The 47,659-nt window shown below is 63.9% G+C and carries 46 protein-coding genes, 3 tRNA genes and 4 pseudogenes; 19 read left to right on the top strand and 34 right to left on the bottom strand.

Annotation, left to right across the window (positions count from 1 at the left end; all coding sequences use genetic code 11):
- Position 1: 1 nt before the first annotated feature.
- From xylA to WJW29_RS08585, 4 genes and pseudogenes are all read right to left on the bottom strand, one after another.
- Positions 2-1,339 carry a xylose isomerase gene (xylA, locus tag WJW29_RS08600; RefSeq protein WP_011259480.1) on the bottom strand — a complete coding sequence of 446 codons (1,338 nt, stop codon included), beginning with the start codon at positions 1,337-1,339 and terminating at the stop codon, positions 2-4.
- Positions 1,340-1,387: 48 nt separating this feature from the next.
- Positions 1,388-2,881: a xylulokinase gene (gene xylB, locus WJW29_RS08595; RefSeq protein ID WP_011408872.1), complete on the bottom strand. Its 1,494-nt coding sequence runs from the start codon at positions 2,879-2,881 to the stop codon at positions 1,388-1,390.
- Positions 2,878-4,007, bottom strand: a pseudogene (locus WJW29_RS08590) (glycoside hydrolase family 95 protein). The gene xylB and the pseudogene WJW29_RS08590 overlap by 4 nt, the downstream one beginning before the upstream one ends.
- Positions 4,008-4,098: 91 nt before the next feature.
- Positions 4,099-7,002, bottom strand: a complete 2,904-nt coding sequence (locus WJW29_RS08585) for a TIM-barrel domain-containing protein (RefSeq protein ID WP_011259484.1) — start codon at positions 7,000-7,002, stop codon at positions 4,099-4,101.
- A 253-nt stretch (positions 7,003-7,255) separates the two neighbouring features.
- Between WJW29_RS08585 and WJW29_RS08580 the strand changes: the two are divergent.
- Positions 7,256-7,606: pseudogene (locus tag WJW29_RS08580) on the top strand (relaxation protein); the annotation flags it as partial.
- Between the two features lie 197 nt (positions 7,607-7,803).
- Here WJW29_RS08580 and WJW29_RS08575 read toward each other — a convergent pair.
- Positions 7,804-8,775: a LysR family transcriptional regulator gene (locus WJW29_RS08575; protein ID WP_011408874.1), complete on the bottom strand. Its 972-nt coding sequence runs from the start codon at positions 8,773-8,775 to the stop codon at positions 7,804-7,806.
- A 412-nt stretch (positions 8,776-9,187) separates the two neighbouring features.
- On the opposite strand from WJW29_RS08575, the gene WJW29_RS08570 reads away from it, so the two are divergent.
- The 5 genes from WJW29_RS08570 to fdxA all read left to right on the top strand — a co-directional run bounded on the left by WJW29_RS08570 (position 9,188) and on the right by fdxA (position 13,151).
- On the top strand, positions 9,188-9,820 hold the full coding sequence (locus tag WJW29_RS08570; protein WP_011259487.1) for a 2-dehydro-3-deoxy-6-phosphogalactonate aldolase: 633 nt from the start codon (positions 9,188-9,190) through the stop codon (positions 9,818-9,820).
- Positions 9,817-10,965: a galactonate dehydratase gene (gene dgoD, locus WJW29_RS08565; RefSeq protein ID WP_011408875.1), complete on the top strand. Its 1,149-nt coding sequence runs from the start codon at positions 9,817-9,819 to the stop codon at positions 10,963-10,965. The genes WJW29_RS08570 and dgoD overlap by 4 nt, the downstream gene beginning before the upstream one ends.
- On the top strand, positions 10,959-11,870 hold the full coding sequence (locus WJW29_RS08560) for an SMP-30/gluconolactonase/LRE family protein (protein ID WP_011259488.1): 912 nt from the start codon (positions 10,959-10,961) through the stop codon (positions 11,868-11,870). Before dgoD ends, WJW29_RS08560 begins: the two co-directional genes overlap by 7 nt.
- Positions 11,867-12,745: a 2-dehydro-3-deoxygalactonokinase gene (locus tag WJW29_RS08555; protein ID WP_011408877.1), complete on the top strand. Its 879-nt coding sequence runs from the start codon at positions 11,867-11,869 to the stop codon at positions 12,743-12,745. Before WJW29_RS08560 ends, WJW29_RS08555 begins: the two co-directional genes overlap by 4 nt.
- An 82-nt stretch (positions 12,746-12,827) precedes the next feature.
- A complete protein-coding gene (gene fdxA, locus WJW29_RS08550; RefSeq protein WP_011259490.1) occupies positions 12,828-13,151 on the top strand; it encodes a ferredoxin FdxA in 324 nt (107 codons plus the stop codon).
- A 124-nt stretch (positions 13,152-13,275) separates the two neighbouring features.
- Here the strand turns inward: fdxA and WJW29_RS08545 are convergent, their stop codons facing one another.
- On the bottom strand, positions 13,276-13,794 hold the full coding sequence (locus WJW29_RS08545; RefSeq protein ID WP_011408878.1) for a hypothetical protein: 519 nt from the start codon (positions 13,792-13,794) through the stop codon (positions 13,276-13,278).
- A 16-nt stretch (positions 13,795-13,810) separates the two neighbouring features.
- The gene (dapA, locus tag WJW29_RS08540; protein ID WP_011259492.1) at positions 13,811-14,719 is read right to left on the bottom strand and encodes a 4-hydroxy-tetrahydrodipicolinate synthase; all 909 of its coding nucleotides are present in this window, start codon (positions 14,717-14,719) and stop codon (positions 13,811-13,813) included.
- Between the two features lie 93 nt (positions 14,720-14,812).
- On the opposite strand from dapA, the gene WJW29_RS08535 reads away from it, so the two are divergent.
- The 9 genes and pseudogenes from WJW29_RS08535 (at position 14,813) to WJW29_RS08495 (ending at position 20,324) form a co-directional block, all read left to right on the top strand.
- Positions 14,813-15,439, top strand: a complete 627-nt coding sequence (locus WJW29_RS08535) for a glycine cleavage system protein R (protein ID WP_011259493.1) — start codon at positions 14,813-14,815, stop codon at positions 15,437-15,439.
- An 11-nt stretch (positions 15,440-15,450) separates the two neighbouring features.
- Positions 15,451-15,801, top strand: a complete 351-nt coding sequence (locus WJW29_RS08530; protein ID WP_011259494.1) for a ribonuclease E inhibitor RraB — start codon at positions 15,451-15,453, stop codon at positions 15,799-15,801.
- A 37-nt stretch (positions 15,802-15,838) separates the two neighbouring features.
- A complete protein-coding gene (locus WJW29_RS08525; protein ID WP_011259495.1) occupies positions 15,839-16,321 on the top strand; it encodes a peroxiredoxin in 483 nt (160 codons plus the stop codon).
- Between the two features lie 82 nt (positions 16,322-16,403).
- Positions 16,404-17,801, top strand: a complete 1,398-nt coding sequence (locus WJW29_RS08520; protein WP_011259496.1) for a PhoH family protein — start codon at positions 16,404-16,406, stop codon at positions 17,799-17,801.
- Complete coding sequence (locus WJW29_RS08515; RefSeq protein WP_011408879.1) at positions 17,801-18,283, top strand: hypothetical protein; 483 nt, start codon at positions 17,801-17,803, stop codon at positions 18,281-18,283. The genes WJW29_RS08520 and WJW29_RS08515 overlap by 1 nt, the downstream gene beginning before the upstream one ends.
- Positions 18,284-18,367: 84 nt before the next feature.
- Entirely contained in the window at positions 18,368-19,177 is an 810-nt protein-coding gene (gene thiD, locus WJW29_RS08510; RefSeq protein WP_011259497.1) for a bifunctional hydroxymethylpyrimidine kinase/phosphomethylpyrimidine kinase, read from the top strand.
- Positions 19,174-20,037: pseudogene (locus tag WJW29_RS08505) on the top strand (alpha/beta fold hydrolase). Before thiD ends, WJW29_RS08505 begins: the two are co-directional and overlap by 4 nt.
- Before the next feature lie 40 nt (positions 20,038-20,077).
- A tRNA-Arg gene (locus tag WJW29_RS08500) sits at positions 20,078-20,154 on the top strand.
- 93 nt (positions 20,155-20,247) lie between these two features.
- Positions 20,248-20,324 (top strand) — tRNA-Arg (locus WJW29_RS08495).
- Between the two features lie 167 nt (positions 20,325-20,491).
- Here the strand turns inward: WJW29_RS08495 and WJW29_RS08490 are convergent.
- Together WJW29_RS08490 and WJW29_RS08485 are read right to left on the bottom strand one after the other, a co-directional pair.
- Positions 20,492-21,478 carry a DedA family protein/thiosulfate sulfurtransferase GlpE gene (locus tag WJW29_RS08490; RefSeq protein ID WP_011259500.1) on the bottom strand — a complete coding sequence of 329 codons (987 nt, stop codon included), beginning with the start codon at positions 21,476-21,478 and terminating at the stop codon, positions 20,492-20,494.
- Positions 21,479-21,522: 44 nt separating this feature from the next.
- Positions 21,523-22,467 (bottom strand): LysR substrate-binding domain-containing protein, encoded by a 945-nt coding sequence (locus WJW29_RS08485; RefSeq protein WP_011259501.1) that lies wholly within the window; start codon positions 22,465-22,467, stop codon positions 21,523-21,525.
- Between the two features lie 136 nt (positions 22,468-22,603).
- On the opposite strand from WJW29_RS08485, the gene WJW29_RS08480 reads away from it, so the two are divergent.
- Positions 22,604-23,305 (top strand): pirin family protein, encoded by a 702-nt coding sequence (locus WJW29_RS08480; RefSeq protein ID WP_011259502.1) that lies wholly within the window; start codon positions 22,604-22,606, stop codon positions 23,303-23,305.
- 145 nt (positions 23,306-23,450) lie between these two features.
- On the opposite strand, the gene WJW29_RS08475 is transcribed toward WJW29_RS08480, so the two are convergent.
- The 21 genes and pseudogenes from WJW29_RS08475 to rlmE form a co-directional block, all read right to left on the bottom strand.
- The gene (locus WJW29_RS08475) at positions 23,451-23,636 is read right to left on the bottom strand and encodes a hypothetical protein (protein ID WP_012444564.1); all 186 of its coding nucleotides are present in this window, start codon (positions 23,634-23,636) and stop codon (positions 23,451-23,453) included.
- A 101-nt stretch (positions 23,637-23,737) separates the two neighbouring features.
- Positions 23,738-24,205 (bottom strand): annotated as a pseudogene (locus tag WJW29_RS08470) (glycoside hydrolase family 104 protein); the annotation flags it as partial.
- Positions 24,206-24,448: 243 nt separating this feature from the next.
- A complete protein-coding gene (locus WJW29_RS08465; RefSeq protein WP_011259505.1) occupies positions 24,449-25,198 on the bottom strand; it encodes an isopentenyl transferase family protein in 750 nt (249 codons plus the stop codon).
- A gap of 4 nt (positions 25,199-25,202) precedes the next feature.
- Complete coding sequence (locus tag WJW29_RS08460; protein ID WP_011408881.1) at positions 25,203-25,898, bottom strand: DnaB-like helicase C-terminal domain-containing protein; 696 nt, start codon at positions 25,896-25,898, stop codon at positions 25,203-25,205.
- On the bottom strand, positions 25,834-26,016 hold the full coding sequence (locus tag WJW29_RS08455) for a hypothetical protein (RefSeq protein ID WP_325167298.1): 183 nt from the start codon (positions 26,014-26,016) through the stop codon (positions 25,834-25,836). Before WJW29_RS08455 ends, WJW29_RS08460 begins: the two co-directional genes overlap by 65 nt.
- Before the next feature lie 67 nt (positions 26,017-26,083).
- On the bottom strand, positions 26,084-26,407 hold the full coding sequence (locus WJW29_RS08450; RefSeq protein WP_258523931.1) for a hypothetical protein: 324 nt from the start codon (positions 26,405-26,407) through the stop codon (positions 26,084-26,086).
- Between the two features lie 363 nt (positions 26,408-26,770).
- Positions 26,771-27,190, bottom strand: coding sequence for a helix-turn-helix domain-containing protein (locus tag WJW29_RS08445; RefSeq protein WP_011408882.1), 420 nt, complete (start codon positions 27,188-27,190; stop codon positions 26,771-26,773).
- A gap of 530 nt (positions 27,191-27,720) precedes the next feature.
- A tRNA-Ser gene (locus tag WJW29_RS08440) sits at positions 27,721-27,813 on the bottom strand.
- A gap of 87 nt (positions 27,814-27,900) precedes the next feature.
- On the bottom strand, positions 27,901-28,113 hold the full coding sequence (gene csrA / locus WJW29_RS08435; RefSeq protein WP_003481884.1) for a carbon storage regulator CsrA: 213 nt from the start codon (positions 28,111-28,113) through the stop codon (positions 27,901-27,903).
- Positions 28,114-28,252: 139 nt separating this feature from the next.
- On the bottom strand, positions 28,253-30,901 hold the full coding sequence (alaS, locus tag WJW29_RS08430) for an alanine--tRNA ligase (protein ID WP_011259507.1): 2,649 nt from the start codon (positions 30,899-30,901) through the stop codon (positions 28,253-28,255).
- A gap of 101 nt (positions 30,902-31,002) precedes the next feature.
- A complete protein-coding gene (recX, locus tag WJW29_RS08425; RefSeq protein WP_012444556.1) occupies positions 31,003-31,491 on the bottom strand; it encodes a recombination regulator RecX in 489 nt (162 codons plus the stop codon).
- Positions 31,492-31,793: 302 nt separating this feature from the next.
- The gene (gene recA / locus WJW29_RS08420; protein WP_011408884.1) at positions 31,794-32,828 is read right to left on the bottom strand and encodes a recombinase RecA; all 1,035 of its coding nucleotides are present in this window, start codon (positions 32,826-32,828) and stop codon (positions 31,794-31,796) included.
- Between the two features lie 172 nt (positions 32,829-33,000).
- Positions 33,001-33,642 (bottom strand): transcriptional repressor LexA, encoded by a 642-nt coding sequence (lexA, locus tag WJW29_RS08415; protein WP_011408885.1) that lies wholly within the window; start codon positions 33,640-33,642, stop codon positions 33,001-33,003.
- Positions 33,643-33,730: 88 nt separating this feature from the next.
- Positions 33,731-35,407 (bottom strand): 2-polyprenylphenol 6-hydroxylase, encoded by a 1,677-nt coding sequence (ubiB, locus tag WJW29_RS08410; RefSeq protein ID WP_011408886.1) that lies wholly within the window; start codon positions 35,405-35,407, stop codon positions 33,731-33,733.
- A 477-nt stretch (positions 35,408-35,884) separates the two neighbouring features.
- Positions 35,885-36,379 (bottom strand): CinA family protein, encoded by a 495-nt coding sequence (locus tag WJW29_RS08405; RefSeq protein ID WP_011259512.1) that lies wholly within the window; start codon positions 36,377-36,379, stop codon positions 35,885-35,887.
- Between the two features lie 431 nt (positions 36,380-36,810).
- The gene (hflX, locus tag WJW29_RS08400; RefSeq protein WP_011259513.1) at positions 36,811-38,130 is read right to left on the bottom strand and encodes a ribosome rescue GTPase HflX; all 1,320 of its coding nucleotides are present in this window, start codon (positions 38,128-38,130) and stop codon (positions 36,811-36,813) included.
- 11 nt (positions 38,131-38,141) lie between these two features.
- Positions 38,142-38,420: an RNA chaperone Hfq gene (hfq, locus tag WJW29_RS08395; RefSeq protein ID WP_005915027.1), complete on the bottom strand. Its 279-nt coding sequence runs from the start codon at positions 38,418-38,420 to the stop codon at positions 38,142-38,144.
- 77 nt (positions 38,421-38,497) lie between these two features.
- Positions 38,498-39,481, bottom strand: coding sequence for a tRNA (adenosine(37)-N6)-dimethylallyltransferase MiaA (miaA, locus tag WJW29_RS08390; protein ID WP_041182462.1), 984 nt, complete (start codon positions 39,479-39,481; stop codon positions 38,498-38,500).
- Positions 39,481-40,383, bottom strand: a complete 903-nt coding sequence (gene folP / locus WJW29_RS08385) for a dihydropteroate synthase (RefSeq protein WP_027703574.1) — start codon at positions 40,381-40,383, stop codon at positions 39,481-39,483. The genes miaA and folP overlap by 1 nt, the downstream gene beginning before the upstream one ends.
- Positions 40,384-40,502: 119 nt before the next feature.
- On the bottom strand, positions 40,503-42,443 hold the full coding sequence (ftsH, locus tag WJW29_RS08380) for an ATP-dependent zinc metalloprotease FtsH (protein ID WP_012444551.1): 1,941 nt from the start codon (positions 42,441-42,443) through the stop codon (positions 40,503-40,505).
- Positions 42,444-42,504: 61 nt separating this feature from the next.
- Positions 42,505-43,137 (bottom strand): 23S rRNA (uridine(2552)-2'-O)-methyltransferase RlmE, encoded by a 633-nt coding sequence (gene rlmE / locus WJW29_RS08375; protein WP_011408890.1) that lies wholly within the window; start codon positions 43,135-43,137, stop codon positions 42,505-42,507.
- A 65-nt stretch (positions 43,138-43,202) separates the two neighbouring features.
- Between rlmE and yhbY the strand changes: the two genes are divergently transcribed.
- Positions 43,203-43,508: a ribosome assembly RNA-binding protein YhbY gene (yhbY, locus tag WJW29_RS08370; protein WP_011259518.1), complete on the top strand. Its 306-nt coding sequence runs from the start codon at positions 43,203-43,205 to the stop codon at positions 43,506-43,508.
- A gap of 15 nt (positions 43,509-43,523) precedes the next feature.
- Positions 43,524-43,898, top strand: coding sequence for an Mth938-like domain-containing protein (locus WJW29_RS08365; protein ID WP_011259519.1), 375 nt, complete (start codon positions 43,524-43,526; stop codon positions 43,896-43,898).
- A 192-nt stretch (positions 43,899-44,090) separates the two neighbouring features.
- Here WJW29_RS08365 and WJW29_RS08360 read toward each other — a convergent pair whose 3' ends face one another.
- Genes WJW29_RS08360 through surE form a run of 4 tightly spaced genes read right to left on the bottom strand, consistent with a single transcriptional unit; the run spans position 44,091 to position 46,947 of the window.
- Entirely contained in the window at positions 44,091-44,864 is a 774-nt protein-coding gene (locus WJW29_RS08360; protein ID WP_011408891.1) for a peptidoglycan DD-metalloendopeptidase family protein, read from the bottom strand.
- Positions 44,861-45,475 (bottom strand): YqaA family protein, encoded by a 615-nt coding sequence (locus WJW29_RS08355; protein ID WP_011259521.1) that lies wholly within the window; start codon positions 45,473-45,475, stop codon positions 44,861-44,863. Before WJW29_RS08355 ends, WJW29_RS08360 begins: the two co-directional genes overlap by 4 nt.
- 18 nt (positions 45,476-45,493) lie before the next feature.
- Positions 45,494-46,171: a protein-L-isoaspartate(D-aspartate) O-methyltransferase gene (locus tag WJW29_RS08350; RefSeq protein WP_011259522.1), complete on the bottom strand. Its 678-nt coding sequence runs from the start codon at positions 46,169-46,171 to the stop codon at positions 45,494-45,496.
- Positions 46,168-46,947: a 5'/3'-nucleotidase SurE gene (gene surE / locus WJW29_RS08345; RefSeq protein WP_011408892.1), complete on the bottom strand. Its 780-nt coding sequence runs from the start codon at positions 46,945-46,947 to the stop codon at positions 46,168-46,170. Before surE ends, WJW29_RS08350 begins: the two co-directional genes overlap by 4 nt.
- A gap of 99 nt (positions 46,948-47,046) precedes the next feature.
- Here surE and WJW29_RS08340 point away from each other — a divergent pair, with 99 nt between their 5' ends.
- Entirely contained in the window at positions 47,047-47,586 is a 540-nt protein-coding gene (locus WJW29_RS08340) for a Smr/MutS family protein (RefSeq protein ID WP_011408893.1), read from the top strand.
- Positions 47,587-47,659: the final 73 nt, after the last annotated feature.

Genomic DNA, 47,659 nt, shown 5'->3' with positions numbered 1-47,659 from the left:
ATCAACGCGTCAGATACTGATTGATCAAGTTTTCGTACGCTTCCTGGCGGCCGCTGATCTGCTTGGGCGCATTGCCGGCGGCATGTGCGGCCAGATCCGCCAGCGTGATCTTGCCTGCGGCAAAGTCGGCGCCGGTACCATTGTCGAAGCTGGCATAACGTTCGGCGCGCCACTGCTCCAACGGCGAGGACGTCAGCAGTGCATTGGCCACTTCCAGCCCGCGTGCGAACGCGTCCATGCCGCCGATGTGCGCCAGGAACAGGTCCTGCGGATCGGACGATTCGCGACGCACCTTGGCATCGAAGTTCAACCCCCCCGGTGCCAAGCCACCCTGACGCAGCACTACCAGCATCGCACCAACGGTGTCGTACAGATCGGTCGGGAACTGGTCGGTATCCCAACCGTTCTGCGGGTTGCCGCGGTTGGCATCGATGCTGCCCAGCAGGCCGGCATCGGAGGCGACCTGCAGGTCATGCTCGAAGCTATGGCCGGACAAGGTGGCGTGGTTGGCTTCGATGTTGAGCTTGAAGTCCTGATCCAGACCGTGCTGACGCAGGAAACCGATCACGGTCGCGCTATCAAAATCGTACTGATGCTTCATCGGCTCCATGGGTTTTGGCTCGATCAGGAAGTTGCCGGTGAAGCCGATGCTGCGGCCGTAGTCGCGCGCCAGGGTGAGGAACCGCGCCATGTTGTCCTGCTCGCGCTTCATCTGCGTGTTGTGCAGGCAGGCATAGCCTTCGCGGCCGCCCCAGAACACGTAGTTTTCGCCGCCCAGCTCCACCGTGGCATCGATCGCGGCCTTGACCTGCACCGCCGCACGCGCGACGACGTTGAAGTCCGGGTTGGTCGAGGCACCATTCATGTAGCGCGGATGCGAGAACAGATTGGCCGTGCCCCACAGCAGCTTGATGCCGGTGTCGGCCTGACGCTGCTTGGCAACACCCACCATGTGCTTGAGGTTGCTCTCGTATTCGCCGATGTCATCGGCATCCGGCGACAGGTCGATGTCGTGGAAGCAGTAGTACGGCACGCCGAGCTTGGTGAAGAACTCGAACGCGGCATCGGATTTGGCTTCAGCCCGCGCCAGCGCGCTGTTGCCCACATCCCACGGATACGCACGCGTACCCGGGCCGAACGGATCGGCGCCATTGCCGCAGAAGCTGTGCCAGTAGGCCACGGCAAAGCGCAGATGCTCGGCCATGGTCTTGTCGCCAATGGTCTTGTTGGCATCGTAGACCTTGAACGCGAGCGGGTTGTCCGACTCGCGGCCTTCGAAACCGATCTTGCCGATGCCGGGGAAATATTCTTTCGCGCCGATGTAGACGGTGTTGCTCATGGGGTGAGACGTCCTTACTGCTGGGGAAGTTTCAAAAAAAACGATCGATCAGCTAGCGTAGAGCGGGCTGACGACATGCAGGTGCTTGAGGAAGGTCTGATAGTGCTGCTGATACTGGGCCACACGCTGCGGGTTGGGCTGTGCGGCAAGCGCGTCGTCCACCTGCAGGTGCTCCAGCACCACATCCGCCAACGCCGCATCGCCACCATCGGCGCGCTCGCAAGCCCACAATGCCTGCAGTGCCGCACCGAACGCAGCACCTTCGGGCTGGGTTGGCACCACGACCTGCAGGTTGAAGATGTCGGCCACCATCTGCCGCCACTGCGCGCTCTTGCTGCCGCCACCGGTGAGCAGGATGGTATCGAACTGCAAACCCGCAGCAACAAAGGCATCGAAGCCGTTGCGCAGGCTGTAGGTAGCGCCTTCCATCGCGGCGCGATAAAAATGCGCGGCGGTGGTGTTGTGCAAATCCATGCCGAACAGGCAGCCACGCGCGGCCGGCAAATCCGGGGTGCGCTCGCCGTTGAAGAACGGCAGCAATACCAATCCGTCCGCACCTGGTGCGGTGTCGGCGATCATTGCCTCGGTCTGCGCGCGGGTGATGGAGAACATGTGCATCACCGCCTCGGTGGCGACCGTGCAGTTCATCGTGCAGATCAACGGCAACCAGCCGCCGCTGGAGGAGCAGAACGCGGCCCAGCGTGCCTGATCGTCCACCACCGGATGATCGGCGTAAGCGAACAAGGTGCCGGAGGTGCCAAGGCTCATGGTCAGACGCCCGGGTACCACATTGCCGGTGCCGATGGCGGCCATCATGTTGTCGCCACCGCCGGTGGTGACGCGCACGCCGGCCGGCAAATTCAATGCCTGGGCAGCGGCATCGGACAACGTATAGACCGCGCCGGTTTCCACCAGCGGCGGTAATGCATCGCGCAGGTCGCGTTGCGCGTCGACCGCACGCAACATGCGCTCGGACCACTGCCGCGTGCGCACGTCCAGCCAGCCGGTACCGGAGGCATCGCCGACTTCGGCAAAGCGCGCGCCGGTCAGCCAGAAGTTGATGTAGTCGTGCGGCAGCATCACCGTGGTCATCGCTGCATACGCGTCGGGGCGATGCTTGCGCGTCCACGGCAATTTGGAGGCGGTGTAGCCGGCCATGATGGGGTTGCCTGCAGCCGCAACGCTGCCGGCCGCGCCGCCAACGGCATCCATGATTTCGTCGCATTCCAGCGCAGTGCTGGTATCGCACCACAGCTTGACCGGCGCGGTGACGCTGCCGTCGGCTGCCACCGGCACAAAGCCGTGTTGCTGACCCGACACGGAGATGCCGCGCACGCGTGCACGCAACCCGCCTTCGAGCTGCGCGAAGCAATGCACGATGCCGTCGATCCACCACTGCGCCTGTTGCTCGCGGGTGCCGTCGTCGCGGCTGATCAGCTCCATAGGCGCTGCGATGGTGGCGACCACCGCGCGATCCTGCGGATCGTAGGCCACCAGCTTGACGCTCTGCGTGCCTACATCCAGTCCTACGTACAAGCTCATTGCGTCACCCATCGGTTGTTGTTGAGTCCCACTTGCTGGGTGCGGCCTGCGCCCAGGTCCAGGTCCAGGGTCTGCCCAGCGTAGGACAGTTGATAGCGCCCGCCACGCACGCTGCCACGTCGCCACGCCTTGGGCAAGGCCGGCAGCAGAAACACGCTGCCGGCCCAACGTTGCAGCAGTATTTCGGTAATGCCGGCGGTGCTGCCGAAGTTGCCGTCGATCTGGAATGGCGGATGTGCGTCCAACAGATGGGGATAAGTACGATCTGGCGAAATCAGCAGTTGCAGGATGCGGTAGGCATGCTCGCCATCGGCCGGCCGCGCCCACAGGTTCAGGCGCCAGCTCATGCCCCAGCCGGTGGCGTTGTCGCCACGGATTTCCAGCGAGCGCCGTGCGGCGGCAGCCAGTTCGGGAGGATCGCGCGGCTTGATCTGGCTGGACGGATGCAACGCGTACAGATGCGAGACGTGGCGGTGACCTCGCCGTTTTGCGGGCTGTCGATGCCCACACGCAACGAAATACCGCCAGGGTGGTCGCACGACAGGCCTACCACGATGCATTGCGCTTGCGCAGAGACGAACACCTCGCGCCGATGCACCGCGCCGCCGGAGCGGAACGTGGTGGTTGCCACCGCAGTGTCCAGATCGAGCTGACGGCGGTAGTCGCTAATGCCATCGGCGCGATCGAAATCCAGCAACAGATCGCCCAACGGTTGATACGGCATTTGCTTGAGCGGACGCGAGAGCAGCTTGGCATCGGCCAGTTGTTCGGCTTCTGCATAGCGCCCTGCAAAGATCAGCGCACGCACCTGCGGCAAGGCCGCCAATGCGTCCGGGCTGGTGGCATCGTAGGGCCCGCCTGCGTACAGTGTGTCTTCGTTGAGTTGCAGGCGCTCGTGGGCGATACCGCCCCACATCATCGCGCCCAATCGCCCATTGCCGACCGGCAGGGCTTCCACCCATTCGTTGGCCGGTTGGGGGTAGCACAGCTGCAGGGCCTCGGCCGCTGCAACAGGCGGCAGCACGGCCTTCTTCGAAGATTGCGCGGCCTGTGTCGCCGCCGGCACGGCGCCCAGGACCGCGATGGCGTCCCCGGTTGCCTTGCACAGCTCGCGAGGGGTCAGCACGGCCACCGCCGTGCTGACTGACCGGAACCGCCCGCGCCTGCCTTGCGACGTTCCGGCATCTGCTTACTCGGTGACTGAAGACAGCCTGCGATCATCGGCGACGCGCTTTGCCGGACGCAATCTTGCGCTGCAACACGCTGACCGCCTTGCCCTCGTACTGGATGCTGGTATCGGTCTTGGGCTGCAGCGCACCGGCATCGTCGCGCGGGCCATCGACGAAGCGCACATTAATGGTGCGTTTGGCCTGCATGCCGGTCCAGCTGCCCTCGCGCTTGCCGATGCTCAGCTCGCCCTTGGCCTGGCTCCAGACCAGCGCAATGCGGCTGAACTCGCCCTTCTCGTAGCCGTAGCCCTTGCCATCGTCTTCATACAGCGAGAACTGGCCATCGGCACCGGTATAGACCATTACAGTAAGCGGTGCGTCGGGCTTCTGGTCCACGTATTCCTGCACCGGTCCGGTCGGCACGATGGAACCGGCACGCACGAACAGCGGCATGCGTTCGATCGGTGCGGCAGCAATGATGCTCTGGCCACCTTCATAACGCTTGCCGGTAGCGAAATCCAGCCAGCTGCTGCCGGCCGGCAGATACACCTGCCGCGAGGTGGCGCCGAAGCGGGTCACCGGTGCGACCAGGAACGCCGGCCCGAACAGGTACTGGTCGTTGATGTCGCGGACCTTTGGGTCGTTCGGGAAGTCCATCATCATGCCGCGCATGATCACGCCATCGCGCTGGTAGGTATCGCCGGCGAGGCTATAGAGGTATGGCAGCAGCGCGTAACGCAAACGGTTGTAGTACGCCATGCTCTCGTAGAACGGCGTGCCTTCGGGAGCGATGTTCCAGATTTCGCGGTACGGAAACTGGCCGTGCGAACGGAAGATCGGCACGAACGCACCGAACTGGAACCAGCGCGTGTTGAGCTCTCGCCATTCCGGCAGGTGCGCCGGGTCATGGTCTTCGTAGCGCTTCTCCACCGCAAAGCCGCCGATGTCGAAGGTCCAGTTGGGCAAGCCCGACAGCGCCATGTTCACACCACCAGAGATCTGGTCGCGCATATCGTCCCAACGCGAGACGATGTCGCCGCTCCACACCGCCACAGCATTGCGCTGGGTGCCGGCGTAGCCCTTGCGCGAGAGGATGAACACGCGCTTGTCGTCGGCCGCACGGTCGCCCACGTACACGCCATGCGTGTGCGGCAACGGGTAGGAGTTGAAGTATTCGGTGGACGAGCCCAACGCGTTCGGCGTAGTCCGTGCCTTGCGCTCGGCGATGTCCAGGTTGGAATGCACGTCCGGCTCGTCGGCGTCCATCCACCAGGCATCGAAGCCCTTGCTGTTGAGCTTTTCGTCGATCTGGCGCCAGTACATGGTCTGCGCCTTTTCCGAATATGGGTCGTAGAAGGAGTTCTTGTAGCCCTTGCCGATCCAGTCCAGTTCACCCACTTTCACATTGCGCTTGAACATGAAACCGGCAGCGTCCAGTTCCTTGTAGTTGGCGGTGGTGGGATAGAACTTGGGCCAGATCGAAATCATGATCTGCGCATGCATGTCGTGCACGGCCTTGACCATGCCATCGGGATCCGGGAAGTGCCCGGGATCGAAATCATGCGAGCCCCATGCGTTTTCCGGCCAGTACGACCAATCGAGCACGATGTTGTCCAGCGACAATCTGCGCTTGCGGTATTCGGCCACCGCGCCCACCAGTTCGTCCTGGCTCTTGTAACGCTCGCGGCTCTGCCAGAAGCCATACGCCCACTTGGGCAGCATCACCGACTTGCCGGTGAGTTCGCGATAGCCGGCAACGGCCTGGTCGTACGAATCGGCAGAAACGAAGTAATAGTCGATCATCTGCCCGGCTTCGGACCACAACGACAGATCTTTGGCTTCGGCCGCCGGCAGCGGGTCGCGGTGCAGCAGCGCGATGTAGCTGGGGTCGATCAGGTCCCACTCGAGCTTGACGGTATGACGCGTGCCCGGCTGCAGATCGAGCGTGAATTCGTGATTCCACGGGTTCCAGTTCTGGCGCCAGCGGTCGACGACCAGCTTGCCGTCCACATACAACCTGGCGTATTCGCTCGAATACAGCGAGAAGGTGTGTTCGCCACCGGTGAGCGCTTCGATTTCGCCCTCCCAAGTGACGTGCATGCGGCTGTTCTTGTCCTTGGTGATCGCCGTCTTCGGGTACTTGGGCAGGTTGCTGAGGTACTGGTAGTTCACCTCGCTCTCGCGGCGCTCGAGGATCTGCTTGCCATTGATTGCGTAGCGTGCGGTCAGCGCGCCGGCCTTGCCCTTGGCGTCGTACACCTTCAGCGTTTTCGGCAGCGGCTGCAGGCCGCGCGGATCGCCCAGGCGGGTGATCGCATTGTTGTCCCACAGCAGGCCGTAGTGACGGCTGGACACCAGGTACGGCACCGCCATGTCGATGTTGTTCTGCTGCAGCTCGACGTTGCGACCCTTCTGGTTCATCCAGCCTTGCTGATGCTGGCCGAAGCCGTACAACGCTTCGTCATCGGGCGACTGGAAGCGCTGGCGCACGCTCAGGTACTGCTTGTCCTCCACTTTCAGCGGCGCAAAGCTGCGCCCGCCGGCCACTTCCGACAGCACCGTCTTGCCGTTGGCATCGGCAAAGCTGACATGGCCATCCACGGTGGACACGGTGGCGGTGACCTTGCCGGTCTTCAGCTGCACGCTGTCGCCCTGCTCGGCAATCTGGAATGCGCCATCGCCCTGCACCGGCACGCGCATCAGGCTGGGGCTGCGGGCGAAGTCGCCGTCCGGATCCGCACTGACGCGGATGATGCCGCTGTCGACCACTTGCAGGCGCACCGGTGCGGCGCCCTTGGCGCTCGGCACCACGGTGACGCCATCGGCGGCCTTGCGTACTTCCTGCGCATGCGCGGCATTGGCCAACAGGGCCAGCGACAGCGCCAGGCAGTGGGCAAGCGGCGTACGCCGGTTTGCAGGCGCGGCGCCGGCGGAACGGAGGGTGGTTTGCATGGTCACTCCCTTGGAATTGCGCAACCTCGACGGTGGTCTAGGCTATAGCGATGTGCCACAGATGGAAGCGAGGGCGCGCGCTGCCACGTATCGCTTGGCAGGTCACAGGACAACAAGGGCAATCACGTGCGCTGAGCACATGGCGGGAAGCAGGCTGCCGTAGGCCACTGTTTCCTTCCAACAGGCGGCCCCATGGCTGTGCGACCGCATTGCATCCCGCACCACCGAGCAGCACACCTGCTGCTGTGCGCCACGACGTCTCCCCGGTTTCGAGAAGCGGTTGCAACTCGCCGGTAGCTTGATCGGGGGAGGTGCGCAGTCGCTGTCAGATCAACTCAAGCGCATCGAGCGGGCGCAGCGCCTGTTGCTGTTGAAAGGCGCGACGGTGGTGGTCGGAAGTCTACTGGTGTTGCTGGGCGGTGGCGGATGGTTGCTGGCCCATTATCGCCAGCAAATCGAAGACAATCAGTTGCGTGCGGAGCTGTTGCGGGCCTACAACGCCGCCGACGTGACGCTGTGCAACGACCAGCTCTGCGCCAACGTGGAGACCAAGGGCCAGGCCTACGGCGATCACCGTCTATATCGGCAGGTCAAACCGCGCTGATTCCGGCGGCAGGCACCCAATGCCCCTGACGCCTCAAAGCAGGGGCGCCGCATTGTGCGCTATCGCACGGCTGTCGGCGACAGCCTGCGCTGGGTCGTCTTGCGGCGGGTCTTGATCGGGCCGAGGATGCCGCGGCCTAAAGTGCAAACATCCGCGCCCGTTGCCGTCGTCACCGTGAAATGGTTTTTCGAGGCCGGTCAGAGCGACGACTCCGGTGCCCTCAGACCGGGGTACAAACGCCGTGCAGTGGTGCGTAACGCCTGCAAAATGCGCTCGGCACCCGGTGGCAGGTTGTAATCGCGCCGACGGATGATGCCGAACGATTCCATCCGCACGCCCAGTTTGATCGGCAGCACGGTGAGCAATTTCGCCTGGATCAACGGCGCCACCGATTCCACCGGCAATGCAGTCAGCATGTCGGTGCCGCGCAGCAGGGTCGAGGTGACCGGCAGCGACGAGGTTTCGATGGCATTGGTTGGCGCCTGCACGCCATGCTCCATGAACATCGAGTCCAGCCGCGCGCGCAGCACGCTATCGGCCGGCGGCAAGATCCAGCCATGCCGCACCAGATCGGCATGCTGCAGGCCGGCGCGGCTGGCCAGCGGGTGGCCGGCGCGGGCAATCACCGAATGCGGCTCGTCGGCCAGCGGCTCGAACGCCAGCTCGCCCACGCCTTCCGGCCCCAGGATGCGGCCGATCACGATGTCCAGCTGCCCATCCAGCAACTTGGCCACCAACGGACGGCTGTAGTCCATCTCCACCCGCACCAGGATGTCCGGGAACTCGCGCTTTACCTCGGCGATCGCTTGCGGCACCAAGTTGGTGCCCGGATTGACCACCGTGCCGATCGAGGCCTGGCCCATGCACCCGGCGCGCAGCGCGGCGATTTCTTCCTGCGCCCGACCGATCTCGGACATCGCGGCGCGCGCGCGTCGGATCAGCACGTGGCCATACCAAGTCGGTTCCACGCCACGGGCATGCCGCTCGAATAACTTCACGCCCAGCATGTCTTCCATTTCCGCCAACAGCTTGGACGCCGCCGGCTGGGTCATGCTAGCGGCCTCAGCCGCGCGCAACACCGAGCGTTGTTCATGCAAATGCAGCAATAGCAAGAGCTGGCGCGTCTTAAGACGGGCTGCGTTGAACCAGGGAATACCGGAAGTTGCCATAGCGTGCGGTTGCGGCGGTGTATTCTTCGGAGGAATAGAATAGGCCGAAAATTTCATTTGCAGCACATATTTCCCCGGGCAAGGCTATCCAATGCCGCAACGGGAGCCCCTACATCCCTGGCGCGGTGAAAACAGACGTGGCCTGCCCGTCCTCGGACGGCAACACGCACGCCAATATGCGGAGGTCGACAACGATGACGGCATCTGGCCCCTAATGCAGGCCGCAAGACCGCGCACGCGGGTCCGGGTGGCACACCGTCAAGGTCGGAATACATGACCTGCGTCGTCCCCCGTCCTCATCTTGAGCTGCGCGTCTGCCGCCGCGCCTCGCCCCGCAGTTGCGCAACCTCCCCCGACGGTACCAGCCACCCGGCCGCCAACCATTGCTTTCCGCTCTAGCGCGAGTAACCGCATGACTTCAGATACCACCGCCAGCCCGTTCGCCCTGCCCCTGGTCGCCATCCTGCGCGGCATCACGCCGGAAGAAACGCTCGACCATGTCGGCGCGCTGATCGACGCCGGTTTCGATGCGATCGAAATCCCGCTCAACTCGCCGCGCTGGGAGCAAAGCATCGCGCTGGCGCAACAGACCTTCGGCGAACGCGCCTGGATCGGTGCCGGCACCGTGCTGCGCAATGAAGACGTCGACACCCTGGTCGAGATTGGCGCGCGCTTCATCATCACCCCCAATACGCGCCCGTCGCTGATCCGCCATGCGGTGTCGCGCGGGCTGACCGTGGTGGCCGGCTTCGCCACTGCCAGCGAGGCGTTCGACGCCATCGACGCCGGCGCAACCATCCTCAAGCTGTTCCCGGCAGCGACCTATGGCGCCGCGCATGTGCGCGCCCTGCGCTCGGTGCTGCCCAAGCACATCCCGGTGTATGTGGTCGGCGGCGTCAGCCCGCAGACCCTGGCCGGCTTCATCGCCCAGGGTGCCGCCGGCGCCGGCATCGGCGGCGAACTGTACAAACCGGCGCAATCGCTCGAAACAACCCAGACGCATGCACGCGCCTTCGTGCAGGCCTACCAGGAACTGCAAGGATGAAGATCACCCGCCTCACCACCTACCACGCTGCGCCGCGCTGGTTGTTCCTCAAGGTCGAAACCGACGAGGGCATTACCGGTTGGGGAGAGCCGGTTATCGAAGGCCGCGCCCGTTCGGTGGAGGCCGCCGTACACGAACTGGCCGGCTATGTCGTCGGCAAGGATCCGGCGCGCATCAACGACCTGTGGCAGACCATGTACCGCGCCGGTTTCTACCGTGGCGGCGCCATCCTGATGAGCGCGATCGCCGGTATCGACCAGGCGTTGTGGGACATCAAGGGCAAGGCGCTGGGCGTGCCGGTATACGAGTTGCTGGGCGGGCTGGTGCGCGACCGCATGAAGACCTATCGCTGGGTCGGCGGCGACCGCCCGGGCGCGATCATCCAGCAGATCACCGACTACCGCGCGCTGGGTTTCGACACCTTCAAGTTCAACGGCACCGAAGAAATGAAGCTGATCGACAGCGCGCGCGCGGTCGACGCTGCGGTGGTCAAGGTGGCCGAAATCCGCGAAGCCTTCGGCAACACCATCGACTTCGGCATCGACTTCCACGGCCGCGTCGGCGCGCCGATGGCCAAGGCGTTGCTGCGCGAACTCGAGCCGTTCAAGCCGCTGTTCGTCGAAGAGCCGGTGCTGGCCGAACAGGCCGAGTACTACCCGCGCCTGGCCGCCAGCACCTCCATTCCGCTGGCCGCCGGCGAGCGCATGTTCTCGCGTTTCGAATTCAAGAACGTGCTGTGTGCCGGCGGCATCGGCATGGTGCAGCCGGACCTGTCGCATGCCGGCGGCATCACCGAATGCGTCAAGATCGCCGCGATCGCCGAAGCCTACGATGTCGGCTTCGCGCCGCACTGCCCGCTCGGCCCGATCGCGCTGGCTGCATGCCTGCACGTGGACTTCGTCTCGCACAATGCGGTGCTGCAGGAACAGAGCATCGGCATTCATTACAACGAAGGCGCCGACCTGCTCGATTACGTCATCAACAAAGACGATTTTCACTGCGTGGATGGCAGCATTGCCGCCCTGCCCAAACCCGGGCTCGGTGTGGAGATCGACGAAGACATGCTCAAGCGCGCAAACGAAAACCCGCCCGACTGGCGCAACCCGGTGTGGCGCCACAGCGATGGCAGCATCGCCGAATGGTGAGCACGTCCGAACACACCGCCGTGCTGGCGGTCGACAGCCGCTGCACGCACGGCGAAGGCGTGCTGTGGTGCGCACGGCGCGAGGCGCTGTACTGGGTCGACATCAGCGAAAAACGCCTGTGGCGGCACCATCCGGCCAGTGCGCAATCGCGCCACTGGACGCTGCCCGACCGCCCGGGATGCATCGGCCTGATGGACGACGGTCGCGTGCTGGTCGCGCTGGCCAAGGCGATCGGGATTGTCGATCCGGACACTATCGAAGAAGACGTGCTGCCCTTCGAAAAACTGGCCGACGTGGAAGCGGACAATCCGCTCACGCGCAGCAATGATGGTCGCGCCGATCGCAACGGCAATTTCGTATTCGGCACCATGGACGAACACGACACCAAGGCCGCGCGCGGAGCGATGTACCAGTTCTCGCTGACGCATGGTTTGCGTGCATTGCCGCTGCCAGGCGTATCGATCCCCAACTCGATCTGCTTCAGCCCCGACGGCCGCACGCTGTACTACTGCGACTCGGCGCGCCCGCAGATCCTGTGTTGCGACTACGACGCGCAGACCGCGCAGACCAGCAACACCCGCGTGTTCACCACGTTAGACCGCGACGATGCCGAACCGGACGGATCGATCATCGATGCCGAAGGTCACCTGTGGAATGCGCAATGGCGCGCGTGGCGCGTAGTGCGCTATCGCCCCGATGGCAGCGTGGAGCGCATCGTGCAACTGCCGGTCAAGCACCCCACCTGCAGCGCGTTCGGTGGCGCCGCGCTGGACCGCCTGCACGTGATCAGCTCGCGTCTGGACCATAGCGCCGAGGAACTGGCCCGTACCCCTGAAGCCGGCAGCTTGTACTGGTGCGATCTGCCGGTCGCGGGCTTGCCAGAGAGCTTGGTGGCCAGCGCGTGATCGCCATCGACTGGGGCACCAGCAGCCTGCGCGGCTACCTGCTCGATGCCGACGGCAAGGTACTTGAGCAGCGCCGTGGCAGCAACGGCGTCCTCGCCTGCCAGGGCCGCTTCGCCGAGGTACTGGCAGGCTTGGTCGACGGCTGGGACGGCCCGCTGCTGCTGTCGGGCATGGTCGGCAGCCGCAACGGCTGGGTCGAACAAGCCTATCTGCCCTGCCCCACAGACACTCGCTCGCTCGCCCTGGCGATGCGCAGCTACGACGACCTGATGCCCGGTCGCACGCTGTGGTTCGTGCCCGGCGTGAGCACCGGCGGACAGGCCGGCGTGCCAGACGTGATGCGCGGTGAAGAAACCCAGCTGGTCGGCCTGATCGCCGCACTCGGCGACGGCGCGCACGTCGCCTGCCTGCCAGGTACACACAGCAAATGGGCGCGGATCGGCAACGGCCAACTGACCGGGTTTGCCACCGTCATGACCGGTGAGCTGTACGCCGTGCTGTGTCAGCACAGCATCCTCGGCAAGCTGATGGAGGACGACCACGCCGCGCTGGACACCGATGCGTTTGTGCAGGGCATCGACCGCAGCGCCGCCCCCGGCGGCCTCAGTCACCACCTGTTCGGCACCCGCACACTCGGCCTGTTCGAACGGCTGTCGTCCGCGGCGCTGCCGTCCTACCTCTCGGGTCTGCTGATCGGCCACGAACTGCGCGAGCACCGTGGCGACCACGCCACCGTGCACCTGGTCGGCAGCCCTGGTCTGGCGCAACGCTATGCCCTTGCGCTGCAGCACCTGGGCGTCGAAAGCCAGCTGCACCCGGAAGATCTGGCGGCGGCGGGGCTGTTCGCACTGGCCAGGCAGCTCAGGCTGGCCTGACCAGCCATCAGCAAAACATCGACAACCCCACACCCATCACGCGACTGCTTTAGAATTGGAAGGCTAGACGCCGGATTCCGCCATGCCTTTTGTTGTCACCGAAAACTGCATTAAGTGCAAATACACCGACTGCGTCGAGGTCTGTCCGGTGGATTGCTTCCACGTCGGCCCGAACTTCCTGGTCATCGACCCGGACGAGTGCATCGACTGCACCCTGTGCGAGCCGGAGTGCCCGGCCAACGCGATCTACCCGGAAGATGACGTGCCAGCAGGCCAGGAAGGCTTCGTCGCGCTCAACGCTGAACTCTCCAAGGTCTGGCCGGTACTGACCGTGCGCCAGGAACCGCTGCCCGATGCCGCCGAATGGGATGGCAAGCCGAACAAGTTGCCGCTGTTGCAGCGCTGAGCTGCACGACCGGACGCAACGCGTTCACACTGCCGGGCGCGTCCGCAGAGCAATCGCAAATTCCCACCAACGCAAAACGGGCGCCTGAAGCGCCCGTTCTGCTATCCAGCACACTGAACCGGCCTCAGCCGCCCAGCTTGCCCTTGAGCGCGGTGATCACCGCCACCGGCGCTGCCGCCGTCGCCGGCATGCCACGCGGATCCACTGCCGACACGTAGCTGCCCGCTTGGACCTTGACCACGCGCACCAGGAAGCTGGAACCCTCGTAGCTCACGTCGTAGGAACCAAGCATCTGCGCCTTGCTGGCGATGGTCAGACCCGGGATGTCGGCCAACGCTGCGCCCACCTTGCCGAACACCTCGTCGCGCTCGCCCGGCACGGTGAACCCGCTATTGGCGCTTGCCGACGGCGGCGTGTTGGCCTGCTGCTGCGTGGTCGACGCCAGCGTCGGCACCTTCATCGCACCGGAGGTGTCGGGCAGGTTCAGATCCGGCGGCACTTCCAACGGACGGGCTTCCGGGGCCAGCGCATAGTCGCCGCGCGCGCCCTTGTGAAACCAGCTGCAACCGCTCGTGGCGGCGACAGTGGCGCTCGCCAGCAACGCGAGCGACAGCACGCGGACGGAGGAAACGGAATGACGCATCGATAAATCTCCTGGGTCAGGCCGCGAGCATTTCGCGGCTGGAAAGCGCTTCCAACGCAACGGCGTCGGCGGCAAGGCGGTCGGCGGCAGGCTGGTGCGCCGCAGAAAGGGGTAACAGCGGCAAGCGCAGGCCATGGCCGATCCCGGCACGCTGCAGTAGCGCCTTGACCGGGATGGGATTGGATTCGATACCGCAAAAGCTGTGGTACTCGCTCAGACGCGCGTCCCACGCAGTGGCAGCCTCGCGCTGGCCGTCGCGGGCCAGATCGCACAGGCGCCGGTACGCCGCCGGCAAGGCATTGGAGGCCACCGAAATCAGCCCGGCAGCGCCGGACAGCATCGATTGCGCTGCGCTGCCGTCGTCGCCACTGAGCACCACAAAACTATCGCTGCGCAGCGCCACCAGCGCGGCCACACGCCCGGGCTCGCTACGCGCTTCCTTGATGCCGACGATATTCGAATGCACCACCAGCTCGGCCACCGTCTCCGGCAGCAGGTCGCAACCGGTACGGCCCGGCACGTTGTACATCACCACCGGCAGGCCGCCGTGATCGGCTATCGCCAGAAAATGCGCTTTCAGTCCGGCCTGGGTCGGACGCACATACGGCGGCGTCACGACCAGCGCGTATTGCGCGCCCAGCGCTGCGGCGCGACGCGTCTGCGCAATGGTCTTTTCAGTACCAGACAAGCCGGTGCCGGCCAGCACCGGCACGCGGCCGGCCACCTGGGCAACGGCAGCGCGCAACAGCGTGTCGTATTCGTCCTCGCTCAATGCCGCCGCTTCGCCGGTGGAGCCAGCGACCACGATTCCCTGCACGCCACCGTGCAACTGCTGCTCCAGCAGCCGCCGCCATGCATCCAGGTCGAGTGCGCCATCGGGACCGAAGGGGGTCGCCAGGGCGGTGATGATGCCGGAAAGGGACAAGATTCTGCTGCTCTTACGTGACAGGAAAAGGCCCGCGCGGGCACGGGTTGAAACCACCTGCATGTTACTTGCGGCGCGAAACCACGGGCAAGTATGCTGGTCACCGCCAGGGCGCCTGCCCGGGCGGCCATTCAGCCTGATGCAATGCCGGAAGCCCCTTTGACCGACTCTACCCCCCGGCCTTCGCCGACCGAAAATCACCTCCTGATCAACGCCTACACGACGCATCCGGAGTCCCCGTTGTTGCCCGTCACCCGCCGCATCGCCGACAGCGGCTGTAATCTCTTGGACGCTCGCCTGGCCACGGTGGGGCGCGACGTCTCTGTCACCGCACTGGCGACCGGCTCCTGGGATTCGGTTGCCAAGCTCGAAGCCATGCTGACCCGGCTCGAACGCGAAGAAGGCCTCAAGCTGGTGTGGTACCGCACCGGCCCCAAACAGACCCAGTCCAACCTGCTGCCTTACATTGTCGAGGTCATCGCTGCCGACAAGCCGGGCATCCTGTTCCAGCTGGCCGATTTCTTCGACCGCCAGGGCATCACCATCGAAAACCTGCAGAGCACGCGCTACCTTGCCATGCAAACCGGTGCGGAGATGTTTTCTGCGCAGGTAACGATCGGTGTGCCGGCCAACATGCACATCGCCGCATTGCGCGATGATTTCCTGGAATTCTGTGATCACCTCAATCTCGACGCGATCATGGATCCGATGAAGTTCTAAGGCACCCATCCATGGCCATCGCGATGTCCGCGCTGAAACAGATGTTCGACCACATCCGCTCCGAGACCGACTGGAATCTGGACGGCCCGCTGCGCTGGGAATATTTCTTCGCCGACCCGGCGCAGGAACCGCTGCAGAAACTCGCCGAGCAACTGACCCAGGATGGCTACCGCGTCATCGATATCTTCCTCGGCGAACGCGACGAAGACGATGGCGACGATGAACAGTCGTACTTCCTGCATGTGGACAGGAAAGAGCACCACACCATCGAGTCGCTGAATCAGCGCAATGCGCAGTTCGACGCACTTGCCAAACGTTTCCATGTGGCTGCTTATGATGGGATGGACGTCGGCCCGGCATGACCGCGCCGTGCGCACCTCCACTTTGGGCTGAGCAACGATGACCGACGCTATGCTGGAATTACCCGCTGCAACTTTCGACCTGCCGCTGGCGCTGTCCGGCGGCACCCAGACCACGCTGCGCGGCCATGCCGGCAAGTGGTTGGTGCTGTACTTCTACCCGAAGGACAGCACGCCTGGCTGCACCACCGAAGGCCTGGACTTCAACGCCTTGCTGCCGCAGTTCAAAAAGGCAGGCGCGGTCGTGCTGGGCGTCTCGCGCGATTCGGTGAAATCGCACGACAACTTCTGCGCCAAACAGGGCTTCACCTTCCCATTGATCAGCGACAGCGATGAAGCGCTGTGCCGCGCCTTCGACGTGATCAAGGAAAAGAACATGTACGGCAAACAGGTGCTCGGCATCGAGCGCAGCACCTTTTTGCTATCGCCCGATGGGCATGTCGTGCAGGAATGGCGCAAGGTCAAGGTGGCCGGCCATGCCGAGGCCGTGCTGGCCGCAGTAAAGGCGCACGCCAAACAGTGACACCGCCGGCTTCCCGTGTCCTCCATCACCCTGCAGTTGCAGGCGTGATGGCTCGCCCCTGCTCCATCACTTGGAAGACCCAATGACCCGAGGCAAGCGCATCTACGTGCTGGACACCAACGTGCTGATGCACGATCCCACCGCGCTGTTCAAGTTCGAGGAACACGATGTGTTCCTGCCGATGCAGGTGATCGAGGAGCTCGATAACGCCAAGAAGGGCACCTCCGAAGTCAGTCGCAATGCACGCCAGGTCAGCCGTTTCCTGGACGAATTACTGGAAAACACCAATGCCGACCAGATCCAGACCGGCATCCTGCTGAGCCATCCGCAAGGCATCCAGCTCAAGGGCCAGGCCGCGATCGGCCGCCTGTTTTTCCAGATCAAACCGATCGATCCGGGCCGCACGTTCGGCGCGATGCTGCCGGACAACAAGATCCTGGCCTCGGTGCTGGCGCTGCGCGAAGAAAATCCGGATGTTCCGGTCATCCTGGTGTCCAAGGACATCAACCTGCGCATCAAGGCCTACATCAGCGGCCTGGTCGCCGAGGACTATCAGAACGACCGTGCGCTGGACGATTTCAGCCTGTTGTTTACCGGCGCCATCGAGCTGCCGGAAGACTTCTGGCAGAAGCACAACGAAGACCTGCGCAGCTGGAACGAACGCGGCCGCACCCATTACGAAATCGTGCTGGCCGAGGATGAAGATTGGTACCCGAACCAGTACCTGTACCTGCCCGGCGAAGACGAAGTGGAGCTGCGCGTCGCCAAGGTTGGCGGCGGCAAGTCCACGCTGTGCCTGGTCGACGACTTCCGCAACACGCAGCACGCGGTGTGGGGCATTGCCGCACGCAACCGCGAGCAGAATTTCGCGCTCAATGCGCTGATGGACCCGGAAATCGACTTCGTCACCCTGCTCGGGACCGCCGGCACTGGCAAGACCTTGCTCGCACTGGCCGCCGGCCTGGCGCAGACGATGGATCAGCAGCGTTACCGCGAAATCATCATGACCCGCGCCACCGTCAGCGTGGGCGAAGACATCGGCTTCCTGCCCGGTACCGAAGAAGAAAAGATGACCCCGTGGATGGGCGCGCTGACCGACAACCTGGAAGTGCTCACGCACAACCAGGAAGGCGGCTCGTGGGGCCGTGCGGCCACCAACGACCTGCTCGCCAGCCGCATCAAGATCCGCTCGATGAACTTCATGCGCGGCCGTACCTTCCTGTCGCGCTATCTGATTCTGGACGAGGCGCAAAACCTCACTCCCAAACAGATGAAAACGCTGATCACCCGCGCCGGCCCCGGCACCAAGATCGTGTGCCTGGGCAACGTCGAGCAGATCGACACGCCCTACCTCACCGAAACCACCTCGGGCCTGACCTACGCGGTAGATCGCTTCAAGGCATGGCCGCATAGCGCGCATATCACGCTGCGTCGTGGCGAGCGCTCGCGTCTGGCCGACTTCGCCTCGGAGGTGTTGTGATGCACGCACTGCGCGGCGCGGTGGCGCTTGCCGTGATCGCACTGGCTGGCTGCGCCACCACGCAGGGGCCGGCCAGCGTGCCGACCAACCTCAAGAACGGGCAGTCGTGGATCATCACCCGGCAAGGCGTTGCCGAACAGGTGCTGCAACCCTGTTCGCGCGACAGTCCGGCGAAGCATCCCGGCCAGATCAGCGGCTATTGGGCGCCGAGCCATCAGCAGATCGAACAACTCGAAGCGCGGCAGGATGCGTTGACGCCCACCATTGCCGAGCCGCGCGAGTTCGACCGCCAATACGTGGGCGTGGTGATCCAGGGCCGGCAGTTGATCTACATCAACGCCTTCAAGCTGCCGAATACGCCGGAGGTGAAGCCGGCCACCGAGGCGATCCAGGTCTGCGATGGCGGCAGCATGTTCTGGGGCGCGCTGTACGATCCGCAGACCGGCGCGTTTTCGCAGATTGCGGTGAACGCGATACGGTGACGCTGTTGTCGCGATGGACCGGCGCAACGTGGTGTCGACACACCGATTCTGCACAGCCGCAATCCGGCAGTGCAGAATCGGCAGATGACCACGCCCAGCACGCTGTCTGCATTGACCATCGCCGGTTCCGATTCCGGCGGTGGCGCCGGTATCCAGGCCGACCTCAAGACCTTCGCCGCACACCGCGTGCACGGGTTGTCGGCAATCGCCGCATTGACCGCACAACACACTCGCGCCGTCACCGCCGTGCATATCCCGCCACTGCCGTTTCTGCAGGCGCAGGTGGATGCCTGCTTCGCCGATTTCGAGATCCAGGCGGTCAAGCTCGGCATGCTGTCCAATGCCGCCGTCATCCATTGCGTGGCCGATCTGCTCGAACGGCATCGCCCACCATTCGTCGTGCTCGATCCGGTGATGGTGTCCACCAGTGGCGCACGCCTGCTCGAAGATGCCGCGCTGGATGCGCTGCGCACGCGTCTGCTGCCGCTGGCCACGCTGATCACGCCCAATACGCACGAAGCCGAGCTACTGATCGGCCGCCGCGTCGACAGCGCCGATAGCGCCGAACGCGCCACCGCCGCCCTGCTCGATCTGGGCGCGAATGCGGTGCTGCTCAAGGGCGGACATCTGCATGAAGGCGCGCGTGTACTCGATCGCTTCGATGACGGCGTGACCCAGGATGTGTTCATGCATCCGCGCCTGCAGGTGGATGCGCATGGCACCGGCTGCAGCCTGTCGGCGGCGATTGCCGCGCAGCTGTGTCAGGGCCTGTCGTTGCTCAATGCCTGCGAAGCGGCCATCGATTACGTTGCACGCGCCATCTGCCTCGGCCAACGTCCCGGCCATAGCGATGTACTGGTGCTCGACCACTTCGGCGCAGCACCCAGCGCATGAGCGTGCAGACCGATACCTTGCTCGCCAGCGCTGCAGATGGACACCGATGGCAGGTGATTCGCTGCGCGCCACCGCAACCAACGGCCACCCTGCTGTGACTGCCCGCGTTGGGCGTGGCAGCGCGGCATTACCAACCCTTCGCACATGCCCTCGCGCCCCTCGACGTCGCGGTGTATCTGCACGAGTGGCGCGGCAGCGGCAGCAGTAAGCTGCGCCCCTCGCGTGAGCACGATTGGGGCTATCGCACGCTGCTTGCAGATGATCTGCCCGCCAGCCACGCCCTGCCCGATCTGCACGACCCGTAGCTTCCGCGCCTCATCGGCGGACACAGCCTTGGCGGTCAGCTCGCGTGCTGCCATGCCGCGCTGCACCCGACGCATTTCGCCCAGTTCTGGCTGGTGGCCAGCGGCTCGCCATATTGGCGCAATTTTCCCCCGCCGATGCGCTACGGCCTGCCGGTGGCATTTGGGCTGTTGCCGTGGCTGGCACGCAGGCAAGGCGTGCTGCACGGGCGCAAGCTCGGCTTCGGCGGCACCGAAACGCGCAGCCTGATTCCGATTGGATGCAGGTCGGCCGCGGCAGGCGCACCATGGGATCTGGAGCAGGCACTGGGCCAACTACGCGTGCCGATCCGCGCGGTGACGCTTGCACGCGATACGGTAGGTCCCGCAGGTGCGCTGCGTGCATTACTCGACAAAATGCCGCAGGCACACGCGGCCCACGTAACCTTGGACGATAGGCAACTGGGCACGCGCAGCGATCATTTCGCCTGGATGAAAACGCCTGCGGCCGTGGTTGCTACGCTGCGCAGTGCGTCTGACGATGCCATCAACGGCGATCGAATTTCACAAAGGGATTGACGGGCACCTCGCTCATCGGCATAATTCCGCTCCTGACGAGGCGCCCGTAGCTCAGTTGGATAGAGTACCTGGCTACGAACCAGGCGGTCGGGAGTTCGAATCTCTCCGGGCGCACCATCTTCAGAGCAAAAAAAGACAGCATTCAATCGCTGTTTTTTCAGTTAAAAGATCTGATCGCACTGCGTCAGATGTGCAAGTCACACAAGACATGCGCCCGTAGCTCAGCTGGATAGAGTACCTGGCTACGAACCAGGCGGTCGGGAGTTCGAATCTCTCCGGGCGCACCAACCTTGAAGAAAACGGCCAGCTTGCTGGTCTTTTTTTTGCCTGTCGATGTTGCGGATGCAGATGACGGCGCGCATCGCGCCGTATCGTCGTGCGCTGCTCCAGCAGGCGGTGCCGTTCTCTAGCGAAGCGCTCGCCGACGCCACCGCGGGCACCGCATCCAGTGCAATCAGGCCGTGGCAGCAATGCTCGCGTCAGCAACCACCACTACCGGCAGCAGCGATGTCACCGGATGCCCGGCACCGCGCCATGCATCCAGACCGCCCAGCAGCGGCCGCACATCGCGATACCCACGCGCGCGCATCCGCGCGGCCAAGCACGCTGCAGACACTTCGTCCGGACACGCGCAGTAGATCACCACACTGCGATCGCGCGGCACGCTGGCAAGAATCTGCGCCAGCTGACGCTCATCGGCAAACACGGCGCCCGGAATCATGTAGGGCTGCAGATCGCGATAGCCCGGTGCACGGATGTCCAGCACGGTCGGCCGCAGGCCCTCTTCGCCATCCAGCAACGGCACAAGCTCATCTACCGCGATGCGCGCATGCTCCAGCGATCGCAACAGGCTGTACCGCCGCCAGCGCCAACCGACATAGCAGGCCAGCAACGCCGCCAACACCACGACCGCGCCCGAGCCGAGTTCGGACAAAAAGACGAGCACGTCCTGCACCTGGTGCGCGAACACGGCGCCCACACTCAAGCCGACCAATGCCCACAGCGATGCTCCGAAGGCGTCGTATCGCAGGAACGCCGCAGGACGCACCCGCATCGCACCGGCCATCGGCACCGACACCAGCGACAAGCCGGGCACGAACTTGGCAACTGCCAGCACTCGCACGCCCCAGCGCGAAAAGAAGCGCTCGGTCTGCTTCATGCAGCTATCGCGCGACAGCGACAGTCGACACAGCGACTGCAGGGTGCGATTGCCGAAGCGACGGCCAGCCAGATACCACGCCAGATCGCCCAACAAACTCGCCGATACGGAGACGGCCAATGCCGCAAGCCCGGCCAGCCAGGCATCGCTCCCTCCCTGCAACGCGTAGCTCGCACCGACCAGCAACAGGGTCGGCAATGCCGGAACCGGCAGCCCGAGTGACAACGCCAGCACGTTGGCGAACACCAGCGCCAATCCGTACTGTTCGATCAGGCCTTGCATGCGACGATCCTGCGCGACGGCGAGCCGCCATTATCCGCCTTCCCTCACCGCGGCGACTGCCCCGCGGCGACGGAACGATACGTTGCGGCCAAGGCGTGCAACCAGCTGTCGAACAGGCCCTCGCTGCGCAAAGCGCGTCGCCACCAGCCCAATGCCTCGCCCTCCTCGCCCGGCCGCCACGCCAGGTAGAAGGTTTCGTCGGGCTTGTGTGTTTCCACCTGCACCTCGCGCAACCGGCCGTCCTGCAGGGCCCCGCGTGCATACGGCTCGGGCAGAAAGCCGTAGCCGGCGCCAGCCAGCTGCAGCAGCAGCTTGGTGCGCATGTCCGGCACCGTGAGCACATCGCGACCGGACAGCAGCCCGACCGTGCGCGGCAGCAGGCGCCGCGCCGAGTCCGCCACCGCGATCGCGCGGTGTTCGGCCAGCTCGGCCGCACCCAGCACGCCCGCACTCGCCAGCGGATGCGTGGATGCCACGGCAAATACGAAGCGCAACGTGCCGATGGGCTCGGCCACATAGCCACCGCCACTGGGCCCCTCGCCCGCCGCCACGATCAGGTCCACGCGCCTGTCCAGCAACGCTTCCCAACCGCCCGATAACGACTCGCTCAGCACGCGCAGCCGCGTGCTGTCGGCCACGGTGTAGAAATCCAGGATCTGCGGCTGCAGCAAGGCCGCAGGCAGTACCGCATCCAGCCCGATCGCAACGTCCGATTCCCAGCCCGAGGCCACCCGGCGCACGCGCACCTCCAGCTCTTGCGCGGCGCGCAGCAGATGACGCCCTTCGCGCAGCAGTTCGCGGCCCGCCTGCGTGGGCGTAGCCTTCGGCCCCACCCGCTCGAACAGCTGCACGCCCAGATCCTCTTCCAGCTTGGCGACCGTGTAGGAAATCGTCGACGGCACCTTGAACAGCACCTTGGCTGCCGCAGCGAAGGAGCCACGGCGGTCGATGGCATCGAGGATCTGCAGCGCTTCCAGGCTGATTTTCATTGTTCGAAATTTTCGATGATAGCGGCCAAATCTACTCGCTTTTTCTCTTGCCTGCGAAGGCAGAGACTACGCATCAAGCCGCTGGGACGCCGATTCATCCCCCAGCGCCAATTCGAATCTTTCAAGGAGCAGCAGCATGTTGAATGTCCGCAAGAGCGAAACCCGTGGCCGCGCCGAGCATGGCTGGCTGTCCTCGCGCCATACCTTCTCCTTTGCCAGTTACCACGACCCGCGCCACATGGGCATCGGCCCACTGCGGGTGATCAACGAGGACAAGGTGCAGCCGGGCGAAGGCTTCGGCACCCACGCACACCGCGACATGGAGATCATCTCCTATGTCCTGGGCGGCGCGCTGGAGCATAAGGACAGCATGGGCACCGGCTCGGTGCTGCATTACGGCGATGTGCAGCGCATGAGCGCCGGCAGCGGCGTGACCCATAGCGAGTTCAACCACTCGTCCAGCGAGCCGGTGCACTTCCTGCAGATCTGGGTGATGCCCGAGCGCGCCAGCATCGAGCCGAGCTACGAAGAAAAGTACTTCGATGCGGACAGCAAGCGCAACCAGTTGCGCCTGATCGCCTCGCCGGGTGGTGAGAATGGTTCGCTGCGCCTGCACCAGGATGCGCGCTTGTACGCCTCGATCCTCGATGGCGAGGTGCGTCTCCAGCAGCCGCTGGCCGAAGGCCGCATCGGCTATGTGCAAGTGGCCCGCGGCAGCCTGAGCGTCAACGGCCAGGTGCTGTCGGCAGGCGACGCGATGCAGATCATCGGCGAGCCGGAAATCGTACTGGCCGATGCACGCGATGCCGAAGTCCTGGTGTTCGACCTGCCGAAGTAATCGGTCGCCCCTGAAAAACGCCATTCAATCAGCCACTGCCTGCGTTGACCGCTGCACGGCACGCAATGACATCCATGTGGACTTAGGTACTTGGCGCTTGCATCGCTGTGGGTTTTGCCTGTCGGCCCCCTTGAGGCGGGCCAGCTCATCGGGCTGTTTGTGCCTGACCATGGGTCACCAACCGAAAATCAAATTCTGCGGAAACGGGGGGCGAATTCATCACCGCCTGCTGCTCGGAGAGTTTCTGGATCGCTTCTTGCTTGGCGACCTTGTCCACCGCGCTCTTGGTCTGCAGGACGGTCGTCACCAACGCGATCGATGCCGTCGTCATGACCGATGCGTCGATCCCCAGCGCCCAGCACTCAAAGCTTCCCAGAACAACACGCGGGCGACCGTCGGCACTCGGTTGCGCGTCCATCTTGATTCCTCCGTCAGTTGCCCGCCAGCAAACACGTAGGCAGCGATCAGGTCACCCAGGGCCTGCTCATGCTGTTGATAGCCGGCGCCCGGCAGGCTCGCCCAGATGCTGGACAGCTTGGCGATGGCTTCTTGGATGCGCCCGGCCTGGATCAGCCGCAGCGCGCGCCGCTCGCGGATCTGCTGCAGGGCGATCAGGTCCTGACTCAACGGCGAGAAGTCCGATCGCCTGAGCGTCTTCCGATATGCGTCTTAGTACCGTCGCAGCAGTTGGTAGCGCCCTGCCGCCGTCAAGAACACGCGCAACGCTGGCACATACGGATGATCTGCATAGCGGTCGAATGGCCCGCCGCCGACAAGCACGTCGTAGCCGTGATCCTTGGTCGGCTGACTCGGCTTATCCGTCCCTTCCGCCCACGCCACCATGTCGAGAAACGCAACGACATTGCGGCCGCCGGCCTGCTCAAACGAGATGAACGCCACAGAGTCTGCGGATACAAAAAAGCCCCATCGTCGCCGGCAGGGCTTGGGTCACACGTCGGGTAAGCGGACAGTCTGGGCATGACCCGCATGGCCCTGCGCGCTTTCTTCAGGCGATCAAGCATATTGACATCAAATTTCATGCGCCCCATGCAAGACGGTATCGCTTTGGCAGGACCAGTCGCGCAAACGGTATCGAAAAGCCCCGCGACGATGAGGTCGGTCGCGCCAGGCCGCAAGGGCTGGTCACAGCCGATGGTGTAATCCGGACTTGGAACCACCCATCGATACGTCCTGCGCTTGCCAGTTCGCTGGCAACGTAAGCAGGTCCCGCTCCTGCCACTGCGCATGGCCAAGATATTCCTCGGCGATACCGTGAATCAGGCGCTGTTTCATCTCATCACCTATGGACAGCAGTTGGCCGACCGGTACGTTCCATTGGCGTGCGAAACGGATCGAATAGCGGTATCCGTCGACATCCTCGATAGTTGGACGGAGCGCAGGATCGGGCCATAGCGCCACCAGCTCTTCCAGCAACGACGGCCGTCCCATGCCCGTGCGCAGCATCTTCTCAACGCGACGTAGGGCTCTGTCCAGGAAATCTGCGCACTCGCCCAGCAGCAACCTGTGCGAGCGCCACTGCCAATCATTCGCCCAGTAAGGATCGAGGATCATGCGATTGATCAGCGAGATCGATCCGCCCTCCAAGATCACACCGCCGGCAGCGCTGCGCCTATCGACCAGATCAACCAACAGTGCGTGTGCCTCATCCGCGGCAATAATGCCTTCGCGAACCGCGCGCGAGGCCAGATAGATCCTGCGCGTAGCGCGCAATTCGGCCGGTAGCGGACGTCCGCTGCACGTGGACATTTCCGGACAGCACTGAACTCGGTCGAGCGCGATAACCGGCCATCCGGTTTGCTCTGCCAGCGCGACGGCCACCTCGGTTTTACCGCTACAGGTCGGCCCCCAGATCAGGTGCAGTATGCAACTCATAGCATCACGCCATGCATGGAAAAATTTTAACTACAATGCCCATAAAGCTATAGGCCCGTATGCATGCACGTCGTGAAAAGCAAGGACATCGCGGCCGCCCACCTACTCGGAGGCGATGACAGTCAAGAAATCTTCCGGAGACGGCGGTCTCAAGAGTCAAGTGCAACACCTCGAGAGACCTGCTGTTAGCGCAACGTATGGACGGACAGCCCAGCAGGCCATTGATTGTGCAAAAGTTACGTGAGCCAGTGTTTTGACAGAAAACGCGGGTCTGCCGTCGAGAAAAGTGTTGCACTTGGAACTTGAGTCGCCCCCCTTTCACCGACAGCGACGAAGCGTCGTCGACATACAGCAGGTGCTTGGTCAGTTGCTGGGCGGCAGCCGGCGCGCTGGCCCACTCCTGCTCCTCCATCAGCTTGGGCCTGCGGATGTGCATGGCGTTGATGCGACCCAGCTTGGAGATCGCCCGATCGGCCAACTGCTCACCGGACATTTCCAGCGACGCCAGGAATCCGTTCACGCCCCCGTCCGGTCGTGTGCCATGCAGCAGCGTCTGCAGCGCAAACGCCGATTTACCGATGCTTGGTCTTGCCGCGACGATGATCAGGTCGGTCGGCTGCCATCCTCCGGTGAGGTCATCCAGCGGGCGGAATCCGGTGGCAACCCCTGTCATGTGCTGATCGGTGTTGAAATGCCACATCCGCGATTACCGGATGGCGTTCGCCCAGCGTGACCACGTCCGAGGGACGCCGTGCCGCGATCTCGGACTTGATCGCCTCAAACAGGGCGCGGCACTCACGATCCGCAAAGTCGTCCACCTGCAGCAGGTCGGATCGCGAATCAGGCACGCGAGCACGGCCGATTCGGCATCAAATTCCAGCCGCCTCATTGCTCGATCTCCAGGCTGCCGAGCGCGATGTTCATGACCTGCTCGAATCGCTCATCGTCGATCAGCGTCGGCAGCGATTGTTTCCAGCGCGCGTTGTTGGGGGTCGGACGATCCCCCCGCATCCAGGGATCCTGCAGACACACGCTGAAGTAGATCTCCCAGAACTCTGGCGGATCGAAGATCACCCCCGCTGCCTTGCAGGTTTTGCGTGCGTTGGCATCAGCCTTGCGCAGCTTGCGTTCCAGTAGCGCAGTGGTCGCCAGGCTGGCAGTGCATCCGGGGCGATACCCAAGCATCCGGTTGTAGGTCTCTCGGATCACCTCCACCGGTGTCGGTTGTCCGTGTTGATCTTTCTGCTGAACCAGCTCTTCCTGAAGACCCAGTTCTCCCTGATTGCTCAGATCTTCCTGATTGGTTAGCAGTTGCTCGCTGGCTTCTGAGTCCCCATCGGGGACTATAGGGGGATGGATTTCTTTTCCTGATTAGCCCTGACCGTCAGCTGGATTTTTGTTGCAGTCCTGCAAATAGCTTCGTTTTACCGATGTGTTCCATGATGTCTGATCTTGGCGCTGCTGATGCGAGGAGCCGGTGCGAAGTTCTTTCAGCCAGGACCCCATGGCGGCCTGGCATTAGGCCGGTTTAGCGATAAGCGCGGAGGTGCTGCAGCTGAAGGTCGGGGCTAATCAGGTTTCTTTTTGATGGTTATCTGACGGATTGGGTGACACGGTGACACCCCGTTCTGTCGTCGCTGTCACCCCGTGGCGTGCACGGCTGTCACCCCGTGTCCTCTCACCGGGTGCACCTGTGTCACCCCGCTGCATGATGATGTCGTAGCAGACCGTGCGACGATCAGCGCGCGAAATGTAGGCTGCGACGATGGCCTCATTGCCGGGACGGATGACCCCGGCCGCGACCAGGGCGGCCAACTGCCGCTGGACCGTGCGCCCGCTCAGCCCGGTATCGTCTACGAGCCGTTGCACTGCAGGGAACGCGCCGCGCCCGTCCTTGTCGGCATAGTTGGCCAGGCACAGCAGCACGTGCCGCGCTGGCGCGTCCAGGACAATGCGCTGCTCAAGCGCCCATGCCATGACCTGGACACTCATGCGCCACCCTACTGACCTTTCGCAAAGGCGGACAACACCATTTGAGCCAAGCGCTTCACGTGGCGACTGGTGATCGTCCGCGCTGGCGCACGCCCGGTGGACAGGCACTCGATCAGCAAGACAGACGGCTCCAGGCAGCGTTCAACGCAGCGATGGGAAAACACGCGCAAGCCTTCCATGGCGCGCTCTTGAAATGCAGGGTGGCTCGGTGGCATCGTGACCTCGTGCTCCACGAAGCCCCCGCACTTGTCTTGGTCGACGGCGGGGGCTTCGTCTTCTCTGGACGAAAGGGATGTGCGAACGGCCAAGCGGCCCGCCTCTTCGCGCCAGACACCGCCGCGGCCACTACCACGCGACGGACGCACGCACGTCCATGCCCCTATTGATCGGCAGTCCTTGCCACTCGTGTGCGTGCTACTGCGCACCTTGCTCGCGCGGGACCAGGCGTTTCAGGAGGGCGGGTAAATGGATGGGTAGAGGCAACGCAACCAACAAAAAAACCCGCATTTAGCGGGGTTTTTTGTTGGTTATGGCGGAGCGAGAGGGATTCGAACCCTCGATAGAGCTTTTGACCCTATACTCCCTTAGCAGGGGAGCCCCTTCAGCCGCTCGGGCATCGCTCCAGTTTTTTTTTGCTGCCTGCCGCGATGTCCGTGGCAGGCCGCGAAGAATAGCGGGTAAGAGGGGCTACCGTAAACCCTTTACAACGATCAATTCGAAGAATCGTCACCGTGATGTGCGCCGGAAGCGACCGGCTCATCCCCACGCTGGATGCGCTGATAGATTTCTTCACGATGCACAGCGACATCCTTGGGTGCGGTGATACCGATGCGCACCTGATTGCCCTTGACGCCGAGAACGGTCACGGTGACCGAGTCGCCGATCATCAAGGTTTCGCCTACCCGGCGAGTGAGGATCAACATTTTGCATATCTCCTGGAACCGGTGGATTTCCCACCAGCATCGACGGCCTCCTGAGTGAGACGCGTCCTACGTAAAGGTAATAGACCATAAATGGTAGCGTCACATCCTGCTAGCCAGCAAGGGATAGCAGGAAAAGTGTTCAGCCCAAGTGTTGCTTGACCCAGAGGGGCACACCGTCGAGTGCGGTCGCAAGGGCGGGCCCGTCCTCGCCACCACCCTGGGCGAGATCTGGACGGCCACCGCCCTTGCCGCCGATCTGACTGGCGATATTGCTGAGAAGTTCCCCTGCCTTCACCTTGCCAGTTGGGCTGCCGTTCACACCAGAGACAAGCGCAACTTTGCCGCCTGAAGCGCCAGCCAGCACGATCACAGAGTCGCCGAGCTGTTGCTTCAGGCGATCCATCGCATCGCGCAGCGCCTTGGCATCGAAGCCTTCCAGACGCACTGCCACCACCTTGACCCCGGCGACGTCGATCGCAGCAGCGCCCAGGTCAGCCGTTGCACCCGACGCCAGCTTGGCCTTGAGCGATTCCAGCTCGCGCTGCAGCCGCTTCTGACGCTCGGTCAGTGCGCGCACTTTGTCCACCACCTCGGTCGCGTTGCCGCCGAGCAAATGGGCAGCCTCAAGCAAGCGACGCTCTTCGTCGGCCACATAATCCAGCGCGCCCTGCCCGGTCACCGCTTCGATACGACGCACTCCCGAGGACACGCCGCCTTCGGAGGTGATCTTGAACAGGCCGATGTCGCCGGTACGGGTGACATGCGTGCCACCACACAGTTCGGTGGAATAACCGCCCATCTTGAGCACGCGGACGTTTTCGCCGTATTTCTCGCCGAACAACGCCATCGCGCCGAAATCCAGCGCCTCCTGCATGGCCATGTTATGCACTTCCACGCCATGGTTGGTGCGCACTTCGGCGTTGACCTTGCGCTCGATCACAGCAAGCTCATCCGCAGTGATCGGCTGGAAGTGCGAGAAGTCGAAGCGCAGACGATCCGGTGCGACCAGCGAGCCCTTCTGCTGAACATGCGTTCCCAACACTTCGCGCAACGCGGCATGCAGCAGATGGGTCGCCGAATGGTTGAGGATGGTCTTGCCGCGACGTTGTACGTCGATCCCACCGGCAAGCACATCGCCAAGCGCGAGCGTGCCTTCGCTGATGCGACCCACATGGCCATGGAACTGACCGGCGAACTTCTGCGTGTCGGCAACTTCGATCAACACACCGGGGCCGTTCAGCTGACCGCTATCGCCAACCTGACCACCCGACTCGGCGTAGAACGGCGTGCGGTCGGTGAACACGATCACCTCGTCGCCGGCCTGCGCACGTTCGACCGGGCGGCCCTGCTTGAGCAACGCCACGACCCTGAGCGCATCGGCATCGTACGCTTCGTAACCCAGGAACACCGTTGGCGACATGCTGGCGACCAGATCGGCGGGCAATGCCACGCCGCCGCCGAACTTGCCGGCCGCACGCGCAGTCTCGCGCTGGCGCTCCATGGCGCACTCGAAGCCCTCCATGTCCACGCGCATGCCGCGCTCGCGTGCGATATCGGCGGTCAGGTCGACCGGGAAGCCATAGGTGTCGTACAACCGGAACGCATCGGCGCCCGGGATAATGTCCTGCGAGCGCGACGCGACCTCGTCGAAGATTTTCATGCCGGCGTCCAGCGTCTCCGCAAAACGCTCTTCTTCGGCCAACAAGGCGCGCGCCACGGTGTCCTTCGCCACCACCAGCTCGGGGTAGGCTTCGCCCATCAGTTCGACCAGCGTGGGCACCATCTTGCTGAAGAACGGCTGGCGCACGCCCAACATCCAACCATGGCGCAGCGCACGTCGGATAATCCGACGCAGCACATAGCCGCGGCCTTCGTTGGAGGGCAGCACACCATCGACGATGAGAAACGAACAAGCGCGGATGTGATCGGCGATCACCCGCAGCGATTTGTTCTCCAGATCGGTGATGCCGGTCAGCGCGCTGGCCTTGCCGATCAACGCCTGGAACAGGTCGATTTCATAGTTCGTATGGACATGCTGCAGGATCGCGGCAAGACGCTCCAATCCCATGCCAGTGTCCACGCATGGCGCTGGCAGAGGTACCAGTGTGCCGTCGGGCTGGCGATCGAACTGCATGAAGACCAGGTTCCAGATCTCGATAAAGCGGTCGCCATCCTCATCCGGCGACCCCGGCGGACCACCAGCGATGTGATCGCCGTGGTCGAAGAAAATTTCGGTACACGGGCCGCACGGGCCGGTGTCGGCCATTTGCCAGAAATTATCCGACGCGTAGGGCGCACCCTTGTTGTCGCCGATGCGCACGATGCGGCTTTCCGGGATGCCGATCATGTCGCGCCACAACGCAAAAGCTTCTTCGTCGGTGTGGTAGACGGTGACCAACAGACGGTCTGTCGGCAGCTTCCAGATCTGGGTCAGCAGTTCCCATGCCCAGGCGATGGCGTCCTTCTTGAAATAGTCGCCGAACGACCAGTTGCCTAGCATTTCGAAGAAGGTGTGGTGACGCGCGGTGTAGCCGACCGAGTCCAGATCGTTGTGCTTGCCACCGGCACGCAGGCAGCGCTGCACGTCAGCGGCACGCACGTAACTGCGTTTCTCCGCGCCAAGGAAGACGTCCTTGAACTGGACCATGCCGGAGTTGGTAAACAGCAAGGTGGGGTCGTTACCCGGCACCAGCGGCGCGGATGGCACGATGGTGTGGCCCCTCCCCTCGAAGAACGCGAGGAAGTCGCTACGGATCTGGGAAGTGCTGAATTTGGCAGGTGCGTTCATGAGCTGACATTGGGCGGGCGGCAGTCCCGGTCACCCCATGCGATGTGGGTGCAGATGAGGGGAACAACCTGAAACCACGAAGGGTAGCAGGCCTGACGCCCTCAGTCCTCAAGGTCGAAGCGCGTGGCGGCGCGAATGCTGTTGCCGTCGAAACCACGCCGAGCCAGCCAATCGGCGGCTTTGCGCCGCTGTGGAAGGTCTATTGGGCCCTGCTCGCCGAAACGACGGTGGATCAGATCGCGCGCGTTTTCGGTCCAATCGCCTTGAAACGTCGCCATGGCGGCACTGATGGCCTCGCTATCCAGACCATGGGTTCCCAGTTCGGCACGAATATGCAGCGGGCCATAACCGGAGCCGGCGCGATTGCGCACGACTGCTGCTGCGAAACGGGCGTCGTCCTGCCACCCTTCGCCAGTGAGGCGATCGACGGCGGCTTGCGCCGCATCTGGCTCGATCCCGCGGGCTAATAGCTTGCGGTTCAATTCCTTGCGCGAATGTTCGCGCCGCACCAATAGACCGAGTGCGCGCTGGACCGGCGTCTGCTCCTTGAACCGGCGCCCCCGTTTTGGTGCGGGCTCTTGCTCGTTCATCGTGAGGTGTCCTGCATCGCCAAAATCGCATTGCATCAAATGCGCCGTCCGTGGCGCCTGCCCTCCTGGCCTTCGATAGATCTACCGCGAGAAGCGACGGCACTGACTCCGCCGTCCTCGCGATAGAAAAACTTCAAACGCTTTTGGACCTGTTGTGCCAACGCCGGGCGAGCGCGGCCGGTGCTCGAGTCGTCGCCTACCACGGGCACCCGACGGTCACCCATCGCTTACTGACAGCATTAGGGCCACCCTAACCTCGGCGAACCGCCTAACGGCGACCGGCAATGCTGTGCAGCTGCGTCTTATTCCTTCTCTTCGTCGTCGCCGGCTTCGCGCGGCGCTTCGGCAGGCTGGAACTTCTCGCGCAGTTCGGCTTCCAGCCGGACCGCAACCTGCGGGTTGTCGCGCAGGTAAGTCCGCGCATTGTCCTTGCCCTGCCCGATGCGCTCATCGCCGTAGCTGTACCAGGCGCCGGCCTTTTCAACCAGCTTGGCTTCCACGCCCATATCGATCAATTCGCCTTCGCGGCTGATGCCTTCGCCGTACAGGATTTCGGTCACGACCTGCTTGAACGGAGGCGCCAACTTGTTCTTGACCACCTTGATCTTGGTCTGGTTGCCGATGATCTCGTCGCCCTTCTTGATTGCGCCGATACGACGGATGTCCAGACGCACCGAGGCGTAGAACTTCAAGGCATTGCCGCCGGTGGTCACTTCCGGGCTCTGGCCCGGCATCATGACGCCGATCTTCATGCGCAGCTGATTGATGAAGACCACCAGCGTGTTGGAGCGCTTGATGTTGCCGGTAAGCTTGCGCAACGCCTGGCTCATCAGGCGAGCCTGCAGGCCCGGCAGCTGGTCGCCCATTTCGCCTTCGATTTCTGCCTTCGGGGTCAGTGCGGCAACCGAGTCGATCACCACGATGTCCACCGAGCTTGAACGCACCAGCATGTCGGCAATTTCCAGCGCCTGCTCGCCGGTATCCGGCTGCGAGAGCAGCAGATCGTCGACGTTGACACCCAGCTTGGCCGCATAGACCGGGTCCAGCGCGTGCTCGGCGTCGATGAAGGCGGCGGTGCCGCCCAGCTTCTGACACTGGGCAATCGCCTGCAGGGTCAGGGTGGTCTTGCCCGAGGATTCCGGCCCGTAGATTTCGACTACGCGCCCCTTCGGCAGGCCGCCGGTCCCCAGGGCGATATCCAGCATCAGCGAGCCGGTCGGAATGACTTCGACCGCTTCGATGACACGGTCGCCCATGCGCATGACCGAGCCCTTGCCGAATTGCTTTTCGATCTGGCTCAGTGCGGCGGCAAGGGCGCGCTTCTTGTTCTCGTCCATCTGGGTGATCCTCGTCAGTGATTTCGGTATGGGGCTAATGTAGCGGCGGTGTATCGCACAGGCTGAGACTGCAGGCGACACACTCATATTAGGGAGACGCCATGTCCCGCGGCAGGGGGAAATCCTGCGGTGCCTGCTCGGGAAAAAGCCAGCACGACCATCGGTACAGAGCTCAGCGGTTAGGCCTCAACAGCCCGCAATACAGGCCTTCGATCGCGAAATCCTGATCCGGCAGCACTTCGATGGGCGCGTAGTCCGGGTTGCGCGGCAGCAGCCGGATCCGGTCTTTGCCGATCTTCAGCAGCTTGACGGTGATTTCCTCATCGATCCGCGCCACCACGATCTGACCCGAGCGCGCGTCGCGGGTGCGGTGCACACCGATCAAATCGCCGTTGAAGATGCCTTCGTCGCGCATCGAATCGCCCTGCACCTTGAGCAGGTAGTCTGGCGAGGGCGAGAAGAACACGCGATCCAGCACCACGAAGTCATCCGAACCGATATCGGCACCGATCGGCAAACCCGCCGCAACGCGGCCCAGCACGGGCAGACGCAGCACATCGTCGCGAACGGGCTCGCTCACCGCCGCTGCGCGCGTCTGTCCGCCCTGCCCAGCTAGCCGGATCCCACGCGCCTGGCCTGGGACACGACGGATCGCACCCGCCTGCTCCAGCGCCTCCAGGTGATACTGCGCGGCGCGCACGCCCTTGAAGCCGAACGCGCGTGCGATTTCGGTCTGCGACGGCGGGACGCCATCGGCGTCGATGCGCTCGGCGATCAAGGCCAGGATTGCTTGCTGGGTATCGGTCAGGTCCATGTTTAGTATTATTACTACTAATGAGTACTTGCGCAAGCGCTTCGCACCACTTCGACCGCACCGCCACCTCGATGCCGCATGTGATGCGCTAGCGCCGACTGCGCCAGATCGAAAACAGGATCCAGATGCCGCACAGCGCCGCGCCGATAAAGCCACCCACGCCCAGCGCGAGCAACCAACGACTGGCGCTACCGCCGACGCTGTTCATGACGATCGAGGAGCCGATCACCAGCGCGGCAGTGACAATGCCCATCGTGAGCCGGTTGGCCGCACGGTCGACCTGCTCGCCGAACTCACGCAGTGCGCGCGTTTCGATCTGCAACTGCAGTTTGCCGCGGCGTGCTGCTTGCAGCAGCCGCTTGAGGTCGCGCGGCAGATCGCCGATCAGGTCGATTGCGCCTGTCACTGTTCGCCGGCCACGCCGCACGATGGCGCGCGGCGCATAACGCTGCAGCACCAGGCGTTCCAGATACGGGCGCGCCTCGGTGGCCATGTCGAAATCCGGATCGAGCTGACGCCCCATGCCTTCGAGGGTGAGAAACGCCTTGATCATCAGCGCCAGATCCGACGGCAGCGTCAGCCCGTGGTCGCGCAGGATCGAGGTGACATCGCCGAGCATTGCGCCGATCCGCAGCTCTTTCAGCGGCACGCCGCGATACTCGTCGACGAACGCGCCAATGTCCTGCTGCAGCCGTGGCTCGTCGATCTCCAGGCTGGTGCCTGCCCATTCCAGCAGCACATCGATCACCGCTTCGGCGTCGTAGCTGACCATGCCATGCAGCAGTTGCGCGACCTGAAACCGACGCTGCTCGGAGACGCGCCCCACCATACCGAAATCGATGACCGCGATGCGGCCGTCGCGGAGATAGAAAATATTGCCCGGATGCGGATCGGCGTGGAAGCAGCCGTCCTGCAGCACCATCTTGAGCACGATGCCGGCCCCGGCACGTGCAAGCGCCTTGCGGTCCAGACCGGCCGCATCGACGGTGAGCAGATTGCGCCCCGGAATGCCATCGATAAATTCCTGTACGTTGAGCGACTCGCAGGTCCACTCCCAGTACACCGCCGGCACCACCACCTGCGGGTCGTGTGCGAAGTTGGCGGCGATGCGTTCGGCGTTACGCCCCTCGGCAGCGAAATCCAGCTCGCGGCGCAGCGAGACGGTGAATTGCTGCACCACCTCGGCGGGACGATAGCGCTTGAGATCCGGTGCGCGGGTTTCGACGATTTCGGCAAGCCGTGCCAGCAAGCGCAGGTCGGCATCGATGGTGTCGCCGATATCGGGACGGCGGATCTTCAACACCACCGGCGTGCCATCGACCAACCACGCGCGATGCGTCTGCGCCAGCGATGCGGCCGCCAGCGGTTGTTCGTCCAGGCGCGCGAACACGCTCTCCGGCTCCATGCCCAGCGCGGCAACCAGCTGCGGGCGGATCTGCTCGAACGGCAGCGCCGGCACGGCGTTCTGCAGCTCGCTTAATTCTTCGATCCACTCCGACGGCAGCAGATCCACGCGCGTGGCCAACACCTGTCCGAGTTTGACGAAGGTGGGCCCGAGGGCTTCCAGCGCACGCCGCACGCGCAATGCCGCGGACATGCGCAAGCGACCCTCGGCATTATTCCAATGCAACAACCTGCCAGCACGCTCGAGCACATCGCCCATGCCGATGCGACGCACCACATCGCCGAAGCCGTAGCGGATCAGGACCGAGGCGATTTCCTGCAAACGCCCAAGATCACGCACCGTGCCAAGCGCTTCCCACATCAGTGCACCGCCCGCGAGCATGCCGCTCTCAGATGCTGCGCGACACTGCACTGCACAGCGGCCTGCAGCGTTGGGGAAGATGAGACAGTAGCAAGGAGCGAACGCATTGGCACACGAGGCGGTGACGAGAGCTTCGTTTGTAGCCGATCTGCCCGCCGCTGTCGCGCCCTGGCCCGCTCGAAGCTCAGCGCAGGTTGCAACGCGCTGCGTAGCGCAGGTGCAAGATGCAGCGTACTTTCGTCGGGTGCATGCAGCTCAATCGCGCAGTCGCAAGGTCACACCAACGCCGCGCGGCGCGCCTCAAAATGCGTTCTACGAAGCGGGCTGCAGTGGCTTGTCGATGACGCTCTGCCAATAGGTTTCCTCGGGCATGCAGCCCTGTCTCAGCACTTCGGTTTCGATGCCGCGCTATATCACGCTGAAATGGCGCGCACCACGAGTGCGATGCCGAACGCCATCCAGCGAATCTGCGAGACGTTAAAGCAGCGCGCTCAACCCGCGCAGTGCGGCAGCCACGGTCTGACGCCGTACTGCATCGCGGTCGCCATTGAAGTGGAACAGTTGCGCCGTGGCATAGCCGCCGCGACGCTTCCAACCGATCCAGACCGTACCGACCGGCTTGTCGTCGCTGCCGCCACCGGGCCCGGCAATGCCGGTCACCGCCACCGCGATGCTCGCGCCGGAATTGACCAACGCGCCAGAGACCATTTCGATCACGGTGTCGCGGCTGACCGCTCCATGCACTTCCAGGGTCTGCGGACGGACGCCAAGCAACGCCTGTTTAGCCTCATAGCTATAAGCCGCCATGCCGCAGTCGAACCAGTGCGAGGAACCGGCGACATCGGTCACCGCCTTGGCGATCCAGCCACCGGTACAGCTTTCGGCAGTGACCAGGCGCTCGCGCGCGGCAAGCAATTGCTGCCCGAGGGCTTCGGCCAGCTGCTGCAGTTCGGAATCGGCGGACAGGGACATGGGCAGGGCAATAAAGGGGCAGCGGACGTTTTAGCCCAATTTGCCGCGCCTGTCTGCGGCTAGCGCCGATTCCGGCTGGGCGTGAGGTGGCCGAGGTTCAGTGGCCATGTGTGGCCGACAGGCGGTGCTTCGGGCATGGATCGGCACCGGATGTGCAGCAGGTTGCCGGCCGCGCGCCGTCAACCTGCAGCACCGCAACCTCCAGATCACTGAGCACCGCAGCCAGGGCGCCACGTTACTGAGGAGCGAGATAGTGCAGGGCGTCAGCTCACGACTGCGGTCTACCACAGCACCATGCCATCGCCCATGTCGTTTGATTTTCCGAGTCGCCACAACGAGACGTGGCAACCGCCGCATAACGACGCAAAACATCCACCTCATTCGCTTTGAAGCAGCAGCACAGTCGCGCTATGCGGACTGTGCTGCCTGCATCACGCTTCCCAGTCTTCGCGGCGATCCGGCAGCATCGCGCGCAGTGGCGCACCGTCCTCGCCAGCGGCCAACCGCTCGGCTTCGACCATCGGCAGATCCACATCGAGCAACCAACCCTCTTCGTCCGATTGCTCGTTGCGCACTACTTCCAGCTGATGCAGCCGCGAACGCAGGCGGCCGGCCGACGGCGGCAGCCGCAACTGGCCGGTCAGATGGCACAGGTCCAGTCGCTGACCGAGCGCATGCTGCAATTCTTCCAGCCCGCGCCCGTCGCGCGCCGACACCCATACGCGTTCGCGGCGTGCCGGGTCTGGAATGCCGTCCTGCGCATCGTGGCGTACTTCGGCGCCGTCGATCTTGTCGATCTTGTTGAACACCAGCAGTTGCGGTAGATCGCCTGCACCGACGGCCTGCAACACTTCATCGACCTGCAGAATGCGCTCTTCGCGCAGCGGGTCGGCCGCATCGACGATGTGCAGCAACAGATCGGCATCGCGCGCTTCGGACAAGGTCGAACGGAACGCGGCGACCAGTTCGTGCGGAAGATCGCGCACGAAGCCGACCGTGTCGGCAAGAATCGCGCTACCGCCCGGCAACGCGATGCGCCGCACGGTGGGATCCAGCGTGGCGAACAGCTGGTCGGCCACGTAGGCCTCGGCGCCGGTCAACGCATTGAATAGCGTCGACTTGCCGGCGTTGGTGTAGCCAACCAATGCAATCCGCGGCAATTCGCTGCGCATCCGTGCACGACGCATCTGGGTACGCTGCACCTCGACTTTTTCCAGCCGCTGCTGCAACTGTTCGACGCGCTTTTGCAGCAGGCGGCGGTCGGTTTCCAGCTGGGTTTCGCCGGGGCCGCGCAGGCCGATCGAGCCGCCGCGCTGACGCTCCAGGTGGGTCCAGCCACGCACCAGCCGCGTAGCCATGTGACGCAACTGCGCCAGCTCCACCTGCAGCTTGCCTTCGTGGCTGCGCGCGCGTTGCGCGAAGATGTCCAGGATCAGCCCGGTGCGATCGATCACGCGCCGCTCCAGATACTTTTCCAGGTTGCGCTCCTGTCCGGGCGACAAGGTGTGATTGACCAACACCAGATCCGCACCGGTGGCTTCGGCTGCCGCCTTGACCTCTTCCAGCTTGCCGCTACCGATCAAGGTCGACGGGCTTGGTTTGTCGATACGTGCGGTGAGCGTGGCCGCCACCGTGGCGCCCGCCGACTTTGCAAGGTCGGCGAACTCCTCCATGCCATCGTCTTCGGCAGGTCCACCGGAGTGGGTCTGTATCAACAACGCGTGTTCACCCTTGCGGGACCGGTCAAACACGCACTACTCCGTTACTGCTCGACGTCGTCATCTTCCGCCTGATTGCCTTCATTGGATTGCACATACCCACCACCCGGCCCCACGCGCACATTGCGCGCCGGCACCACCGTGGAAATGGCGTGCTTGTACACCATCTGACTCACGGTATTGCGCAGCAGGACCACGAACTGGTCGAACGACTCGATCGTGCCCTGCAGCTTGATGCCATTGACCAGATACACCGACACAGGAACCCGCTCACGCCGCAGCGCATTGAGGAATGGATCCTGTAAAGATTGCCCCTTAGCCATCGAAAAATCCTCTTCGTTATTGTTCTTATTGTCCCGGTCGACACCTGGCATCCCCAGCCGGTCCCGGAAGCGGGATGTTACACGCCTGAAGCCTGCCGCACAGCGGAACGATCACCGAGGAAGCCGACAAGTGCGCGCTCCAATTGATGGCGATCACGCTCCGGGTCGAACCAGCGCGCGTCCAGCTCGCCACGCAGCCAAGTGAGCTGCCGTTTGGCCAGTTGCCGGGTCGCCTGGATCGCCTTGTCGCGGAACTCGGCCAGGCTGCCTGCCCCATCCAGATACTCCCAGGCTTGCCGATAACCGACCGCGCGTACCGCCGGCAGATCCAGCGGTACTGCCACCGCCCGCATCTGCGGTAGCGCCCGCACCTGCTCCACTTCTGCCAGAAAGCCCTGTGCCAGCATCGCGTCCAGGCGTCGTTCGATACGTCCATGCAGCACCGCGCGCTCACGTGGTGCCAGTACCACTTTCAACACACGCACTGGCAGACGCAGCCCTGGCGGTAGCGCCTGCCAATAACTGATCGGCCGCCCGCTGATGCGGTAGACCTCAAGCGCCCGCTGGATCCGTTGCGGGTCGGTCGCATGAATGCGCGCAGCTGCAACTGGATCTACGCGAGCTAGCTCTGAGTGCAAACCTGCCCAACCAATCTGCGCGGCTTCGGCCGCAATGGACGCGCGCGCAGCTCGGTCGGCCTCGGGTAGGTGCGACAAGCCTTCCAGCAGCGCGCGAAAATATAGCCCGGTGCCGCCGGCCAGAATCGGCAGCTTGCCGCGCGCCACGATCTGCGCGATCGCCTGGCGCGCATCGCCGGCGAACTCCGCTGCCGAATACACCTGCCAGGGATCGCGCAAGTCGAGCAGATGATGCGGAACTGCCGCGCGCATCGCCGCGTCGGGTTTGGCCGCACCGATCTCCAGGCCGCGATACACCAGCGCAGAATCGACGCTGACAATTTCTCCGTTCCAGCGCTCTGCTGCTTCCAGCGCCAGCGCAGTCTTGCCGCTGGCGGTGGGGCCCATCAGGGCGATCGCCAGCGGGCGTTGGTCGGCAGGCATCAGTCCTCGTCCGGCCAACGGATGGTCGGTGCGACCGGCGCGCTGACACGCGGGACCGGAATCGCCGCCATCGCGTTCCATACCTTCAACGCATCCACGGTGGCCGCCACATCGTGCACGCGCAACAGCAGCGCGCCGTGCTGGGCGGCGATCAGATGGGCGGCCACCGAGCCATGCACACGTTCGGCGGCAACCTCACGCCCGGTCAATTCGCCGATGCTGCGTTTGCGCGACAGCCCGGCCAATACCGGCAAGCCGAATTCCTGCAGGCGCTGCAGCTGCGCAAGCAGGGCGAGGTTGTGCGTGGTGGTCTTGTCGAAGCCGAAACCAGGGTCCAGGATCAGCCGGCGCTTGTCGATGCCGGCCATCTCGGCGGCGAAGATGCGCTCGGCCAGAAAGCGGTGGACTTCCCCCACCACATCGTCGTACTGCGGCGCATCTTGCATGGCGTGCGGCGCGCTGCGCGCATGCATCAAGACCACCGGCACGCGCAGGTCCGACGCCGCCTCCAGTGCACCGGGCGAACGCAGTGCATACACGTCGTTGATCATGCCCGCGCCGGCCGCGACCGCTGCACGCATGACCTCCGGTTTGAACGTATCCACGCTGATCGGCACGCGGGTGCGTTGCGCCAGTGCTTCGATGACCGGAATCACCCGCTGCAGTTCTTCTTCAACCGATACCGGCGTGGCACCCGGGCGTGTGGACTCACCGCCGATATCCAACACCGCAGCACCCTGCTCCACCAGCGCCAGTCCATGCGCGATCGCCGCTTCGCAGCTGGCATGCTGGCCGCCGTCGGAGAACGAATCGGGCGTGACATTGACGATACCCATCACCTGCGGCGTATCCAGCCGCAGGCTGCGGCCGGCGCAATCCAGTGTGAGGGCGGTATCGAACATCCACGATGTCTCCTGGGTCATTGCTTGCATGTGGGCATTGCTACGCCCGATAACGCATCAAGGCCGGGAATCGCTTCCCGGCCTTGATGCATGCCGCTGCAGATCAGTGCACAGCCGGCTCAGATCTGCTCGGCGGGCCCGGCGATGGGCGGCAACGGCCGCGGGCTACCCTTGTCGTTGTTGTTGCCACCGTCCTTGTCGGACTTGCCCCAACCGGCCGGCGGCGGCGGCTCGCGGCCTTCCATGATGGCATCGATCTGCGGCACGTCGATGGTTTCGTACTGCAGCAGCAGCTGCGACATCGCATGCAGCTTGTCCAGATTATCGGTGAGGATGGTCTTGGTCTTGCTGTAGGCCTTGTCCAGAATCGAACGCACGACTTCATCGATCTTGCGCGTGGTCTCATCGGAGACGTTCTTGTGCTGGGTCACCGAACGGCCTAGGAACACCTCGTCCTCTTCCTCGCCATAGGCAACCGGGCCGAGCTCGTCGGACAGGCCCCACTTGGTGACCATGTTGCGTGCCATCTTGGTAGCCCGCTCAATGTCGTTGGAGGCGCCGGTCGTGACCTTGTCGCCGCCGAAGATCAGCTCTTCGGCAACGCGGCCGCCATACAGCGAGCACAGCTGCGATTCGATCGCCACGCGGTTCATCGAGTAACGATCGCCTTCCGGCAGATACATGGTCACGCCGAGTGCGCGGCCGCGCGGAATGATGGTGACCTTGTAGACCGGGTCGTGCTCCGGCACCAGGCGGCCGACAATGGCGTGGCCTGCTTCGTGATACGCGGTCAGCGTCTTTTCGTCCTCGCTCATGGCCATCGAACGACGTTCGGCGCCCATCAGGATCTTGTCGCGGGCACGGTCGAAGTGGTCCATACGGACCTCCTTCTCGCTGCCGCGCGCCGCGAACAACGCCGCTTCGTTACACAGGTTGGCCAGATCGGCACCCGAGAAACCCGGGGTACCGCGGGCGATCACCATCGGCACGACGTCGTCGGCCAGCGGCAGCTTGCGCATATGCACGCGCAGGATCTGCTCGCGGCCCTTGACGTCCGGCAAGCCGACCACAACCTGGCGGTCGAAACGGCCCGGACGCAGCAAGGCCGGATCCAGCACGTCGGGACGGTTGGTCGCCGCAATGACGATCACGCCTTCGCCGCCTTCAAAGCCGTCCATTTCGACCAGCAACTGGTTCAGGGTCTGCTCGCGCTCGTCATGCCCGCCGCCGAGACCGGCGCCGCGATGACGGCCCACCGCATCGATTTCGTCGATGAAGATGATGCACGGCGCGTGCTTCTTGGCCTGCTCGAACATGTCGCGCACGCGGCTCGCACCGACACCGACGAACATTTCGACGAAGTCGGAACCGGAGATGCTGAAGAACGGCACCTTGGCTTCGCCTGCGATCGCCTTGGCGAGCAGCGTCTTACCGGTACCCGGCGGGCCCACCATCAGCACGCCGCGCGGAATCTTGCCGCCCAGCTTGGTGAACTTGGTCGGGTCGCGCAGGAAGTCGACCAGTTCGCCCACTTCTTCCTTGGCCTCGTCGCAACCAGCAACGTCGGCGAAGGTGATCTTGATCTGGTCTTCGCCCTGCAGCTTGGCGCGCGACTTACCGAAGCTCATCGCACCCTTCGCGCCGCCACCGCCGCCTTGCATCTGGCGCATGATGAACAGCCAGAAGCCGATGATCAGGATGACGGGCAGGAAATTCAGGACCAACGACCAGAAGCCAGGGCCGGTCGAGGGCTTCTGGCGGGTCATTTCGATGTTCTTGCTGTACAGCACGTCGACCAGCTTGTCGTCGCGCGGACCGTAGACGGTAGCTTCGCTACCGTCGGTACGCTTGAAGCGGATCGCGTTGACGGCCAGGTTGGTCTCGTCGGTGTAGTCCACCGATTTAACGCGCCCGGAGTCCACTTCCTTCAGAAATTGGGTGTAGGTGATCGAGTCGGGACCGACGCCGCCTGCCATCCGCGGCGAGAAGCTCTGGAAGACAACCATCAGCACAACTGCGACGACCACCCACAGCAGCAGATTCTTGGTCAAGTCGTTCATCCTCATTGGCTCCGGTGCCCTCTACTCTTTAAATTCTTCAAACACGGTGGTCATTGGCAGCTTACTTGATCTGGACACGCTTGCCCTGACCGAGCGCATAAACTTCCGGGGAGCGCTTGCGCGAGGCCGCCGGCTTGCGAATCGTCACCTTCTCATAGCGGCGGCGAAGCTCACGAATGTAGTCGTCGGACCCAACACCCTGGAACAGCTTGATTAGGAACGCCCCGCCCGGTTTGAGGTGGGCGTCGGCAAATTCCATCGCCAGTTCCGCCAGGTGCATCATCCGCGGTTGGTCGACCGCATCCATGCCACTCTTATTTGGGGCCATATCGGACAGAACAAGGTCGACCGGCACATCGCCCAGCATCGCTTCGAACTGCGATAGGACGGCCTGCTCCCTGAAGTCGCCGTGAAGGAACTCCACGCCCGCCAGGGCCGGCATGTCCAGGATATCCAGCGCCACTACCCGGCCGCTGTCGCCCATGGACTTGCGCACCTGCTGCGACCAGCCGCCCGGGGCCGCACCCAGATCGACCACCACCATGCCCGGTTTGAGCAGGCGGTCGCGCTGCAGCAACTCTTCCAGCTTGTAGGCCGCGCGCGAGCGCATGCCCTCGGCCCGGGCCTTCTTCACGTAAGGGTCGGCGAAGTGTTCCTTGAGCCAGCGCTGGCTGCTTTTACTGCGGGAAGGCATTGGCAAAGCGGTCCGAACGGGTCGCCATGATACCCTGAACACCCTTTCCTTCGCTTCGATCCTGCATGTCCATTGTTCTCACCTCCGCCCAGAATCGTTTCCTGCGCGGCCAGGCCCACGATCTCAAAGCCTTGCTGCAGACCGGCGGCAAAGGGGTCACGCCGGCATTTCTGGCCGAACTCGAGGACGTGCTCGAGCGCCACGAATTGATCAAGGTAAAAGTGGCATCGGAGGATCGTGAGACCCGTGATGCGCTGATTGCCGAGCTGATCGAGCAGACCGGCAGTGCGCTGGTGCAGCGCATCGGCCACGTCGCAATTTTGTACCGCCCCGGCAAGGAAAAGCGCCAGATTGTGCTGCCGCGCGGCTGAGCCAACGAGTTCGCCATGCCTTTAAGTCAGGAACACCCCGATTACGCTTATGCGCTGCGCGCGGCCGATGGCCGTCATGCCAAGGTGAACGATCAAATTCTGCAGCAGAGCTTCATCCTGATGCCGGACGAGCTGGTGGAACGCTGGCCGGTGCAAAGCCTGGAGCAACTCCACGTGAGCCATATGGACGCGGTGCTGGCACTCAGCCCGGCCGTGATCCTGCTCGGCACCGGCGCGCGCCAGCTATTCCCGAAGGCCGATGTAGTGGCAGCCTGCCTGACCCGCGGTATTGGCCTGGAAGCAATGACCAATGCCGCCGCCGCGCGCACCTACAACGTGCTGGCCAGCGAAGGCCGGCGGGTGGCGTTGGCGATGGTGTTGCCTGGCTGAATGGCGTGGGACGGGATGTGGGCGTCGGGATCGGGGATTCGTAAGAGCGGGCTGTAGCAAGCTGCGCTTTCAATCGCCACACCAGGCTAGAGCGTCAATCAGTCACCACGTGGTGAGTTCGAAGAACGCACTCTCTATGCGGATACGAACAGCCCGGGGCCGTTGCGAATCCCGAATCCCAACGCCCCAATCTCATTTCTTGGGCAAATACAGCAACGGATCCACTGGCTTGCCGTTGTAGCGGATCTCGAAGTGCAGCATGTCGCGGGAAGCACCGCTGCGGCCCATTTCTGCAATCTGCTGCCCGGCCTTGACGCTCTGGCCTTCGTTCAGCAAACGCTTGCGGTTGTGCCCGTACGCGGATAGCCACTGGTCGTTGTGCTTGATGATGATCAGCTCGCCGTAACCGACCAGGCCGGCACCGGAATACACCACCACGCCGTCAGCGGCCGCGCGCACGGCCTGGCCGCTGGCACCGGCGATGTCCACGCCCTGCCTGGTGGTTTCGCCAGTGACGAAGGTGCCGACGACCACGCCATCGGCCGGCCAACGCCAGGAGAATCCACTGCTGACCGGTGCGGCGATCGGCGCAGCCGGACGCGGCGGAGCCACGCTGCCGGCAACCGGCGCACTGCTGCCGGGCTTGCTCGCCCCGTCGGGATACAGCTTGAGGGTCTGGCCGGGATAGATGGTATTCGGCGACGACAGGCCGTTCCAGGCTGCCAGGTCCGCGGCAGTGATATTGGTCCGGCGCGAGATCGCATACAGGGTATCGCCGCGCTGGACGGTCACCGTGGCACCCGGGCGTGGCAGCGACGGGCGTGGCGCCGTGCTTGGACGCGACGACGAACCACCACTCGCCCCAGGCGAACGCACCACCGTGGCGCTGCTGCAGGCGGTGAGCCCAATGGCCACTGCGAGCATGACTGCTGTCTTGCGTACCGAATTCATCTGCGTCTTGCTCATCCGTTCGTTGTCTTCCACACCAGCCACCCTGCACCTACCGCCAGCACCGCCATCGCAACCCAGCCCAGCGGCTCGATCCAGCGATGCAGCGCCGCCTCGGCACGCGCACCACCCAGGCGGATCGCACCGGCAACCAGATACACGCGCTTGCCGCGTCCCACCAACATGCTGGCGATGAACGGCAGGATCGGCACGCCGACCACGCCCGATGCCCAGGTGAAGATCTTCAGCGGAATCGGAGTGAAACCCACCAGGACCAGCGCCCAGAATGCCTTCCACGGCGAATCGGCGACCAGCGTGCGCAGCGTTTCGATCTGCTGCTGGATCTTCGCGCTCCAGCCCAGCCACTCGATCAACGGCTGCAACGCCGCAAACGCGAAATGGCCGAGTAGATAACCGACCAATGCGCCGCAGACCGATCCCAGCAGACTCAAGGTGGCGAACCACAACGAACGCTTTGGCTCGGCCAGCGACATCGGTGCCAGCATCACTTCCGGCGGCACAGGGAAGATGAAACCCTCTACGAAGCTGAGACCGGTCAACAGCGTGGGGGCGCGGCGATGGCGCGACCAACGGATGGCCACGTCGTACAACGGACCGAAAATCTTCATCGAGAAACTCTCATGGATTCAATCCAGCATGCCCGACAACAGCGGGACGAACGTGACCGGCGCCAGAACCTGTTGTTCGATGGTGCCATCGGCGCCGCGTGTGAGTTGCACCAGCGATTGCGAGGAAGCGCCGCCGACCGGAGCGACCAGGCGTCCACCGACCGCCAGCTGATCGACCAGCGCATCGACCAGCGCCGGTGCGGCGGCGGTCACCACGATGGCGTCATAGGGGCCGTGCTCGTGCCAGCCGATACGGCCGTCGTCGTGCTTGCTGCGCACGTTCATGCCCAGATGCCGAAAGCGCTTGCGCGCTTGCCGTAACAGATCGCCAATGCGCTCGACGGTGTACACCTCCAGCCCCAGCGCCGCCAGAATCGCGCCCTGGTAGCCGGAGCCGGTGCCCACTTCGAGCACCTTGGTCGGCGTCACTTGCAGCACTGCCTCGGTCATGCGCGCCACCACCCATGGCTGCGAGATGGTCTGGCCGTGGCCGATCGGCAGCGCGGTGTCTTCGTACGCGCGCGAGGCCAGCGCTTCATCGATGAACAAGTGCCGCGGCACGGTCTGCATCGCGTTGAGCGTCGCCTCGTCGTGGATGCCAGCCTCGCGCAGCCGTTCGACCAGGCGGTCGCGCACGCGCTGCGAGGTCATGCCGATTCCGACCGACTCCGGTTGCAGGCGCAGCCTCGGCGTCATGCCGGGCCGTCCAGCGCTGCGGTCAGCCCGCCCACCCAGCCGGCGACAGTCTCCAGCGCCTGGTAGCGAGTGAGATCGACGTGAATCGGGGTAATCGAGATATGCCCGGTGCGCACGGCGTGGAAATCGGTGCCGGCACCCGCATCCTGCTCCGGCCCGGCCGGGCCGATCCAGTACACGGTGCGGCCGCGCGGGTCACGCTGCGGCACGCATGGTTCGGAACGATGGCGATTGCCGAGCCGAGTCACTTCGAAACCGAGCACATCCGACCACGCCAGATCCGGCACGTTGACGTTGAGAATGGTGTCGGCGGGCAATGGGTCGGCCTTGAGACGTGCCACAATTTCCACCGCAGCGCGCGCAGCGGTGTCGTAGTGATGCGCTTGGTGATTGTGCGTGACCAACGACACCGCTACCGCCGGCAGGCCCAGGAAGCGGCCCTCCATTGCGGCAGACACGGTGCCCGAATAGATCACGTCGTCGCCCAGATTGGCCGAGTTGTTGATGCCGGAGACCACGATGTCAGGGTCGCAATCAAGCATGCCGGTGAGTGCCAGATGCACGCAGTCGGTCGGTGTACCGGCCACGGCGCAGGTCTGCGCGTCGATGCGGCGGGTGCGGATCGGCACGTCCAGCGTCAGCGAGTTGCTGGCGCCGGAGCGGTCGCGGTCGGGCGCGACGACCATCACTTCATGACCGCCATGGCGCAGCGCCTCGGCCAATATCTGGATGCCGGGGGCGTCGACACCGTCGTCGTTGCTAACCAGTACGCGCATGAGACTCCTCGGAAAACCGGACAATGATACCGGATGCGTCCCGCGCCTTCGCGCTTGATCTTCGCGTGCGTCTGCGCTTGGACCGGGTACGCTGTGCGGATGTCGCATCCTGAAGACGAAGACGACGGCGCGTTGTTCCGCGCAGCGATCGGCGCGGTCAAGCCGATTCGTGAAGTCGCCCCACCGGCCAACGCCAAGCCGCGCCCCAAGCCGCGTGCGCGCATGGCCGAGCGCGATGACGCCGAAGCGCTCGGCGAATTTGCGCGCCTGTTACGCGACAGCGCGCCGCTGGAAGCGGGCGATACCGCCAGCTATCGGCGCGAGAATCTTCCCAGCCGATTGTTTCAGCGACTCAAGCGCGGGCAATTTTCGGTGCAGGACGAACTGGATCTGCACGGCGCCACCGCCGCTCAGGCCGAATCGCTGTTGCGCCAGTTTCTGCTGGAGGCGCATGCGCACGAGCATGGGTGCGTGCGCATCATCCACGGCAAGGGCCTGCAGTCCGACAACGGTGCGCCCGTGCTGAAAAACCTGATGGACCGGCTGCTGCGTCAACGCAACGATGTGCTGGCGTTTCATTCGGCGCCGCCCACGCAGGGCGGCACCGGGGCGCTGCTGGTGTTGCTGGCACGGCGGTAGGCGGTAGGCGGTAGGCGGATGGCGGATGGCGGATGGCGGATGGCGGATGGCGGATGGCGGATGGCGGATGGCG

The sequence above is a fragment of the Xanthomonas sp. JL1 genome, assembly GCF_038405005.1.
This window is presented reverse-complemented; position numbering and strand designations above follow the sequence as displayed.

Bases quoted from the DNA above. Each gene is read 5' to 3' on its own strand.
- xylA (WP_011259480.1), bottom strand. From the start codon at position 1,339: ATGAGCAACACCGTCTACATCGGCGCGAAAGAATATTTCCCCGGCATC.
- xylB (WP_011408872.1), bottom strand. From the start codon at position 2,881: ATGAGCTTGTACGTAGGACTGGATGTAGGCACGCAGAGCGTCAAGCTG.
- WJW29_RS08585 (WP_011259484.1), bottom strand. From the start codon at position 7,002: ATGCAAACCACCCTCCGTTCCGCCGGCGCCGCGCCTGCAAACCGGCGT.
- WJW29_RS08575 (WP_011408874.1), bottom strand. From the start codon at position 8,775: ATGGCAACTTCCGGTATTCCCTGGTTCAACGCAGCCCGTCTTAAGACG.
- WJW29_RS08570 (WP_011259487.1), top strand. From the start codon at position 9,188: ATGACTTCAGATACCACCGCCAGCCCGTTCGCCCTGCCCCTGGTCGCC.
- dgoD (WP_011408875.1), top strand. From the start codon at position 9,817: ATGAAGATCACCCGCCTCACCACCTACCACGCTGCGCCGCGCTGGTTG.
- WJW29_RS08560 (WP_011259488.1), top strand. From the start codon at position 10,959: ATGGTGAGCACGTCCGAACACACCGCCGTGCTGGCGGTCGACAGCCGC.
- fdxA (WP_011259490.1), top strand. From the start codon at position 12,828: ATGCCTTTTGTTGTCACCGAAAACTGCATTAAGTGCAAATACACCGAC.
- WJW29_RS08545 (WP_011408878.1), bottom strand. From the start codon at position 13,794: ATGCGTCATTCCGTTTCCTCCGTCCGCGTGCTGTCGCTCGCGTTGCTG.
- WJW29_RS08535 (WP_011259493.1), top strand. From the start codon at position 14,813: ATGCTGGTCACCGCCAGGGCGCCTGCCCGGGCGGCCATTCAGCCTGAT.
- WJW29_RS08530 (WP_011259494.1), top strand. From the start codon at position 15,451: ATGGCCATCGCGATGTCCGCGCTGAAACAGATGTTCGACCACATCCGC.
- WJW29_RS08525 (WP_011259495.1), top strand. From the start codon at position 15,839: ATGACCGACGCTATGCTGGAATTACCCGCTGCAACTTTCGACCTGCCG.
- WJW29_RS08520 (WP_011259496.1), top strand. From the start codon at position 16,404: ATGACCCGAGGCAAGCGCATCTACGTGCTGGACACCAACGTGCTGATG.
- WJW29_RS08515 (WP_011408879.1), top strand. From the start codon at position 17,801: ATGCACGCACTGCGCGGCGCGGTGGCGCTTGCCGTGATCGCACTGGCT.
- thiD (WP_011259497.1), top strand. From the start codon at position 18,368: ATGACCACGCCCAGCACGCTGTCTGCATTGACCATCGCCGGTTCCGAT.
- WJW29_RS08490 (WP_011259500.1), bottom strand. From the start codon at position 21,478: ATGCAAGGCCTGATCGAACAGTACGGATTGGCGCTGGTGTTCGCCAAC.
- WJW29_RS08485 (WP_011259501.1), bottom strand. From the start codon at position 22,467: ATGAAAATCAGCCTGGAAGCGCTGCAGATCCTCGATGCCATCGACCGC.
- WJW29_RS08480 (WP_011259502.1), top strand. From the start codon at position 22,604: ATGTTGAATGTCCGCAAGAGCGAAACCCGTGGCCGCGCCGAGCATGGC.
- WJW29_RS08475 (WP_012444564.1), bottom strand. From the start codon at position 23,636: ATGACGACGGCATCGATCGCGTTGGTGACGACCGTCCTGCAGACCAAG.
- WJW29_RS08465 (WP_011259505.1), bottom strand. From the start codon at position 25,198: ATGAGTTGCATACTGCACCTGATCTGGGGGCCGACCTGTAGCGGTAAA.
- WJW29_RS08460 (WP_011408881.1), bottom strand. From the start codon at position 25,898: ATGTGGCATTTCAACACCGATCAGCACATGACAGGGGTTGCCACCGGA.
- WJW29_RS08445 (WP_011408882.1), bottom strand. From the start codon at position 27,190: ATGAGTGTCCAGGTCATGGCATGGGCGCTTGAGCAGCGCATTGTCCTG.
- csrA (WP_003481884.1), bottom strand. From the start codon at position 28,113: ATGTTGATCCTCACTCGCCGGGTAGGCGAAACCTTGATGATCGGCGAC.
- alaS (WP_011259507.1), bottom strand. From the start codon at position 30,901: ATGAACGCACCTGCCAAATTCAGCACTTCCCAGATCCGTAGCGACTTC.
- recX (WP_012444556.1), bottom strand. From the start codon at position 31,491: ATGAACGAGCAAGAGCCCGCACCAAAACGGGGGCGCCGGTTCAAGGAG.
- recA (WP_011408884.1), bottom strand. From the start codon at position 32,828: ATGGACGAGAACAAGAAGCGCGCCCTTGCCGCCGCACTGAGCCAGATC.
- lexA (WP_011408885.1), bottom strand. From the start codon at position 33,642: ATGGACCTGACCGATACCCAGCAAGCAATCCTGGCCTTGATCGCCGAG.
- ubiB (WP_011408886.1), bottom strand. From the start codon at position 35,407: ATGTGGGAAGCGCTTGGCACGGTGCGTGATCTTGGGCGTTTGCAGGAA.
- WJW29_RS08405 (WP_011259512.1), bottom strand. From the start codon at position 36,379: ATGTCCCTGTCCGCCGATTCCGAACTGCAGCAGCTGGCCGAAGCCCTC.
- hfq (WP_005915027.1), bottom strand. From the start codon at position 38,420: ATGGCTAAGGGGCAATCTTTACAGGATCCATTCCTCAATGCGCTGCGG.
- miaA (WP_041182462.1), bottom strand. From the start codon at position 39,481: ATGCCTGCCGACCAACGCCCGCTGGCGATCGCCCTGATGGGCCCCACC.
- folP (WP_027703574.1), bottom strand. From the start codon at position 40,383: ATGTTCGATACCGCCCTCACACTGGATTGCGCCGGCCGCAGCCTGCGG.
- ftsH (WP_012444551.1), bottom strand. From the start codon at position 42,443: ATGAACGACTTGACCAAGAATCTGCTGCTGTGGGTGGTCGTCGCAGTT.
- rlmE (WP_011408890.1), bottom strand. From the start codon at position 43,137: ATGCCTTCCCGCAGTAAAAGCAGCCAGCGCTGGCTCAAGGAACACTTC.
- yhbY (WP_011259518.1), top strand. From the start codon at position 43,203: ATGTCCATTGTTCTCACCTCCGCCCAGAATCGTTTCCTGCGCGGCCAG.
- WJW29_RS08365 (WP_011259519.1), top strand. From the start codon at position 43,524: ATGCCTTTAAGTCAGGAACACCCCGATTACGCTTATGCGCTGCGCGCG.
- WJW29_RS08360 (WP_011408891.1), bottom strand. From the start codon at position 44,864: ATGAGCAAGACGCAGATGAATTCGGTACGCAAGACAGCAGTCATGCTC.
- WJW29_RS08355 (WP_011259521.1), bottom strand. From the start codon at position 45,475: ATGAAGATTTTCGGTCCGTTGTACGACGTGGCCATCCGTTGGTCGCGC.
- WJW29_RS08350 (WP_011259522.1), bottom strand. From the start codon at position 46,171: ATGACGCCGAGGCTGCGCCTGCAACCGGAGTCGGTCGGAATCGGCATG.
- surE (WP_011408892.1), bottom strand. From the start codon at position 46,947: ATGCGCGTACTGGTTAGCAACGACGACGGTGTCGACGCCCCCGGCATC.
- WJW29_RS08340 (WP_011408893.1), top strand. From the start codon at position 47,047: ATGTCGCATCCTGAAGACGAAGACGACGGCGCGTTGTTCCGCGCAGCG.